The sequence below is a fragment of the Sphingopyxis sp. LC81 genome (assembly GCF_000756375.1).
GTDB lineage: Bacteria > Pseudomonadota > Alphaproteobacteria > Sphingomonadales > Sphingomonadaceae > Sphingopyxis.
In genome coordinates this window covers 1-55,592 of sequence record NZ_JNFD01000009.1, presented here as the reverse complement: position 1 = coordinate 55,592, position 55,592 = coordinate 1, and the positions used below count along the sequence as shown (strand labels likewise).

56 protein-coding genes (1 of these 56 running past the window's edge) are annotated in these 55,592 nt (G+C 65.0%); 26 read left to right on the top strand and 30 right to left on the bottom strand.

What is annotated here, in order from left to right:
• Nucleotides 1–444: the final stretch of an adenylosuccinate synthase gene (locus FG91_RS05505; RefSeq protein WP_037513039.1), read on the top strand. The gene continues 846 nt to the left of window position 1, outside the view; only the last 444 of its 1,290 coding nucleotides appear in the window; the start codon falls outside the window, past its left edge; its stop codon occupies nt 442–444.
• A 26-nt stretch (nt 445–470) separates the two neighbouring features.
• On the opposite strand, the gene FG91_RS05500 is transcribed toward FG91_RS05505, so the two are convergent.
• Nucleotides 471–1,691 (bottom strand): methionine gamma-lyase, encoded by a 1,221-nt coding sequence (locus tag FG91_RS05500; protein ID WP_037513036.1) that lies wholly within the window; start codon nt 1,689–1,691, stop codon nt 471–473.
• Between the two features lie 117 nt (nt 1,692–1,808).
• Here FG91_RS05500 and FG91_RS05495 point away from each other — a divergent pair, with 117 nt between their 5' ends.
• The 3 genes from FG91_RS05495 to FG91_RS05490 are packed head-to-tail and all read left to right on the top strand — an operon-like array spanning nt 1,809 to nt 2,978.
• A complete protein-coding gene (locus FG91_RS05495) occupies nt 1,809–2,267 on the top strand; it encodes an Lrp/AsnC family transcriptional regulator (protein ID WP_037513032.1) in 459 nt (152 codons plus the stop codon).
• A gap of 3 nt (nt 2,268–2,270) precedes the next feature.
• A complete protein-coding gene (locus tag FG91_RS21310) occupies nt 2,271–2,378 on the top strand; it encodes a L,D-transpeptidase family protein (protein WP_443027732.1) in 108 nt (35 codons plus the stop codon).
• 9 nt (nt 2,379–2,387) lie between these two features.
• Nucleotides 2,388–2,978, top strand: coding sequence for an NADPH-dependent FMN reductase (locus tag FG91_RS05490; protein ID WP_037513029.1), 591 nt, complete (start codon nt 2,388–2,390; stop codon nt 2,976–2,978).
• On the opposite strand, the gene FG91_RS05485 is transcribed toward FG91_RS05490, so the two are convergent.
• Complete coding sequence (locus FG91_RS05485) at nt 2,975–4,288, bottom strand: spinster family MFS transporter (RefSeq protein ID WP_052187334.1); 1,314 nt, start codon at nt 4,286–4,288, stop codon at nt 2,975–2,977. The two genes, FG91_RS05490 and FG91_RS05485, sit on opposite strands and share 4 nt — an antisense overlap.
• A 212-nt stretch (nt 4,289–4,500) precedes the next feature.
• On the opposite strand from FG91_RS05485, the gene FG91_RS22320 reads away from it, so the two are divergent.
• Entirely contained in the window at nt 4,501–4,635 is a 135-nt protein-coding gene (locus FG91_RS22320) for an amidase family protein (protein ID WP_235211954.1), read from the top strand.
• A gap of 132 nt (nt 4,636–4,767) precedes the next feature.
• Here FG91_RS22320 and FG91_RS05475 read toward each other — a convergent pair whose 3' ends face one another.
• Both FG91_RS05475 and FG91_RS05470 read right to left on the bottom strand, forming a co-directional pair.
• Nucleotides 4,768–5,253, bottom strand: coding sequence for a DUF2721 domain-containing protein (locus FG91_RS05475; protein ID WP_037513021.1), 486 nt, complete (start codon nt 5,251–5,253; stop codon nt 4,768–4,770).
• Nucleotides 5,250–6,464, bottom strand: a complete 1,215-nt coding sequence (locus FG91_RS05470) for an LL-diaminopimelate aminotransferase (RefSeq protein ID WP_037513018.1) — start codon at nt 6,462–6,464, stop codon at nt 5,250–5,252. Before FG91_RS05470 ends, FG91_RS05475 begins: the two co-directional genes overlap by 4 nt.
• Before the next feature lie 114 nt (nt 6,465–6,578).
• On the opposite strand from FG91_RS05470, the gene FG91_RS05465 reads away from it, so the two are divergent.
• From FG91_RS05465 to clpS, 3 genes are all read left to right on the top strand, one after another.
• Nucleotides 6,579–8,357, top strand: a complete 1,779-nt coding sequence (locus FG91_RS05465) for a PHA/PHB synthase family protein (RefSeq protein WP_037513015.1) — start codon at nt 6,579–6,581, stop codon at nt 8,355–8,357.
• Nucleotides 8,358–8,480: 123 nt separating this feature from the next.
• The gene (locus FG91_RS05460) at nt 8,481–9,218 is read left to right on the top strand and encodes a phasin family protein (protein WP_037513012.1); all 738 of its coding nucleotides are present in this window, start codon (nt 8,481–8,483) and stop codon (nt 9,216–9,218) included.
• Between the two features lie 201 nt (nt 9,219–9,419).
• On the top strand, nt 9,420–9,782 hold the full coding sequence (clpS, locus tag FG91_RS05455) for an ATP-dependent Clp protease adapter ClpS (protein WP_413052757.1): 363 nt from the start codon (nt 9,420–9,422) through the stop codon (nt 9,780–9,782).
• 1 nt (nt 9,783) lies between these two features.
• Here the strand turns inward: clpS and FG91_RS05450 are convergent, their stop codons facing one another.
• Entirely contained in the window at nt 9,784–10,275 is a 492-nt protein-coding gene (locus tag FG91_RS05450) for a winged helix-turn-helix transcriptional regulator (RefSeq protein WP_037513007.1), read from the bottom strand.
• An 80-nt stretch (nt 10,276–10,355) separates the two neighbouring features.
• Here FG91_RS05450 and FG91_RS05445 point away from each other — a divergent pair, with 80 nt between their 5' ends.
• Together FG91_RS05445 and FG91_RS05440 are read left to right on the top strand one after the other, a co-directional pair.
• A complete protein-coding gene (locus FG91_RS05445) occupies nt 10,356–11,087 on the top strand; it encodes an SDR family oxidoreductase (protein WP_037513005.1) in 732 nt (243 codons plus the stop codon).
• Nucleotides 11,081–11,686, top strand: coding sequence for a 2-hydroxychromene-2-carboxylate isomerase (locus tag FG91_RS05440; RefSeq protein ID WP_037513002.1), 606 nt, complete (start codon nt 11,081–11,083; stop codon nt 11,684–11,686). Before FG91_RS05445 ends, FG91_RS05440 begins: the two co-directional genes overlap by 7 nt.
• Here FG91_RS05440 and FG91_RS05435 read toward each other — a convergent pair.
• Both FG91_RS05435 and FG91_RS20870 read right to left on the bottom strand, forming a co-directional pair.
• On the bottom strand, nt 11,683–12,597 hold the full coding sequence (locus tag FG91_RS05435) for a DMT family transporter (protein ID WP_037513000.1): 915 nt from the start codon (nt 12,595–12,597) through the stop codon (nt 11,683–11,685). The genes FG91_RS05440 and FG91_RS05435 overlap by 4 nt on opposite strands.
• A gap of 81 nt (nt 12,598–12,678) precedes the next feature.
• The gene (locus tag FG91_RS20870; protein ID WP_052187333.1) at nt 12,679–13,674 is read right to left on the bottom strand and encodes a DUF3011 domain-containing protein; all 996 of its coding nucleotides are present in this window, start codon (nt 13,672–13,674) and stop codon (nt 12,679–12,681) included.
• A 211-nt stretch (nt 13,675–13,885) separates the two neighbouring features.
• Here FG91_RS20870 and FG91_RS05425 point away from each other — a divergent pair, with 211 nt between their 5' ends.
• Both FG91_RS05425 and murA read left to right on the top strand, forming a co-directional pair.
• On the top strand, nt 13,886–14,347 hold the full coding sequence (locus FG91_RS05425; protein ID WP_037512997.1) for a hypothetical protein: 462 nt from the start codon (nt 13,886–13,888) through the stop codon (nt 14,345–14,347).
• A 43-nt stretch (nt 14,348–14,390) separates the two neighbouring features.
• Nucleotides 14,391–15,677: a UDP-N-acetylglucosamine 1-carboxyvinyltransferase gene (gene murA / locus FG91_RS05420; protein ID WP_037512994.1), complete on the top strand. Its 1,287-nt coding sequence runs from the start codon at nt 14,391–14,393 to the stop codon at nt 15,675–15,677.
• On the opposite strand, the gene FG91_RS05415 is transcribed toward murA, so the two are convergent.
• The 5 genes from FG91_RS05415 to FG91_RS20865 all read right to left on the bottom strand — a co-directional run bounded on the left by FG91_RS05415 (nt 15,664) and on the right by FG91_RS20865 (nt 20,958).
• Nucleotides 15,664–16,929, bottom strand: coding sequence for an alpha/beta hydrolase family protein (locus tag FG91_RS05415; RefSeq protein ID WP_037512990.1), 1,266 nt, complete (start codon nt 16,927–16,929; stop codon nt 15,664–15,666). The two genes, murA and FG91_RS05415, sit on opposite strands and share 14 nt — an antisense overlap.
• Nucleotides 16,930–16,964: 35 nt before the next feature.
• Nucleotides 16,965–17,873: a DMT family transporter gene (locus tag FG91_RS05410; RefSeq protein ID WP_081940439.1), complete on the bottom strand. Its 909-nt coding sequence runs from the start codon at nt 17,871–17,873 to the stop codon at nt 16,965–16,967.
• Between the two features lie 50 nt (nt 17,874–17,923).
• On the bottom strand, nt 17,924–18,931 hold the full coding sequence (locus tag FG91_RS05405; protein WP_037512985.1) for a threonine aldolase family protein: 1,008 nt from the start codon (nt 18,929–18,931) through the stop codon (nt 17,924–17,926).
• A 112-nt stretch (nt 18,932–19,043) separates the two neighbouring features.
• Nucleotides 19,044–20,261 carry an argininosuccinate synthase gene (locus FG91_RS05400; protein ID WP_037512983.1) on the bottom strand — a complete coding sequence of 406 codons (1,218 nt, stop codon included), beginning with the start codon at nt 20,259–20,261 and terminating at the stop codon, nt 19,044–19,046.
• Between the two features lie 196 nt (nt 20,262–20,457).
• A complete protein-coding gene (locus tag FG91_RS20865; protein ID WP_052187332.1) occupies nt 20,458–20,958 on the bottom strand; it encodes a hypothetical protein in 501 nt (166 codons plus the stop codon).
• 133 nt (nt 20,959–21,091) lie between these two features.
• Here FG91_RS20865 and FG91_RS05390 point away from each other — a divergent pair, with 133 nt between their 5' ends.
• Nucleotides 21,092–22,051 carry a helix-turn-helix transcriptional regulator gene (locus FG91_RS05390; RefSeq protein WP_037512982.1) on the top strand — a complete coding sequence of 320 codons (960 nt, stop codon included), beginning with the start codon at nt 21,092–21,094 and terminating at the stop codon, nt 22,049–22,051.
• Between the two features lie 20 nt (nt 22,052–22,071).
• Here the strand turns inward: FG91_RS05390 and FG91_RS05385 are convergent, their stop codons facing one another.
• On the bottom strand, nt 22,072–22,479 hold the full coding sequence (locus FG91_RS05385) for a DoxX family protein (protein ID WP_037512981.1): 408 nt from the start codon (nt 22,477–22,479) through the stop codon (nt 22,072–22,074).
• Between the two features lie 189 nt (nt 22,480–22,668).
• On the opposite strand from FG91_RS05385, the gene FG91_RS05380 reads away from it, so the two are divergent.
• Nucleotides 22,669–23,106 (top strand): DUF1801 domain-containing protein, encoded by a 438-nt coding sequence (locus tag FG91_RS05380; RefSeq protein ID WP_037512980.1) that lies wholly within the window; start codon nt 22,669–22,671, stop codon nt 23,104–23,106.
• Between the two features lie 6 nt (nt 23,107–23,112).
• Here the strand turns inward: FG91_RS05380 and FG91_RS05375 are convergent, their stop codons facing one another.
• From FG91_RS05375 to FG91_RS05355, 5 genes are read right to left on the bottom strand one after another with little or no spacing between them, the layout of a single operon-like run.
• A complete protein-coding gene (locus FG91_RS05375; protein ID WP_152568006.1) occupies nt 23,113–23,739 on the bottom strand; it encodes a hypothetical protein in 627 nt (208 codons plus the stop codon).
• Between the two features lie 59 nt (nt 23,740–23,798).
• Complete coding sequence (locus FG91_RS05370) at nt 23,799–25,046, bottom strand: SAM-dependent methyltransferase (protein WP_037512976.1); 1,248 nt, start codon at nt 25,044–25,046, stop codon at nt 23,799–23,801.
• A gap of 42 nt (nt 25,047–25,088) precedes the next feature.
• A complete protein-coding gene (locus FG91_RS05365; RefSeq protein ID WP_037512960.1) occupies nt 25,089–25,868 on the bottom strand; it encodes a molybdopterin-dependent oxidoreductase in 780 nt (259 codons plus the stop codon).
• Nucleotides 25,865–26,713, bottom strand: coding sequence for a cytochrome b/b6 domain-containing protein (locus tag FG91_RS05360; RefSeq protein ID WP_037512957.1), 849 nt, complete (start codon nt 26,711–26,713; stop codon nt 25,865–25,867). Before FG91_RS05360 ends, FG91_RS05365 begins: the two co-directional genes overlap by 4 nt.
• A 30-nt stretch (nt 26,714–26,743) precedes the next feature.
• Complete coding sequence (locus FG91_RS05355) at nt 26,744–28,450, bottom strand: class I adenylate-forming enzyme family protein (protein ID WP_037512954.1); 1,707 nt, start codon at nt 28,448–28,450, stop codon at nt 26,744–26,746.
• Nucleotides 28,451–28,527: 77 nt separating this feature from the next.
• Between FG91_RS05355 and lgt the strand changes: the two genes are divergently transcribed.
• From lgt to FG91_RS05325, 6 genes are all read left to right on the top strand, one after another.
• On the top strand, nt 28,528–29,403 hold the full coding sequence (gene lgt / locus FG91_RS05350) for a prolipoprotein diacylglyceryl transferase (RefSeq protein WP_037512951.1): 876 nt from the start codon (nt 28,528–28,530) through the stop codon (nt 29,401–29,403).
• Nucleotides 29,404–29,455: 52 nt separating this feature from the next.
• On the top strand, nt 29,456–30,463 hold the full coding sequence (locus tag FG91_RS05345; protein ID WP_081940438.1) for a class I SAM-dependent methyltransferase: 1,008 nt from the start codon (nt 29,456–29,458) through the stop codon (nt 30,461–30,463).
• A complete protein-coding gene (locus FG91_RS05340) occupies nt 30,460–30,978 on the top strand; it encodes a GNAT family N-acetyltransferase (protein WP_037512947.1) in 519 nt (172 codons plus the stop codon). Before FG91_RS05345 ends, FG91_RS05340 begins: the two co-directional genes overlap by 4 nt.
• Complete coding sequence (pgeF, locus tag FG91_RS05335; RefSeq protein WP_052187331.1) at nt 30,975–31,742, top strand: peptidoglycan editing factor PgeF; 768 nt, start codon at nt 30,975–30,977, stop codon at nt 31,740–31,742. Before FG91_RS05340 ends, pgeF begins: the two co-directional genes overlap by 4 nt.
• Before the next feature lie 7 nt (nt 31,743–31,749).
• A complete protein-coding gene (locus FG91_RS05330; RefSeq protein ID WP_037512944.1) occupies nt 31,750–33,156 on the top strand; it encodes an SLC13 family permease in 1,407 nt (468 codons plus the stop codon).
• A gap of 70 nt (nt 33,157–33,226) precedes the next feature.
• Nucleotides 33,227–34,519 carry a cystathionine gamma-synthase family protein gene (locus tag FG91_RS05325; RefSeq protein WP_052187330.1) on the top strand — a complete coding sequence of 431 codons (1,293 nt, stop codon included), beginning with the start codon at nt 33,227–33,229 and terminating at the stop codon, nt 34,517–34,519.
• Between the two features lie 203 nt (nt 34,520–34,722).
• Here the strand turns inward: FG91_RS05325 and FG91_RS05320 are convergent, their stop codons facing one another.
• Complete coding sequence (locus FG91_RS05320; RefSeq protein WP_081940425.1) at nt 34,723–35,442, bottom strand: HAD family hydrolase; 720 nt, start codon at nt 35,440–35,442, stop codon at nt 34,723–34,725.
• A gap of 100 nt (nt 35,443–35,542) precedes the next feature.
• Between FG91_RS05320 and FG91_RS05315 the strand changes: the two genes are divergently transcribed.
• The 5 genes from FG91_RS05315 (at nt 35,543) to FG91_RS05295 (ending at nt 39,514) form a co-directional block, all read left to right on the top strand.
• Complete coding sequence (locus tag FG91_RS05315; RefSeq protein ID WP_037512941.1) at nt 35,543–36,649, top strand: ABC transporter permease; 1,107 nt, start codon at nt 35,543–35,545, stop codon at nt 36,647–36,649.
• Complete coding sequence (locus FG91_RS05310; protein WP_081940424.1) at nt 36,649–37,503, top strand: ABC transporter ATP-binding protein; 855 nt, start codon at nt 36,649–36,651, stop codon at nt 37,501–37,503. Before FG91_RS05315 ends, FG91_RS05310 begins: the two co-directional genes overlap by 1 nt.
• Before the next feature lie 9 nt (nt 37,504–37,512).
• On the top strand, nt 37,513–38,454 hold the full coding sequence (locus tag FG91_RS05305; RefSeq protein ID WP_037512940.1) for an MlaD family protein: 942 nt from the start codon (nt 37,513–37,515) through the stop codon (nt 38,452–38,454).
• 8 nt (nt 38,455–38,462) lie between these two features.
• Nucleotides 38,463–39,062, top strand: coding sequence for an ABC-type transport auxiliary lipoprotein family protein (locus FG91_RS05300; protein ID WP_052187348.1), 600 nt, complete (start codon nt 38,463–38,465; stop codon nt 39,060–39,062).
• 131 nt (nt 39,063–39,193) lie between these two features.
• The gene (locus tag FG91_RS05295; protein WP_037512937.1) at nt 39,194–39,514 is read left to right on the top strand and encodes a DMT family transporter; all 321 of its coding nucleotides are present in this window, start codon (nt 39,194–39,196) and stop codon (nt 39,512–39,514) included.
• A 1-nt stretch (nt 39,515) separates the two neighbouring features.
• Here the strand turns inward: FG91_RS05295 and pepN are convergent, their stop codons facing one another.
• Entirely contained in the window at nt 39,516–42,107 is a 2,592-nt protein-coding gene (gene pepN, locus FG91_RS05290) for an aminopeptidase N (protein WP_037512936.1), read from the bottom strand.
• A gap of 46 nt (nt 42,108–42,153) precedes the next feature.
• Between pepN and FG91_RS05285 the strand changes: the two genes are divergently transcribed.
• The gene (locus FG91_RS05285; protein ID WP_037512932.1) at nt 42,154–42,945 is read left to right on the top strand and encodes an epimerase; all 792 of its coding nucleotides are present in this window, start codon (nt 42,154–42,156) and stop codon (nt 42,943–42,945) included.
• Nucleotides 42,946–42,951: 6 nt separating this feature from the next.
• On the opposite strand, the gene FG91_RS05280 is transcribed toward FG91_RS05285, so the two are convergent.
• The 10 genes from FG91_RS05280 to FG91_RS05235 form a co-directional block, all read right to left on the bottom strand.
• On the bottom strand, nt 42,952–44,217 hold the full coding sequence (locus FG91_RS05280; protein ID WP_052187329.1) for a DUF445 domain-containing protein: 1,266 nt from the start codon (nt 44,215–44,217) through the stop codon (nt 42,952–42,954).
• Between the two features lie 70 nt (nt 44,218–44,287).
• On the bottom strand, nt 44,288–47,704 hold the full coding sequence (locus tag FG91_RS05275; RefSeq protein WP_037513245.1) for an efflux RND transporter permease subunit: 3,417 nt from the start codon (nt 47,702–47,704) through the stop codon (nt 44,288–44,290).
• A gap of 48 nt (nt 47,705–47,752) precedes the next feature.
• Nucleotides 47,753–48,949, bottom strand: a complete 1,197-nt coding sequence (locus FG91_RS05270) for an efflux RND transporter periplasmic adaptor subunit (RefSeq protein WP_037512929.1) — start codon at nt 48,947–48,949, stop codon at nt 47,753–47,755.
• A 291-nt stretch (nt 48,950–49,240) separates the two neighbouring features.
• Nucleotides 49,241–49,510 carry a GlsB/YeaQ/YmgE family stress response membrane protein gene (locus FG91_RS05265; protein WP_037512927.1) on the bottom strand — a complete coding sequence of 90 codons (270 nt, stop codon included), beginning with the start codon at nt 49,508–49,510 and terminating at the stop codon, nt 49,241–49,243.
• Nucleotides 49,511–49,630: 120 nt separating this feature from the next.
• The gene (locus tag FG91_RS05260) at nt 49,631–49,894 is read right to left on the bottom strand and encodes a GlsB/YeaQ/YmgE family stress response membrane protein (protein ID WP_037512925.1); all 264 of its coding nucleotides are present in this window, start codon (nt 49,892–49,894) and stop codon (nt 49,631–49,633) included.
• 1,002 nt (nt 49,895–50,896) lie between these two features.
• Complete coding sequence (locus FG91_RS21305) at nt 50,897–51,970, bottom strand: DUF2853 family protein (RefSeq protein WP_081940422.1); 1,074 nt, start codon at nt 51,968–51,970, stop codon at nt 50,897–50,899.
• 129 nt (nt 51,971–52,099) lie between these two features.
• Nucleotides 52,100–53,089, bottom strand: a complete 990-nt coding sequence (nadA, locus tag FG91_RS05250; RefSeq protein WP_037512923.1) for a quinolinate synthase NadA — start codon at nt 53,087–53,089, stop codon at nt 52,100–52,102.
• A 71-nt stretch (nt 53,090–53,160) separates the two neighbouring features.
• Nucleotides 53,161–53,871 (bottom strand): hypothetical protein, encoded by a 711-nt coding sequence (locus FG91_RS05245; RefSeq protein WP_037512921.1) that lies wholly within the window; start codon nt 53,869–53,871, stop codon nt 53,161–53,163.
• Between the two features lie 66 nt (nt 53,872–53,937).
• Nucleotides 53,938–54,576 carry a DUF4230 domain-containing protein gene (locus FG91_RS05240; protein ID WP_052187328.1) on the bottom strand — a complete coding sequence of 213 codons (639 nt, stop codon included), beginning with the start codon at nt 54,574–54,576 and terminating at the stop codon, nt 53,938–53,940.
• Nucleotides 54,577–55,494: an MBL fold metallo-hydrolase gene (locus FG91_RS05235; RefSeq protein ID WP_052187347.1), complete on the bottom strand. Its 918-nt coding sequence runs from the start codon at nt 55,492–55,494 to the stop codon at nt 54,577–54,579.
• Nucleotides 55,495–55,592 lie beyond the last annotated feature (98 nt).

Below are 55,592 nucleotides of genomic sequence, written 5' to 3'. Positions count from 1 at the left end.
GACGAAATCGGCCAGAAGCTCGGCGAGCGCGGGCATGAATTCGGCACCGTCACCGGGCGCAAGCGCCGCTGCGGCTGGTTCGACGCCGTGCTCGTGCGGCAAAGCTGCGCCGTGTCGGGCGTCACCGGCATCGCGCTCACCAAGCTCGACGTGCTCGATGGTTTCGACACGATCCGCATCTGCACCGGCTATCGCCTCCGCGGCAAGATCCTCGACTATTTCCCCGCGCATTCGGCCGATCAGGCCGAGGTCGAGCCGATTTACGAGGAAATGGACGGCTGGCACGAATCGACCGCGGGCGCGCGCAGCTATGCCGACCTCCCCGCGCAGGCGATCAAATATATCCAGCGCGTGCAGGAATTGATCGAAACCCCGATCGCGCTCGTGTCGACCAGCCCCGAACGCGAAGATACGATCCTGATCCGCGATCCGTTCAGCGACTGAGCCGGAGCCCAAGCGGCCGGCGCGCGTCAGGCGTCGGCCGCTTCCTCCCCAACCAGCACCGCCTGGTCGAGTGCCTGCGCGAGGTCGGCGATGATGTCCTCGACTTCTTCCAGTCCGACCGACAGGCGCACGAGCCCGTCCGAGATGCCGTGCTCGCGGCGTTCCTCGGGCGTATAGGTCGAATGCGTCATGCTCGCGGGATGCTGGATCAGGCTTTCGGCATCGCCCAGCGACACCGCGCGCTGGACCAGCGCCAGGCGGTTCATCATCGCCACACCGGCCGCGTGGCCGCCCCTCAGTTCGAAGGCGATCATGCCGCCGAATCCCGGCATCTGACGCCGGGCCAGATCATGCTGCCCAAAGCCTGACAGCCCCGGATAATGAACCGCCGCCACCGCGGGATGCGCATCGAGCATCGCCGCAACCGACAGCGCGGAACGGCAATGTTCGGCCATGCGCAGCTTGAGCGTCTTCAGCCCGCGCAGTACCAGCATCGCATTGAACGGCGCCATGACCGCGCCCGTCATATCCTTGACGCCGACGAGCCGCACCATCTGCATGTCGGCCTGGGTGCCGAGCGCGATACCCCCGACCAGATCGCCATGCCCGCCAAGATATTTGGTCGCCGAATGAACAACAATGTCGGCGCCCAGCGTGATAGGCTGCGTCAGCACCGGCGTCGCATAGGTGTTGTCGACCACCGTGCGCGCGTCGTGCTCGCGCGCGATCGCCGCGATGGCGGCGATGTCGACCAGACGCATATTGGGATTGGCGGGTGTTTCGAAATAGACGATTTTCGTCGCATCGCCGATCGCAGCGACCAGATTGCCCGGATCGGTCAGGTCGACATGCGTGACGGTGACCCCGAAGCGGGCAAGACCGTGACGCATGAAGGCAAAGGTGCAGCCATAGAGCGTCTTGTCGACGATCACTTCGTCGCCGGGTTTCAGGAAAGACCAGAATACCGCGGCGATGGCGCCCATCCCCGAAGCCGTCGCCACCGCCGCCTCGGCGCCCTCCAGCGTAGCAAGCCGCCTTTCCAGCAGATCGACCGTGGGGTTGGCAATCCGGCTGTAGAAATAGCCCTCGCGCGCCCCGGCAAAGAGCTCCGCGCCCGCTTCAGCGGTCTCGAACACGAAGGTCGACGACAGGTGCAGCGGCGGCACCAGCGCACCGTCATGCTGTGTTGCGTCATAACCCGCATGGATCGCGCGCGTGGAAAATGCGGAATGCGGAAAGGACGACATGGGGCGGGCTCCTGCAGCGATTTGTTCCTGCGTTCCTAGCAAATGGACGCTGGCAGGTGCTGCCTATGTATGCCACCATATCCATCAATATTGGAATTATCTGCCAAGGATTCGCCAATGGACCGCAAAGATCACCAGATTATTCGCGCATTGATGGCCGATGGCCGCTTGAGCAATCAGGATCTCGCCGCCGCGGTCAATCTGTCGCCCTCCCCATGCCTGCGCCGCGTCCGCCTGCTCGAGGCGAAGGGGGTGATCACGGGCTATGCCGCGCTCGTCGATCAACGCGCGATGGGCTATCCGATCACGGTTTTCGTCGGCATAAAGCTCAGCAAGCATGATCAGGCAACGGTCGGCGCTTTCGAAGCGGCCATCGCAACGATCGACGACATTCTCGACTGTTTCCTGATGACTGGCGAGATCGATTATCTGTTGCGCGTCGTCGCCGCCGACCTCGACGGCTATGAGCATTTCGTTCGCCAACGGCTGCACGCCATCGAAGGCATCGCATCGATCGACACCAGCCTCGCCTACGGCGTCGTCAAGCAAAGCCGAATCCTGCCGTTACCTATCTGACCTTTGCCATCGCGCGATTGGACCGACGGCTGTATCGCCTTGTCGAATACCGAGATAAAACAGCTCTGGGACATCGTCCCCGACGGCACCCCGATCACCATCCGACCCTAGGAGCCCGCCATGTCCCGCCATATCCTCGTTTTCTACGGCAGCTATCGCCGCGACCGGCAGGGCATCAAGCTCGCGCGCTGGATCGTCGAGGCGTTGAACGCGCGTGGTGACAGCGCCGAACTGGTCGACGCCAAGGCGGTCGACCTGCCGATGCTCGACCAGCGCTTCAGCGATTATGCCGCGGGCGAGGCACCGGCGGCGATGGCCGACCTCGCCGCGAAGATCGCCGCCGCCGATGGCTATGTCTTCGTCACGGGCGAATATAATGGCGGGCTCCAGCCGGGGCTCAAGAATCTCGTCGACCATTATCTCACCGGCTTCGCGTGGCGTCCCGCCGCGATCGCCTCCTATTCGGCGGGTCCATTTGCCGGGGTCCGGTCGGCGACCGCGTGGCGCACGACGCTTGGCGCGATGGGGATGGTCGTCATCTCGACGCCGCTTGGCCTCGCGCGCATCGGTGGGGCTTTCGATGCCGGCGGCCAGCCTGCGGGCGAAGATGGCGGGCGGCTCGCCAAGGCCTTCCCGCGTTTTGCCGACGACCTGGGCTGGTGGGTCGATGCGGCCAAGGCGCAACGCGCCGAGGCCGGCGCGCCCTTCTAACCCGACTTGAGCTCGGTCTTCAGCCGCAGACTCGCGCGCCAGAAGAAGAAGGCCGGGATCAGCCCGAGCCACGCCGCGCCGTAAAGCACCCAGCGGACGCTTTCCTGCCCCGCCACCGGCTGAAGCGCGTCGGACAACACGCCGAAGAGGAACGGCCCGAGCCCCAGCCCGATCAGATTCTGGCCGAACAGCATGATCGACGCCGCGACGGCGCGCGCGCGCGGCTGGACCAGCCCCTGTACGCAGCCATAGGCGGGGCCGTAATAGGCGGCGTTGAGCATCGTCGGCAGGACGAGCAGCGCGACCGCGATCCGCCAATCCTCCATGAAATAGCCGAGAAACAGCACCGGCGCCGCGACCGCCATGCCATAAGCGGGAAAGGTCAGGATGTGCCGTTTGTCGCGCGCGCCGAACTTGTCGGCGAGCTTGCCGCCGAGCCAGGTCCCGACCGCGCCCGCCAGCCCGAGCACAACCGCCATCGACAGCCCCGCCTCGGTCGTCGACAGGCCGTGGCTGCGGATGAAGAAGCTGATCGTCCACAGCCCCTTGCCATAGCCGAGGAAGGCGGTGACCGACGCCGCGATCAAAATATAGACGAAGGCGCGCGAGGCGAAGATTTCGCGCAACGCTTCACCGGTTGACAGCGGCACCGTTGCGGCGGCCGCCGCCGCGGCTTCGGCAGTCCGGCTGTGCCGCGGTTCGCGCATCACGAACAAGACGACGAGCGCAAGCAGCAAGCCCGGCGCGCCGACGAGCATCAACGCGATGCGCCAGCCATAAAGATCGTTGACGATCCCGCCGATGATCAGCCCAAGCAGCGACCCGATCGGCACGCCGAGGCCATAGAAAGCGATCGCCGACGAGCGTTTTTCGGGCGCCACGCTGTCCGAAATCAGCGAATGCGCCGCAGGGGTGCACCCCGCCTCGCCGACCCCGACGCCGATGCGCGCGAGGAGCAATTGCACGAAATTCTGCGCCAGCCCGCATATCGCGGTCATCGCCGACCAGACTGCGAGCGAGAGCGAGATCAGCCGCACCCGGTTCGTCCCCTGCTTGTCGGCGTAGCGCGCGATCGGGATGCCGAGCAGCGCATAGAAGACCGCGAAGGCGGGGCCGGCGAGCAGACCGAGCTGCGTGTCGGACAAGCCGAGGTCGGCCTTGATCGGTTCGGCGAGGATGTTGACGATCTGCCGGTCGAGGAAATTGAAGATATAGACGATCAGCAGGATCCACAGCATCGTCCGCGTCTCTGCGGAAACGCCGGTGGCCGGTGAGGCGATGCCCTGCGACGAGGCAGCTTTATCGGTCATTTATATCTCCCGCCACCAAGGGAGCAGACCGGGGGGAGTGGTGTCAACGCCGTTGGGGCGAACCGAAATTGCCCGTTTGCAATTGCCGCTACGGCTGCCAGCCTGCAGCTCATGCAAAAATTTTCGCTGTTCGGCGCCGCCGCGCTTCTCGCGATCGCTCCAGCGGCCTCCGCGATGCCGCCGCCGCTCCCAAGGTCGAGGGCAAGGACGCCGTGACGCGCGGCCCGCTCTATGGCATCCCCATCCTGCTCAAGGACAATATCGAGGCGGCGGGGCCGCTTCCCACGGCTGCGGGTGCCGCAGACTATGCCTATGTGAAGGCGAACCGGAAGCGCGTGACGCCCTAGCTCGTAACACCAACTTCGTCATTCCCGCGAAAGCGGGAACCCATCGAACGGACGGAGGAAAATATGCACCGGCTGTGGCGGCCGCACGGGGTGATGGCGAAGCTTCTTCGACGAGCCATCGCCCTCCCTTTGTCAGCGCCGGTCGCGCCGCTTCTTCCAGCCCATTTCCTCAAGCTCGAGCAATTCCATCGGAACATGGATCGCGCGCACCGCAAGCCGCACCTCGACGAGAAAAAGGATCAGCGAGACGAGCAGCAACAGCATCGCAACCGCAAAGGCCCATGACGCCGCGACGCCGAGGTTGATGCCGGTAAAGGCCTGCGTGAACAGCAGCGCGACGAGCAGGCAGACGACGATCCCGCACGCCACCGCGGAGAGGATCGAATTGTTGATGATCCCCATCCTGCGATCGGCGATGCGCAGCTCGGCGACGATGCGCTCATGCTCGACGCCCTCGGTCTCAGGCCAGCGCTCCATCAGATTGCGCGAGCGGTCGACGACACGCGCGAGGCGGCCCGCGATGACGTTGAGCAGGCTGCCGGTCGCCACCAGCAGGAACACCGGCGTGACCGACAGCTGAATCGTCTGCGCAATCGCGCCGGCGTCGAGGCCCGTCATCCCCCGGCGGCGACCGAGGGCGTGTTCACACCGTGCATTGCAAGGAACTTGCGGACGTTGCGCGCCGCCTGGCGGATGCGCTGCTCATTCTCGACCATCGCGATGCGGACATAGCCTTCGCCATCCTCGCCATAACCGACGCCCGGCGCGACCGCGACCTTGGCGTGGGTGAGCAATTGCTTCGAAAATTCGAGGCTCCCCATTTCCTTCAACGCGGGGGGAAGCGGTGCCCAGGCGAACATCGACGCTTTCGGGCTGGGGATGTCCCACCCTGCACGGCCGAAGCTTTCGACCATCACGTCGCGCCGCTTTTGATAGAGCTCACGGTTCTTTGCGACGATGTCCTGCGGACCGTTAAGCGCGGCGCACGCTGCGGCCTGAATCGGCGTGAACGCGCCATAGTCGAGGTAGGATTTGACGCGCGTCATCGCCGCGATCAGCCGCTTGTTGCCGACCGCAAAGCCCATGCGCCAGCCCGCCATCGAATAGGTTTTCGACATCGAGGTGAATTCGATCGCGACGTCCTTCGCGCCCGGCACCTGCAGGATCGAGGGCGTCGGGTTGCCGTCGTAATAGAGTTCCGAATAGGCAAGGTCGCTCAGGACCCAGACCTTGTTCTCCTTCGCCCACGCGACGAGGCGCTCATAGAAAGCGAGGTCGACCGCCTCGGCGGTCGGGTTCGACGGATAGTTGACGACTAGGATCGACGGGCGCGGCACGGTGAACGCCATCGCGCGGTCGAGCGCGCGCCAGTAATTCTCGTCGGGCGTCGTCGGCACGCTGCGGATCGTCGCGCCCGCGATGATGAAACCGAAGGTGTGGATCGGGTAGCTCGGGTTCGGCGCGAGCACGACGTCGCCGGGACCGGTGATCGCGGTCGCAAGGCTCGCGAGCCCTTCCTTCGACCCCATCGTCACGACGACCTCGGTTTCGGGGTCGAGTTCGACGTTGAAGCGGCGCGCGTAATAATTCGCCTGCGCGCGGCGCAGGCCCGGAATGCCCTTCGACTGCGAATAGCCGTGCGCGTCGGGCTTCATCGCGACTTCGCAGAGCTTTTCGATCACATGCGCGGGCGGCGGCAGGTCGGGGTTGCCCATCCCCAGGTCGATGATGTCTTCTCCCGCGGCGCGGGCGGCCGCACGCATCGCATTGACTTCAGCGATGACATAGGGCGGCAGGCGCTTGATGCGATAGAATTCATCTTCGGACATGGGAAACTAGAACAACTCCTTTGCATTAGGTGTGGTTGACGCGCGCGGCAATCTCGCCAGCCGCATCGCGGCTTGTTATAGGCATATTATCCGCACTGACCAGCAGGAACGAGCATGAGCGACACGGGCAAGGACGACACGATCGAAACGCCGAATCCCTTCATGCCATCCCCCGACGACATGCAGCATTGGGCGAGCGTGATCGGCCGCGCGCAGCAGATGATGCTCGAATATGCGCTGGGTCAGGCGAACGACGGCAATGCGAGTGCCGCGGCGCTGTTCGACCCCGCCAAATGGCTCGACAATCCGACGACGAAGCTGTGGACCGAGCAATCGTCGAAGATGTGGGACCAGGGCGTCGCCTTCTGGACCTCGCTTGCGAGCATCGGCCAGCCGATCGCGCCCGACGCGCCGGCCGAGGGCGCGAAGGATCGCCGCTTCACCGATTCCGAATGGACCGCCAATCCGGTGTTCGCGATGATCCGCCAGACCTATGGCCTGCTCGCCGAACAGATGCTCGCGACGACGCGCCAGTTCGAGGGGCTAGACCCCGCGGCGCGTGCAAAGATGGAGTTCGCCGCAAAGGCGATGGCCGATGCGATGGCGCCGACCAATCTGGCGCTCACCAATCCCGAAGTGATCAAGCGCGCGGTCGAAACGCGCGGCGAAAGCCTGCTCAAGGGGCTCCGCCATATGCTGAACGACCTGTCGCGCGGGCAATTGAGCCATGTCGATCCCGACGCGTTCGAGGTCGGGGTCAATATCGCGACGACGCCGGGCAAGGTGATCCACGAGACCGATCTTTACCAGCTGATCCACTACGCCCCGACGACGAAGGAGGTGCTCGCCGTCCCGCTCGTCATCTTCCCGCCGTGGATCAACCGCTTCTACATCCTCGACCTCAATCCCGCGAAAAGCTTTGTCGCCTGGGCGGTCGGACAGGGATTGTCGGTGTTCGTCGTGTCGTGGAAATCGGCCGACGCGTCGATGAGCGAAATCGCGTGGGACGATTATGTCGCGGCGCAGGTCGATGCGATCGACACGGTGCGTGGGCTCCTCGATGTTCCCGCGGTCCATACGATCGGTTATTGCGTTGCGGGCACGACATTGGCCGCGACGCTCGCGATGCTGTCGGCGCGCGGCGAGGCCGACAAGGTCCAGTCGGTGACCTTCTTCACCGCGCAGGTCGATTTCGAGCAGGCCGGCGACCTCAAGATGTTCGTCGACGACAGCTATCTGGCGCTGCTGCAGCAGCTGTCGGCGCCGGGCTATCTCGACGGCCGCTATATGGCCGCGACCTTCAACTCGTTGCGCGGACGCGACCTGATCTGGAATTATGTCGTCAGCAATTACCTGCTCGGCAACGACTATCCGCCCTTCGACCTCCTCTATTGGAACGGCGACACGACGAACCTACCCGCGAAGTGGCACCGGCAATATCTGGTCGACCTGTACCGCGACAATCGCATGGTGATCCCGAACAGCCTGTCGGTGATGGGCACGCCGATCGATCTCAGGAAGATCGAGACCCCCGCCTATATCCAGGCAGGGCGCGAGGATCATATCGCGCCGCTCGCCAGCGTCTGGCGGCTGATGGACCATCTTTCGGGCCCCAAGACCTTCCTGCTCGCCGGATCGGGCCATATCGCGGGGGTGGTCAACCCGCCCGCAGCGGGCAAATATCAATATTGGACGGGCGACAGCAGCGCCGCGACGCTCGACGATTTTGTTGCGAGCGCGAGCGAGACCAAGGGCAGCTGGTGGCCGCACTGGATCGAGTGGATTGCGCAGCGGGATAGCGCAAAAATCCCGGTAAAGGGCGCGCGCATCCCCGGAAAAGGCGCCAAAAAGGCCATCGAGGACGCCCCCGGCCGCTACGTCAAACAGCGGTAATATCCCGCGAATATATTGCCTTCGGGCCGGCGCTCGAACTATTTTTGTGCACTGCACAAAATTTCTCTTGAAATCGCCGATCGCCTCCTATATTGTGCAGTGCAACATAAAGGAGTTGTCCCGATGGCTACCAAGATGGATAGTGCCGAAAAGGCTTTCGAAGCCGCGACGCTGGAAACCCCCGCCAAGCCGGTGGCGACTCCGGCGGCCCCGGTTGTTGCTGCTCCGGCAGCCGAAAAGACCGCGACGCCCGTAAAGACCAAGATCGTCAAGGCGAAGGCCAAGCCGGTCCAAAAGAAAGCCGCAAAGCCGGCAGCAAAGAAGGCCGCTCCCAAGACGGCTGCGAAGACCATTGCACCCCAGACCAAGGTCGCGCCGAAGCCGGTCGCTGCCGCCACCAAAGGATTCAAGACCATGAACGACACCGTCAAGAAGTTCGCCGACGAAGCGAAGACCCGCGCCGAAGCCCTGACCGCCGACTTCAACGAGAAGGCCAAGGAAGCGATGAGCAAGACCAGCAAGCTTGCTGAAGACGCCGTCGAATTCAACAAGGCGAACGTCGAAGCGCTCGTCGAAGCCGGCAAGATCGCTGCCAAGGGCATCGAAACGCTCGGCCAGGAAGGCGTGACCTATGCTCGCAAGAGCTTTGAAGACACGACCGCCGCGCTGAAGGGCTACACCGCCGTCAAGACCCCGGCCGACTTCTTCAAGCTCTATGCCGAAAACAGCAAGAAGGCGTTCGACGCCGCCGTTGCGCAGACCTCGAAGACCAGCGAACTCGTCGTCAAGCTGACGAACGACAGCTTCGCGCCGATCTCGAACCGCGTTTCGGTCATCACTTCGAAGATGAAGGCCGCCTAAGGGCTTTCACCTTCCTATCGTTGGCGCGGGCACCCTCCCCCTCCCCTCCCCGCCTGCGCCGACACCCCAAGGCCGCTCGCTTCCCCAGGGAAGCGGGCGGTTCTTGTTTGCGGCCACCCGATCCGGCTGGCGAACAAGAGGTTAAAATCCGCGACCGCGCCTCTTGCGCTTCGCCCGCGGCTTGCGATATTCCTGCCCATGATGTTTCCCGTTTCGACCACCCAGCCTGTCCGCGCCATGGCGGACAAGGACGATGGCTCGCCCGGCACCCCGGGCGTCGGCATCGCGACGCGCACGCGTGCGAAGGCCAAAAAGCCCTCGATGTACAAGGTGCTGCTGCTCAACGACGACTACACGCCGATGGAATTCGTCGTGATGGTGCTGCAGCGCTTTTTCAACATGGACATCGAACAGGCGACGCAGGTGATGCTGCACGTCCACCAGCAGGGCGTCGGCGTCTGCGGCGTGTTCAGCTATGAGGTCGCCGAGACCAAGGTCAATCAGGTGATGGACGCCGCGCGGCAGAACCAGCACCCGCTGCAATGCACACTGGAAAAAGCCTGATCTAACCCGTTCGCGAGACCTGCTCGGCCTTGAGCGCAGGCGACGGCTCGCCTTTCAAATCGCCATAACCCAGTTCCGCGCCACACCTCGGACAGATTTTCGCCGTCCCGACATCGGCGCCGCACGTCCGGTGGACATAGCGGATCGCTGGCCCGTCACCCGTTTCACCAGGTTCGTAAGCCCAGCGTTCGGACCAGTTACGCATCGCGTAGAGCACATCGAACAGCGCCTTGCCCTTGTCGGTCAGCCAATAGTCGTGCCGTAGCGGCCGCTCGCTATAGGCGCGGCGTTCGGCAACGCCCTCGGCAACCAGCATCTTGAGCCGCGCGGAGACGAGCTGCGGTCCCAGCCCGGTGTTCGCCGCGATCAATTCGAAGCGCCGCCGCCCGAAGAGAAGCTCCCGCAGGATCAGCAGCACCGCGCGGTCGCCGAGCAACTCGGCCGACCGGCCGACGGGGCATAATGTGTCCGACAGATCCGCGCGTTTGGGCATGCGTTTCCACTTCTCCCAGAAAATATCGCTTGTCACTATGATTATCATAGTTACTATCGCACGCAAGAGGAGAGTCGCTCATGCCCAAACCCGCAGCCGTCATCATCGGAGCCGGCGATGCCACCGGCGGCGCCATCGCCCGCGCCTTTGCCGCCGAGGGCCTCACCGCCTGCGTCAACCGCCGGACACGCAACGCCGACCAGCTCGAAGCGCTCGCGCAGTCGATCCGCGATGAGGGCCATCAGGCGCGCGCCTTTCCCGGCGACGCGCGCGAAGAAGACGCGATGGTCGCGCTGTTCGACCGGGTCGAGGCCGAGGTCGGCCCGGTCGAGGTCGCGGTGTTCAACATCGGCGCCAATGTGAACTTTCCGATCACCGAAACGACGGTGCGCGTTTACACCAAGGTCTGGGAAATGGCGTGCCTCGGCGGTTTCCTGATGGGACGCGAGGCGGCGAAGCACATGCAGCCCCGCGGCCGCGGCACGATCATCTTCACCGGCGCGACCGCGAGCCTGCGCGGCGGATCGGGCTTTTCGGCCTTCTCGGGCGCCAAAGCCGCTCTCCGGATGCTCGCCCAGTCGATGGCGCGCGAGCTGGGGCCGCAAGGCATCCACGTCGCGCACACAATCATCGACGGCGCGATCGACACCGATTTCATCAAGGGGCGCCATCCCGATTTCGACAACGCCAAGGCGCAAGATCTGATCCTCAATCCGGCCGCGATCGCCGCCAATTATGTGATGCTCCACAAACAGCCGAAAAGCGCGTGGACCCACGAACTCGACCTCCGTCCCTGGGGAGAAAAATGGTGACCAAATCGCTCGAACTCATCTTCGATTTCGGCAGCCCCAACGCCTATCTGTGCATGAAAGCGCTGCCCGAACTGCTCGACCGCACCGGCGCCGACCTGATCATCACGCCGTGCCTGCTCGGCGGGATATTCAAGGCGACGGGCAACAAGGCGCCGATGATCCAATATGCCGACGCCCCCGCGAAGCTCGCTTATGAAAATCTCGAAATGCGGCGCTTCATCGAAAGGCACGGCCTCACGAAATTCCGCATCAACCCGCACTTCCCCGTCAACACGCTGACGATCATGCGTGGCGCGATCGTCGCCGAGGATGAGGGCACGCTCGACGATTATGTCGACGCGGTGAACCGGGCGATGTGGGAGGAAGGGCTGAAGATGGACGATCCCGAGGTGATCGCGGCGTTCCTGTCGGCGAACGGCTTCGACGGCCCCGCGCTGCTCGCGCGCACGCAGGAGCCCGAGATCAAGGCAAAGCTGGCCCAGAACACCGAAGTAGCGGTCGCACGCGGCGTGTTCGGCATTCCGACCTTTTTCGTCGGCGGCGAAATCTTCTTCGGCAAGGACCGGCTCGCGCAGGTCGAGGAAGCGCTTCGCCGCTAAGCCGCGGGCGGCGCAGGGCGCCCCGCGACCCATATGCCCGCGACGATCAGCGCCAGCCCGATGATGTGGAACAGGTGCAGCATTTCGCCAAGGAACAGCATCGCCAACCCCGCACCCATCAGCGGCATCACATTCATATACTGTCCCGTCGCCGCCGAGCCGATCAACTCAACCCCGCGATTGAAGAAGAGATAGGCGAGGAAGGATGGAAAAACCGAGACATAGGCGATCGCCAGCGCGCTCCCAGCCACCGGGACGATCAGTCGGCCCGACGCAAGTTCGAGCGCATAGACCGGCGCGATGACGACGATGCCGACCATGATCGAGGCCGCCAGAAAGCTGAGCGGATGGACCGGCGGCCGGCGGCGGAGCAGCACCGAATAGAGCGCCCACAAGATCACCGCGACGCCGATGATCGCATCGCCGATATTGAACCGCATGGCCCACACTATCCCGGGATCGCCGCGGCCGATGATGATGAGCACTCCCGCGAGCGAGATCGGCACGCCCGCGACCTGGCGCAAGCTCGTACCGTCGCCCATCACCAGCGCCCCGATGATCAGGATCAGCGCCGGCTGCGCCGACTGAATCAGCATCGAATTGAGCGCGGTGGTGCTTTGCAGGCCGGTGTAGAGCAGGATGTTGAACGCGCCGATCGCCAGCGCGCCCAAGATCATGACGATCGGCCAGCTTGTCCGCAGTACCGGCCAGTCGCGCCGGAGGTGCGGCCAGGCCAGCGGGAGCAGCAGTGCGAGCGCGATGGTCCAGCGCCAGAAAGACAGTGCCGCCGGCGGCACGAGGTCGCGCGCGGCGCGCCCGACGATCGAATTGCCCGCCCAGAAAAGCGCGGTGAACGTCAGCAGCAGATAGGCCCGCGACCAGAGCGCCGCAGCCGGGCCGGCGTTTCGCATGATGATTCCGGCTCCCGCTACGTCCCAGACCGTCCGTCATCCCGGCGCAGGCGGGGATGACGGACCGGGATTAGCCCGACCTCAGGTAAAGTCGAGCTGGATGATCTCGCTGGGCGTCGCGCGGCAATACATCTCGACCTGCTTTGCGCCGTCGGGATAGGTCGCGGTCATCGTCGCACGAATGCGCCAGCCGCCATTGCCCTGTTCGAGCGACACCAGCTTGTCATACGACAGCCGGGTGCCGCCGGTGATGCCGATCTGCCGCGCCGCATCGGTCATGCAATTCTGCACCGACGGCCGCGCCGCGCTCGGCAGGCCGCTGAGGTTCGCGCTCAGCGTCGCGGGCCCCTGCGGCGGATGCGTCGTCGCGCTTTCTTCGGTCGTGCCGTCGGGTTTCTTCTTTTTCTTGCTCGCGAGCAGGGCGAGCAGCCCGCCCGCAACCACGATGCCGCCGATGATCAGCCCGGTGCTCGGCCCCTTGTCCTTGTCTTTTTCGGGCGGCCGCACATTCCGGTAGCCATAGCCGAATTCGGCGCGGCACCCCTTGTCGACCCAGATATAATCGCTGGTGTAACCCCATTGCCGCCCTGCGTTGCACTTGCCGCCGAGCCTGCGCGTGAGTTCGACGCGGTCATTCGTCCGGACATTGCACTGCTGATAATTGCGATTCCACGATTCGCAGTTAATTATACCCGCATAATCGTCGACCGGTTGCGGCAGCGGGGTCGGGTAGCCACCATCATTCGCATAGCCATAGCCGAATTCGGCGCGGCAGCCGCCGGTCACCCAGATATGGTCGCTGCCATAACCCCAGCCGCGCCCGCGGGCGCAATCGCCGCCGAGGATCCGCTGGATCTCCACACGATTGTCGGTCCGCACATAGCAGCGCTGTTCGCGATTGCCGCGCGATTCGCAGCGGATCGTTCCGGCATAACCATAACCGGGGTCGGGTCGGGGCGGCTGGATCTGCGGCCCGCCGGTGGGCGGCCAGGGCCGGGTCTGCGCGGCGACGGGAAGCGCCAGCTGCGTTCCGACCAGTGAAAGCGAGGTGATGATCGCGACGACAGGATTCCGCATGTCTTTCCCCTTTTTGACAATTGCTTTTCCGTAAAACGCAGCCCTTACGCATTCCGCCTAAGCCGCCATGGTTTCACATTTCTGGCACCAACGCCATGAAGAAAGCGCGCGGCGAACAGGATGACTTAACCAATCATCGGGCTTTCCTTGCCGCCTTTGTTCGATTAGCTTTCGCCCCGGGTCGCGCCACCGCAACAGGGAGAGCCGACACATGACGACATCGATCATCGACGGACGCGTCGAATCCGCCGAGCTGCGGCGTGCACGCGGCGGCCTGTCCGTCTTTCGCGCCATCACCTTTCAGCCCGACAGCGGACCGACGCGCACCCTCCGCAATGCCGTCGTCAAACAGAATGTCGCCGACGAACTGACCCCCGGCACGCGCGGCCGCTTCTATCTCTACAATGCATTCGACCAGAAGGGCGTGCACGGCGTCCGGACGCCCGACGGCCGCGCTACTTATGGTTTCGCGACGAACAACCAGAAGCTTTTCCTGCTGACCGGCGTCATTTCCGTCGTGTGGATGACCTTGCGGATCGCGGTCGACGGCTACGTCCCGGTGCTCGGCATATTGCTGCTCATTCTCGGCGTTGTCGGCTATATCTTCATGGGCAAGGGCGAACGTGAGGCAAAGGCGCAGTTCGATGGCGACGGGAACCATCATCCCACATAGCTAGTCGGCTTGCGCGGTATCGCGCATGCGCTAAAGACAGCCGATGGATCAAATCGTCATTCGCGGCGGCCAGCGACTCAAGGGCCGTATTCCCATCTCCGGCGCCAAGAATGCGGCGCTTACCCTGCTGCCCTGCGCGCTGCTCACCGACGAGCCGCTGACGCTGCGCAACCTGCCGCGGCTCGCCGACGTCGACGGGTTCGGGCATTTGCTCAACCAGCTCGGCTGCTCGACGACGATCGAGGGATCGCGGCCCGAGGATTTCGGCCGCGTGATGACCGCGCGCACGACGACGCTGACCTCGACCGTCGCGCCCTATGACATCGTGCGCAAGATGCGCGCGTCGATCCTCGTGCTCGGCCCGCTGCTCGCGCGCGCGGGCGAGGCGACGGTGTCGCTGCCCGGCGGCTGTGCGATCGGCAATCGCCCGATCGACCTGCACCTCAAAGCGCTCGAAGCCTTCGGCGCCGAGATCGAGCTCGCCTCGGGCTATGTGAAGGCGAGCGCCCCCGGCGGCGGTCGCCTGCCGGGCGGCAAGTTCACCTTCCCCGTCGTGTCGGTCGGCGCGACCGAAAATGCGCTGATGGCCGCGGTGCTCGCCAAGGGCACCTGCGTCCTCGAAAATGCGGCGCGCGAGCCCGAGATCGTCGATCTCTGCAACTGCCTCGTCGCGATGGGCGCGCATATCGACGGCATCGGCACCGAAACGCTGACGATCGAAGGCGTCGACCGGCTGCACGGCGCGACCTATCGCGTGATGGCCGACCGGATCGAGGCGGGCAGCTATGCCTGCGCCGCGGTAATTACCGAGGGCGACGTTGAGCTGGTCGGCGCGAAGGCCGACGAGATGGACGCGACGCTCGCGGCGCTGCGCCAGGCGGGCGCGACGGTCGAGGAAACCAAGGGCGGCATCCGCGTCGCGATGTCGGGCCGCGCCGAACCCGTCACGCTGTCGACCGCGCCCTATCCGGGCTTCGCGACCGACATGCAGGCGCAGTTCATGGCGATGGCGACGCTGGGCAAGGGTGCTTCGCTGTTCACCGAAACGATCTTCGAAAACCGCTATATGCATGTGCCCGAACTGGCGCGTATGGGCTGCGACATCGACGTGCGCGGCCGCAGCGCGGTGGTGCGCGGGGTCGATCAGCTGGTCGGCGCGCCGGTGATGGCGACCGACCTGCGCGCCTCGATGAGCCTAATCATCGCCGGCCTCGCTGCGCAGGGCACGACCGAGGTCAACCGCGTCTACCACCTCGACCGCGGTTATGAGCGGCTCGAGGAGAAATTGCAGGCGGTCGGCGCCGATATCGAGCGGATCAGCGCGGGGTAAGCCGCTCCGCGCGGCCATAGGCGCCGCGCGCGTCGCGCTTGATCCAGTCGGCGAGCAATTTCAGATAACCGTCGGTGATCCGCGTGACCTGACGTTCGCCGCTGGCGTCGGTGGTAAACTCCCACATGCCATGATCGGTCTGGGGAAAGAGATAGACGTCGACCGGCTTGCCGGCCTTTGCGAGCCCGAGCAGCGCGCCGCGCGTCGTTTCGATCGGCGCCTCGCGATCTTCGCCCGCGAGCACCCAAAGCAACGGTGCGTCGAGTTTCTTCAGCGCCGCAAATGCGTCATAATTCCAGATGAGTTCGAGATTGTCGAAACGGGCGCGCCCGACCCGGCGCAGCTCGTCGTTGGACATCCGCGCGATCGCGCCGCTATGTTCGCCCGCGATCTTCGCCGCCCACGGCTGGCCCGCCATCTCGGCGCGCGCCGCGTCGAGCTCGGTGTAGCCGTCGGCGAAACCGGACAGCAGCAGCTTGCCGGTCGCGTCCGACAGCCGCCCGACGAGCGCCTCGGCGTCCCGGCCCAGCCCCGCCGCACGCACCTCGGACACCATCTGCTCGCGGTCTTCCTCGATCGGCGAGGCGACGAGGCCGAAACCGATCGCAACGAAATCGGCCTTGGTCCGCGTCGCGGCGAGCGGGGCGACCCAGCCGCCCTGGCTGCCGCCGAAGAAGCCCGCGCGGCCATAACGCCCCGCGGCCATGCCGCGCGCCTGCCCCAGCGCGCTCGCCGCATCCTCGGCGAGCAGTTCGAAATTCTGCGTATATTCGCCTTCGGACCCGCCGGTGCCGCGCTTGTCGTAGACGAAGACCGAAATCCCCTGCGCCGCCATCGCATAGCCATAGATGCCGCCGATCGGCGAAGTGCGTTCGGACCCATGCACCATGACGACGAGCGGCCGCTTGGCGTCGTTGCCCGGTGGTTCGATCAGCACACCGGTCATCTTCGTGCCGACGCTGTCGAAGGTCGCGGGGGTTTCGCGAAAGGCGATGGGTGCCCAGCGCTTGCCGCCGATGGCGACGTCGCCCGTTCCGCACGTCAGCGGCACGCCGGCATCGGTGGTCGCGCCGCGGCGGCCGTCGCGAAACATATAGCGCAGCCCCGGTGCCGCGACCGCGGGCGATTTCACCAGCACGACGAAATCGCCGTCGGGGGCGGCATAGGTGCCGGGCGCGCAGGCGGTCTGCGCAAAGGCGGGTGCCGCCGGAAGGGTCGCGAGAAGGAAAAGGGTGCCGATGAGATGTTTCATAGGAGCGTCCTACTGAAACAACACAGCAATGACAACTAGCTCTCGCGCTCGACCGGGACGGACACCATATTACCGCTGACCGATGGCCGTTCGGGCCGCTTCGCGACGGCGATCACCAGTCCGATCAGCGCGACGACACCGCCCGCGATCGACAGGGTTGCCCAGCGATAATCCTCGAACGCGGTCGAAAAGCCCATCGCGATGATCGGAATCAGCACGCTCGACCACGCCGCCTGCCCCGGCCCGACCGCGCGGATGATGTTGAAATAGAGCGGAAAGGTCACCGCGCTGGCGATCACGCCGAGATAGAGCACGCCGCCGATGTAGGTCGCGGTCGGCTCGATCACCGGCGGGCCGGTGGTGATCCACGCATAGCTGCCGTCGGCGAGTGCGCCGAAAAGCATCGCCCACGCGATCATCACCACCATCGACTGCGCGCGCGCAATGCGCGTGCCCTGCATGACGTTGGCGGTCGACGCGCTCATCACCCCGGCGAGGGTCAGCATGGTGCCGAGCAGCACCTCGCCCGCGCCGACCGCGGCGGCGCGATATTCGTGAAGGATCATCAGCCCGACGCCGACGATCGCGATCCCCGCTCCCGCAAGAAAGCGCCCTTCGAGCGGCGTTTTGAGGAACGCGCGGCCGAGCAACGTGTTCGGCACGATCAGCAGCGCGAACAGCACCGCGACGAGGCCCGAGGTGATGTGCTGCTCGGCGCGGTAGACGAAGTTGAAGTTGAAGGCGAACTGCGCGATGCCGAGCACCACCGCAAAGAGCATCGCGCGCGGCGCGAGCAGAAGCGGCTCGCGGCGGATCGCGGCAAAGGCGAACATCGCAATCGCCGCGACCGCGAAGCGATAGGTCACCGACCAGCTGGGCGGGACCACACCGAGTTGCCCGGTGATGACAATCCAGGTCGATCCCCAGATCAAAGTCACCAGCATGAAGGGCAAGAGGACGCGGGGGCTGAGCAGCGTGAGTGGCTGCTCGCTACTCACAATGCGCCGATCGCAGCCGCGAGCGGTGCGACCGCCTCGGCATCCTGATCCCAGCTGACGACGAGGCGCGCCGCGCCCTCGCCCCAGTCGTAGAAATCGAACCCGGCGCCGCGCAGCTTCGCGGCTTCGTCGGCGGTCAGGCGCACGAACAGCTCGTTCGCCTCGACCGGGTGCATCAAGCGGCCGCCGCACGCCGCCGCGAGCTTCGCCGCGCCGGCATTGGCAGCACGCGCGTTGGCGAGCCACAGGTCGTTCGCGAGCATCGCGCGGATCTGCGCCGCGACGAACCGCCCCTTGCTGAGCAAATGGCCACCGCGCTTCTTGAGCTCGCGCACCCCGGCCCCGCCGCTGCCGCCGAAAAAAACGATCGCCTCGGCCATCATCGCGCCGTTCTTGGTGAAGCCGAACGACAGCGCATCCACCCCCGCCCGCCACGTCACATCGGCGGGCGCACAGCCGAGGAATGCAACGGCATTGGCAAAGCGCGCGCCATCCATGTGGAGCTTCATGCCCGCGCCCTTGGCGATCTCGCTGATCTCACCGATTTCCTCTGGACGCCAGGCGAGGCCATATTCGGTGGCATTGGTTATGCTGACCGCGGCCGGCTGGACCTGATGCACGTCGCGGCGGATTCCGGCGATGCGCGTCCTCAGCGCTTCGGTCTCGATCTTCGCGCCGCGCCCGGGCAGCGGCATCAGCTTGGCGCCGCCCGAATAAAAGGTCGGCGCCCCGCATTCGTCGACCTCGATATGCGCTTCCTCGTAACAGAGGATTCCCTGCCATGGCCGCACGAAATGGCCAAGGATGATGCTGTTCGCCGCCGTGCCCGTCGCGATCCAGACAACCTCGCAATCCGTTTCGAAAAGTTCCGAAAACGCCGCATCGAGCGATTGGCTGAGCGCGTCGCCGTCATAGGCCGTATCGACCTGGTTGGCCGCCACCAGCGCGTCCATTACCGCGGGATGGACCGTCGCGGCATTGTCGGAGAAAAATCGGGTCGCCATTACGAATTCAACCCGGACGCTGGTCGCTGCACCATGCTACTCCCCCAATAAAATTGGCTTTCCCTGTGGACAGATCGGGACGAAAATTGCTTGCTCTCCGAGGCTGGCCGTCTCAGCGGTCGCGCTTGGCGAGGAGCCTGAGGCGCAGCGCATTCAATTTGATGAAGCCCGCCGCATCCTTCTGGTCATAGGCGCCGGCGTCGTCCTCGAAGGTCACATGGCGTTCGCTGTAGAGGCTGAGCGGCGACTTGCGGCCGACGACGCTGGCGTTGCCCTTGTAGAGCTTGAGGCGGACGGTGCCCGTGACGTTCGCCTGGCTATGGTCGATCGCTGCCTGCAGCATCTCGCGCTCGGGCGCGAACCAGAAGCCGTTGTAGATGAGCTCGGCATATTTCGGCATCAACTCGTCCTTGAGGTGCGCCGCACCGCGGTCGAGCGTGATGCTTTCGATGCCGCGGTGGGCACGCGCATAGATTTCGCCGCCCGGCGTTTCGTACATGCCGCGCGACTTCATGCCGACGAAGCGGTTCTCGACGAGGTCGAGGCGGCCGATGCCATGCTTGCGACCGAGGTCGTTCAATGCCGCGAGCAAGGTCGCGGGCGACATCGCCTGCCCGTTCAGCGCAACGCCGTCGCCGCGCTCGAAATCGATCGTGATATATTCGGGAGTGTCGGGCGCATCCTCGGGGTTCACCGTGCGCGAATAGACATAGTCGGGGGTCTCTTCCCACGGATCCTCGAGCACCTTGCCTTCGGACGAGGTGTGGAGGAGGTTGGCGTCGGTCGAGAACGGGCTTTCGCCGCGCTTGTCCTTCGGCACCGGAATCTGGTTCTTCTCGGCGAAGTCGATCAGTGCGGTGCGGCTGGTCAGGTCCCATTCGCGCCACGGCGCGATCACCTTGATGTCGGGGTTGAGCGCATAGGCCGACAGTTCGAAGCGGACCTGATCATTGCCCTTGCCCGTCGCGCCGTGCGCGACCGCGTCGGCGCCGGTTTCCTTGGCGATCTCGATAAGCCGCTTCGAAATGAGCGGGCGGGCGATCGACGTGCCGAGCAGATAGTCGCCCTCGTAACGCGCATTGGCGCGCATCATCGGGAAGACGAAATCACGGACGAATTCTTCGCGCACATCGTCGATATAGATATGCTCGGGCTTTACACCCATCAGCTCGGCCTTGGCGCGCGCGGGCTCGATCTCTTCGCCCTGCCCCAGGTCGGCGGTGAAGGTCACGACCTCGCAGCCATAGGTGACCTGCAGCCACTTCAGGATGACGCTGGTATCGAGGCCGCCCGAATAGGCGAGGACGACGCGCTTGAAGGACTCGGACATGATGGCACCTTTGGCGAGGGAAAGACGCGGGCGCGGCTAGCAGTCCTGCCATGATCACGCAATGTATGTTGTCCAACACGCATCGTGCCCCTGCGCAGGCAGGGGCCCATCACCGAAGCTATCGGCCCGACATCACCGCCGATCCGAGGCCCCACCGATAGGAGATGGGCCCCTGCCTACGCAGGGGCACGGAGACCTAGGAAATCCGCGTCCAGTCCATGAACCAGTTGTCGTCCCACGTCTTGCCGCCGTCGCGCGAGGTGCCCTGGAACCAGCGACAGCTTTTCGGCGTGATCCGATCCCACACGCCGCGATAGAGTTCGGGGCCTTGCGCGCCCTCGCTTTCGGACAGGAAGGTTCCGACGCCCTCCTCGAATACGCCGAGCTCGCCCGGCACCGCGACGACGCCCGACTTGGCGTTGACGAAATGATCGGACCAGATTTTCTTTTCGACGTCGAGCAGTCGGAGCCCCATGCCCGAAAAGCCCCGCGCCGGAATGCGCAGTTCCTCGATGCTCGCGATGCCGCCGAGAATGCCGACGACGGTCGCTTCGGCGGGAAATTCGATCCACTTTTCGCCCTCACGAAACTTGTTGTGGATGCGCCATTCGCCGGTGAGGAAATCGAAGTCGCCGGGCTTGCCCACGGGGGCGGGGTTGATCGCGGCGGAAACGACGGCGGGGACGATAGTGGACATAAGGGCTCCTGCGGAAAGGGCGATGATGGTGCGTCGTTCGATGTGGGTCATAATTTGCTCCCTTCGTGACCCGCCTGCCCTACGCGCCCCATCCTGACATTTTCTGTCAGCTATTTTCTGCTACAGCGAAAAAATGCGCGCGAGCCGCCTCCTCTCGATCCTGATGCTGCTGCAATTGCGCGGGCGGCTGACCGCGGCCGATCTCGCGGCCGAGTTCGAAGTGTCCGAACGCACGATCTACCGCGATATCGACGCGCTCTCCGCGGCGGGGGTGCCCGTCTATGGCGATCGCGGACCCGGCGGCGGGTTCGAGCTGCTGGGCGGCTATCGCACGCGCCTCACCGGGCTGTCGGCCGGCGAGGCCGAGGCGATGGCGATGATCGGCCTGCCCGGCCCGGCGGCCGAACTGGGGATCGGCGCCGCAGCCAGCGCCGCGCGCAACAAATTGCTCATCGCGCTTCCCGGCGGCGGCGGCGCACTCGCCGACCGGATGGCGGCGCGGTTCCATCTCGACGCGGTCGACTGGTATCGCGGCGGCGAAGCCTTGCCGCACCTTCCCGCGATCGCGCGCGCGGTACTCGACGAGCGGCGTTTGTCGATGCACTACGAAAGCTGGCAGGGGGTGCGCGACTGGAGCGTCGATCCGCTCGGCCTCGTGCTGAAAGCCGGCATCTGGTATCTCGCGGCGCGCGGCGGCGGGAAGATCCGCATCTTCCGAATCGCGAATATCGAGGATCCGGTGGCCGGCGACACGCCCTTCGAGCGCCCCGCCGATTTTCATCTCGCGACATGGTGGCAGGTGGAGCAAGCGCGGTTCGAGGCAGAGCTGTTCGCCACGACCGCGACCATCCGCGCCTCGCCCGAAGGCTGCAAGCGGCTTGCCGCGCAGTCGCCGCGCGGCGCCGAAGCGGTCGCGGGGGCAGGCGTACCCGCCGCCGACGGCTGGCGCGAAATGACGATGCGGGTCGAGGACAGCGACCATGGCGCACGCGACATGCTCGCGCTCGGCGCCGAGGTCGAGGTGGCCGCGCCGGAGAGCTTCCGCCGCCGCATTGCGGTATTAGCCGAACAGATCGCTGCGCGGCACCGCTGATCGGCGTTTCTGTTAGTGGCCTAGCTGCGCTGCAACGCCAGCGAGCCCGCGCCGCGCGCCGCAATGTAAAGCCCGAATGCGATCAGCATCGCGCTCGGGAAGCTCGCCCGGATTCCTCCCGCAGCATCCACCATGACAATCGCGACCAGGAAGTTGAATGCACAGACAAGGCCCGCCCACCGCACCAGGACGCCCGCGCAAAATGCCACGCCGCAAAGAAATTGAGCCCAGACCGACAGGGGGGCCATGATTTTCGGGAACATGAACCCGTGCGATTTCAGAAACGCTGCGAACTCCGCCATCCGCGCGGCGCTGGAGATATTATCCCACGTTCCGTAGATCAAAAAAATTCCGACAAGCAGCCGAAAGCCGAGCAAGAATATATTCTCGAACTTGTCCAGTTTCTTCAGATTCGGGAAGCGAGCCATCCACCTTCTCCTGACGAACTTGTGCGATACGGGGTGAAATCAGATGGCGAGCAGCCACGCGCGAACGTGATAACGGTTTTTTGAATCAAGTAAATTGCCGCCACAATCCGTATCGCGACACAGCCCGCACGGTGCCGCTGATTGGAATTCCCTGTCCAAACCGCTATTCTCGTGCCGGGGAGAGAGATCATGGGCAAAGCCGAGATCAAGACCAAAGCCACCGAAATTGCCGTCGCCGATTTCATCGCGACCGTCCCCGATGCACGACGCCGCGAGGAGGCCGAGGTGATCGATGCGATGCACCGGCGTGTCACGGGGCTCGATCCGAAAATGTGGGGGCCGTCGATTATCGGCTATGGCAGCTATGACTATCTATACGACAGCGGCCGTTCGGGAACGATGTGCCGCGCCGGGTTCAGCCCGCGCAAGGCGGCGATGACGCTCTATCTGATGGGCCATTACTGCGACCGTCAACCCGAGGCCGACGCGCTGCTCGCCAAGCTCGGCAAATATAAGAACGGCAAATCGTGCCTTTACATCAACAAGCTCGCCGACGTCGACCTGGCGGTTCTCGAAAAGCTCGTCGTGCTGAGCTGGGACGTGATGAACGAAAGATATCCGAATTGACGGCGATCAGGGCAGCACCCCCCGCAAATCCTTGAAGCTGCGAACTGGGCGAGGCCGCTTCTTGTCTCCCCATATCGCGACGCTGCCGACAAGCAGCAAAAGGCTGAAGCCCCCGGTGATGCAGGCAAAGACGATATCGCTCGTCCTCGTCGAGCCGTAAATCTTCAGCGAGTCGTAAGCGGCGTAGCCGATCAGCAGAGCCATCGCGACCATGAACACCGAATATAAGGCGGCTTCCCAAACTTGCTGCCCGCGCTCGACCCGGTCGAACCGCCCGACGCGCTTCATCCCTCGCGCGATTTCGAGGATGAGATCGCGATAGCCGACGTTCCCGAGGGATTTCGGGACCAGCACGAACTTTCGCCCGTCGTCGCACCAGATCAGGCAGCGAAAGGAATCGAGCCAGCGGAATTTGCCTTCGTCGAGACTCGCACGGAGTCGACGAATATCGGTGAGCGGAATTTCGGCGCGCCCGCGGCGCGAACCGGTCAGGACCAGCGCCGGCGAGGCGCCCGCTGCGACTTCCGCGTCGACCCACAAGCCTTTCAGACCTTCGCGGCGCAGCGCCCAGCAATTCCTGATCCGGTGAACTCCAGTCCGGTCACGCCCGGCGCCCATGTCTTCGTCAGCCATTCCGCCCTCCTTCGGGCCGGTCCCATGGGGGATTATGACGGCGGCGACTGTGTTTGATGTCACACCCGGCGTGCGCCAAAATCCTCCTCGGCCGCCGCGATATAATCGCGCGTCAGCGGCAGCGCGTGGCGGCTGCGCGCGAACTGGATCTGGTAATTGCCCATCCCGCCGCTTTCGAACGCCGACGTCGCGCCCGCGAGGTAGAAGGTCCACATGCGAAAGAAACGTGTCCCCATCATGGCGGTGATTTCGGCCTCGTGCGCAAGCGTGCGCGCATACCATTGGCGCAGCGTCAGCGCGTAATGCAGCCGCAGCGTCTCGATATCGGTGGCGATCAGCCGGCTCTTCTCGCTCGCCGCCAGCGTCTCGCTGAGCGCGGGGATATAGCCGCCGGGAAAGATATATTTGCGCGTGAAGGCGTCGGTCGATCCCGGCCTGCCGAAGCGCCCGATCGTGTGGAGCAACATCACCCCGTCGGCGGTCATCAGGTTGGCGGCGGCGCGAAAGAAGGTTTCGAAATTGGGCGCGCCGACATGTTCGAACATCCCGACCGAGACGATGCGGTCGAACCGCCCCGCCTCGCGCGCGGCAAGGTCGCGATAATCGATCAGTTCGAATGTGACGCGGTCGGCGACCCCCGCCGCCTCGGCGCGCTGGCGCGCGAGCGCGAACTGCTCCTCCGACAGCGTGATCCCGAGCACCTCGACCTGCTCGAGCTTCGCGAGCGTGATCGCCATCCCGCCCCAGCCGCAACCGATATCGAGCACGCGCAGCCCCGGTTTGAGCGCGAGCTTCGCCGCGATATGTACCTTTTTCACGACCTGCGCTTCCTCCAGCGTCATGTCCGGCCGCGGCCAGTAGGCGCAGCTATATTGCATGTCGTCGTCGAGGAAGAGCCGATAGAGGTCGTTGCCAATGTCATAGTGATGCTTGACGTTGGCGCGCGACCGGCGCTGGCGGTTGATCGAACCGATCCGTGTCTTCACCCAGTCGGCGCGCCGGCCGAGCCACGTCTTGTCCTTGAGCGCCGCGCCGCGATCCCATGGCGTGTTCATGCGGATCAGGCCGATGAGGTCCATGATGTCGCCGCCCTCGATCCGCATGTCGCCGTCCATGAAGGCTTCGGCGGCGCCAAGCCGCGGGTCGAGGATGATGCGGCGCATCCCGGCGCGGCTCGCGAAGCGAAGGGTAAGCTCGGGAAATCCCGTTGTCGGCGTGCCGAAATGCTCCTCAGCGCCATCGGGTGCAATGACGGTCAGCCGTCCTTGACGCACCACGCGGGAAAGAAATGGAGCTAGGATCGACATGTCTGCAACGACAGAAGCCTCAATCGTCCCAAATGGTTGCCGTCAGATTCCGGCATACCATTCATAATCGATTCGGTCTTCCCAATAGCCGCCCTTGCCCGCGCCGATTTGATCGAGGCTGGCGACCGCCTCGATCGCGTTCACATATTTGGCGTGCTTGTAGCCGAGCTGGCGCTCGATCCGCAGACGCAGCGGCGCGCCGTTCGCGATCGGCAATATCTTGCCGTTGAGCGCCCACGCCATGATCGTCTGCGGGTGCAGCGCATCGACCATGTCGCAGCTTTCATAATAGAGCGTATCGCCGAGCCGGTCGGCGCAGCGAAAGACGATATAGCGCGCGCTGTCGCGTACACCCGCCCCGGCGAGGATATCGCGCAGTTGCGGGCCGGTCCATTGCCCGATCGCGCTCCACCCCTCGACGCAGTCGTGGCGCGTGATCTGGATGCGCTGCGGCATCGCGCGGATATCGGCCATCGACAGCGAGAGCGGCCGCGCGACGAGCCCGGTGACCTTGACGCGCCAGTCGGCAAAGCCGCTCGCCGCATGCGCGGCATAGGCGGCGCCGGCCGGCAGGCGCGTGCCGTTGGGCCGGAAATAGGGCGACAGGTCGGCGCGGCTGAACTCGCGCGCGAGCGCATTGCGGTCGATCAGCGCGCGCTGACTCGCGCGGTTCATCTCCTCGCCCATCGACAAGATCTTGCGCACCGCGGGCGCGTCGTTGATCGCATCGCAGCCCGAAAGCAGCGGCAGCGCGCCCGCCGCGGCGACGAGCCCGCCCGCGCGCGCGATAAGCTGGCGGCGGGGAAGGACGATCGAGTTCATGCGCGTTCCTCCCGCTCGGGCGGCAGGCGGAACCAGCCGGTGATCATCGAACGTATCTCGTTCACCGGCCCCGCGAGCAGCACCATCGCGATATGGACGAGGAAGAAGAGGATGAGCGCCCAGGCGGCGATGAAATGGATCGAGCGCGCCGACTGCCGCCCGCCGAAGACATCGAGCAACCACGGCCATGCCGCGTTCATCCCGGGCGACATGGTGAGGCCGGTCGCGATCATCAGCGGCAGCAGGACGAATATCACCCCGATATAGCTGAGTTTCTGCAGGATGCCGTAGCGCGCCGCCGCCTCGCCCCGCGGAAAGCGCAGCCGCGCATGCTCCTTCGCATCGTGCCAGATATGGCGCGGCGACCATTCGGCGCGGCGGATGTGCAGATCCTTGCGCAAATGTCCGCCAACCAGCGTCCAGACCATGTAGAGCGTGAGCCCGATCGACAGCACCCACGCGAATAGCAAGTGCCAGCGCCGCCCGTCGGCCAGGCTGTAGCTGGTCGGGATCGTCGCCCAGCCGGGAAAGGCCCATGTCTTTTCGGCACCCTGTGCATCGGTCCAGCGACCGAGCACCCCCGTCGTGTCGACGCGATAATCGCCTATGCGCAAATAGCCGCTGTCGGGTGTCGAACCGATCACCAGCCACGCGCGGTCGAAATTCGCGCCATATTCGCCCCAATAGAGCCGCGGATGCGCGTTGAAGATCATCAGCCCGCTCATCAACAGGATGAGCAGAGTGACGGCATTCACCCAGTGCCAGATGCGCGCCGGCAGCCGGTGGCGATAGACGCGCACCGGCTCCGGTTTGACGGGAGCGACGGGAGTTTCAGCCTCGGCCATGATCCCGGTTCGCTCCTTTGCTGTTTCCGGTTACGCGACCACCTTCGCGGCATATTCCTCGCGATACTGGCTCCGCAAGCTGACCTTGTCGATCTTTTCGCTGCCGAGCTTGGGCAGCGCGTCGTTCGACATCCAGATCTGGCACGGCACCTTATAGGGCGCGAGCCGCGCACTGAGGAAGGCGACCAGCTCTTCCGCCGTCACGCTGCTGCCAGGCTTCATCCACACGACCGCGCCGACGCACTCGCCGAGCCGCTCGTCGGGAAGCCCGAACACCGCGCATTCATTGACCTCGGCATGTTCGTAGATCGCGGCCTCGACTTCCTGGCAGCTGATATTTTCGCCGCCGCGGATGATGATATCCTTCTTGCGGTCGACGATGAACAGATAGCCGTCCTCGTCGAGATAGCCGAGGTCGCCCGAGCGGAAATAGCCATTGTCGAAGAAGGCCGCCTTCGTCGCCGCCTCATTGTTCCAATAGCCCTCGAAATTGCACACCGAACGGATGCAGACCTCGCCGACAGCGCCCTGCGCCAGTTCGTTGCCATTGTCGTCGAGGATCGCGAGGTCGACGAGCGGCTTCGACGCCGGACCGGTCGACATTGGTTTCGCGACATAATTTTCGTTGATGATGCCGCAGCCGACCGCGTTGGTTTCGGTGAGGCCATAACCGAGCAAAGGCTTCGCCTCGCCCATCTCGGCCGCAAGGCGCCGCACATGTTCGGGCGGGCGCGGTGCGCCGCCGCCGGCGTAGCTCTTGCAGGTCGACAGGTCGTAGTTCTTGCGGTTCGGACTGACGAGGATTTCATAGCTCATCAGCGGCACACCGACGAAATAATTGCATTTCTCGTCCTGGATCAGCCGCATCGCCTCATCGGCGTTCCATTTGGGCATCAGCACCAGTTTGCGCCCCAATGCGAAGCTTTGCAGGAAGACCGGAACTTCAGCGGTGACATGGAACAGCGGCGTACAGATCAAGGTCGCGGGCTGGATATCCGACATCTGTCCATCTTCGGTCAGCAGATGGACGATGCTCGCGGTCTGCGTGACATAGTTGAAGATCGCCTGGCATATGGCTTCGTGGCGCGAATAGGCGCCCTTCGACTGGCCCGTCGAGCCCGAGGTGAAGAGGATTGTCGCCAGATCCTGCCCGGTCAGCACGGGGAGCACCGTCGCGGCGCTGCCGCCGGCGCCGGTGATCGGCGCGATCGCCTGATCGATCGGCTGGGTGATGTCGAGCGTGATGATTTTCGCGCCATGCTCGATACCCTCGAGCCGCGCCGCGCGCTGGGCGTCGGCGATCACGAGCTTCGCTTCGCTGTCGAGAATGCCCGCCGCGAGTTCGCCGCCCTGCCACCAGCCGTTGAGCAAGGTCGCGCAGCCGCCCGCCATCAAAATGCCGATATAGGAAACGCACCACGCATTGGCATTACGCATCGCGAGCCCGACGCGGTCGCCGCGCTGGACGCCATGACCCTCGACCAGCCCCGCCGCGACCTGCCGCGCCGCCATATAGACCTGTTTGAACGACAGCCGCTCGTCGCCTTCGACGAGGAAGGTCGCATCGCCATGCTGCGCGGCAAAAAACGCAACATAGTCGGCAAGGTTGGTCGGCGCGTTGGAGATGAAGGGAAGCTGGTGGCCGAAGCGTTCGACGGTCCCGAGCTGGATCGGTCCGCCCGGACCGGTGATCAGATTATAAGCGGCTTCCAGGCGCAAATCGAGCGCAGATGGCATCTTCTATCTCTCCTCTTGGTCTCGCTCGCCTAACCCCTTATGGGGAGGCCTCTCCTGGGGAAGGACAGCGCGACGATATGTTTCTTTTTGCAACCTTAGCCGAAGCAACGCAATATGTGAACTTCCACGATCTGATGGGTGAAAACTCCGAGATCGCGTTCAGCGTCTTCGGCCTGCCGATCCGCTGGTATGCGCTCGCCTATCTCGCCGGCATTTTCGTCGGTTACTGGTATCTCTTGAAGCTGATCGCGCAGCCCGGCGCCCCAATGGCGCGTCGCCACGCCGACGACATGATCTTCTATGCGATGCTCGGGATCATCCTCGGCGGCCGGCTCGGCTATGTGCTCTTCTACAACCTCGGCAATTATCTCGAAAAGCCGCTCGAAATCTTCAAATTATGGGACGGCGGCATGTCGCTGCACGGCGGAGTGATCGGCGTGCTGATCGCGATCTGGTATGTGACGCGCAAGGAAAAGCTCAGTTTCCTGCGCTTCTGCGACTATGTCGCGTGCGTCGTCCCGTTCGGGCTTTTCTTCGGCCGCCTCGCCAATTTCGTGAACGGCGAGCTGTGGGGCCGCGCGACGACGGTGCCGTGGGCGATCATCTTTCCGGGCAGCGGCACGATGGACCCGCGCCACCCGAGCCAGCTTTACGAAGCGGGCCTCGAAGGCCTGCTGATGATGGCGGTCCTCGCCTTCTTCTTCTGGCGCACCGATGCGCGCTACAAGCCCGGCTTCCTGTTCGGCATGGCGGCGATCATCTATGGCCTCAGCCGCTTCGTGGTCGAGTTCGTGCGCGAACCCGATGTCCAGCTCGGCACGCTGTCGTGGGGCCTTACGATGGGGCAGACGCTGACCGTGCCGATGCTGCTGATCGGTTTCTGGCTCGTCGCCACCGCGAAGGGTCGCCGCCAGCGGGTCGAACCGGTCGCCGGACTCGACAGCGTTGCGTGACAGCCCGCCGAGTCCCGAAGCGCTGATAAGCCAGATCGCGGCGGCGCGGCCGATGACCGTCGCCGATTTCATCGCCGCGGCGAACGGCCATTATTATGCGACGCGCGACCCGCTCGGCGCCGCGGGCGATTTCACCACCGCGCCCGAAATCAGCCAGATGTTCGGCGAAATGATCGGCATCTGGATCGCCGATCTGTGGTCGCGCGCGGGCAGCCCGGCGTTTCGCTATATCGAACTCGGCCCCGGCCGCGGCACGCTCGCCGCCGACGCGCTGCGCGCGATGGCGCGCTTCGGTTGCACGCCGCAGGGCGTCCATCTGGTCGAGACGAGCCCGACGCTCCGCGCGGCGCAATCGGCACGCCTGCCCGCCGCGATCCATCACGACGATATCGACGACCTGCCCGACGACGGCGCCGCGATCATCGTCGCCAATGAATTTTTCGACGCCCTGCCCGTCCACCAATATGTCCGCACCGACGACGGATGGCGCGAACGCATGGTTGAGCGCGTCGGCGGGCAACTGGCAGCGGTGCCCGGCGATGTGCCCGCCGACGACAGCGTCCCGGAGATGCTGCGGGCCAGCGCCCCGGGAAGCATCGTCGAAACCTCCCCCGTATCGGCGGCGATCATGCAGCGCTGTGCTTTCCGCCTCGCGCGGCAGGGCGGTGCGATGCTGGTGATCGACTATGGCTATCAGGGGCCCGCGGCGGGCGACACGCTGCAGGCGGTGAAGGCGCATCAATTCACCGATCCCTTCGTCGATCCGGGCGAGGCCGACCTCACGACGCATGTCGACTTCACCGCGCTTTCCGATGCAGCCAGGCGCGCCGGCGTCGGTATCGCCGGCCCGGTCGGCCAGGGCGCATGGCTTCAGGCGCTCGGCATCGACGCGCGGCTGAAGGCGCTGACGAACGCGGCGCCCGACCGCGCCGGCGAACTCGCGGGCCAGCGCGACCGGCTTGTCGCGCCGCAAGCGATGGGCGAATTGTTCAAGGTCATGGCTGCCTGTGCCCCCGGCTGGCCGCGACCCGAAGGTTTCGGGGCAAAGGCAGCAGCATGACCACCATCACTCTCGCGCGCGACGAAGATGTCGGCGAACTGACCCTGTTCGCGAGCAATTCCTTCACCCACACGTTCGGGCATATTTACGACCCGGCCGACCTCGCGGCCTTCCTCGCCGGCTGGAATCCGCCCGAGCGCCTCCGCGCACAAATCGCCGACCCCGCCTGGGCGATCGCCCTCGCCCACGACGACGATGGCGCGATCACCGGCTTCATCAAAATGGGGCCGATCGATTTCGACCTGCCCGAAGGCCAGCCGCTCGACGACGCGACCGAGCTGCACCAGCTTTATGTCGGGGAGGCCGCGAAGGGCAAAGGCATCGCGGTGGCGCTGACCGACTGGGGCATCGCATGGGCGCGCGAACGCGCGTCGATCCTCTATCTTTCGGTCTTTACCGAAAACCCCCGCGCACAGGCCTTTTACCGCCGCTATGGTTTTGTCGATGTCGGCCGCAACGCCTTCCGCGTCGGCAACCACATCGACGAGGATCGCATCTTCCGGCTCGACCTGTGAGCGCGCCCTTTGCAAGCGCGGCGACGCTGGCGGGCGTCGCGCACGGCTTTTTCGGCCGCCGTGGCGGTGTCTCGACGGGCGAACTTGCCTCGCTGAACTGCGGCCTCGGCTCAGGCGACGATCCTGCGCTGATCACCGAGAACCGGCGGCGCGTGGCCGACGCCGTGCTTCCGGGCGCAACGCTGACCGGACTGTATCAGGTTCACGGCAATCGCTGCGTGATCGTCGATGCCGACACCGACCTTGCCGCGCGGCCCGAGGCCGATGCGCTCGCGACGCGGACGCCCGGTATCTTGCTCGGCATATTGACCGCCGACTGCGTCCCGGTGCTGTTCGCCGACCGTGAGGCCGGGGTCGTCGGCGCCGCGCATGCGGGCTGGAAGGGCGCAATTGCGGGCGTGACCGATGCGACGCTGGCCGCGATGGAAAGCCTTGGCGCCAGCCGCGCCAATATCGCCGTCGCGATCGGGCCGTGCATCGCGCGCGCCTCCTATGAGGTCGACGAGAATTTCGTGCAGCGCTTCGTCGCCGACGATCCGGCGAACGAGCGCTTTTTCGCAGCGGGCAAGCCCGGCCATGCGATGTTCGACATCGCCGCCTATGTCGCGGCGCGGCTCGCCGCGGCGGGCGTGACGCGAATTGCCATCGGCGGACAGGACACCTATGCCGAGGGGCAAGATTATTTCAGCTATCGCCGCGCGTGCCATAAAGGGGAAAATTCCTATGGCCGCCAATTGTCGGTGATCGGACTGGCGGGAGGATGAGGGGCCGATGACGCGCACGCGCTGGTTGGGGTTGATCGGCGGGCTCGTCGTCTTTTGCTTGATGCTTTTGGCTCCGGCGCCCGCCGGGATGGAGACCACCGCCTGGCGCGTCGCCGCACTGACCGTGCTGATGGCGATCTGGTGGATGACCGAGGCGCTGCCGCTGACCGTCACCGCACTCATGCCCTTCCTCACCGTGCCCGCCTTCGGCGTGATGGATGCGAATGCGATCGCGAAGGAATATTATTCGCCGATCCTGTTCCTGATCCTCGGCGGCGCCTTTCTGGCGCTCGCGATCGAGCGCGTCGGGCTGCACCGACGGCTCGCACTCGCGCTTCTGAAACGTGCCTCGCCCACCGCCTCGGGCCTGCTCTTTGCCTTCATGACGGCGACCGCGCTGCTCAGCATGTTCATTTCGAACACCTCGACCGCGCTGATCATGATCCCGATCGCACTCGCAGTCGTGCGCGCGGGCGGCGTGCAAGAGGGCGAGACCGGGGGTTTCGCAGGCGCGGTGATGATGGGCATCGCCTTTGCCGCCTCGATCGGCGGGCTCGGCACACTCGTCGGCAGCCCGACCAACGCCATCGCAGCGGGACTCATCGAAAAAGCGCTGGGACTTCGCATCTCGTTTCTCGACTGGGCGATCTACGGTGTCCCCATCGTCTTGCTGTCGACCCCGATCGCGATGGGAATTCTCGCGCGCGTTCAGCGGCTTGCCGATCATCCCTTCGACGGCACGGCCGCCGCCGCCGCGCTCGGCCATCAGGCGATCTGGTCGACCGCCGAGCGCCGCGTCGTCCCGATCTTCCTAGTCGTGCTCGTCGCGTGGATCGCGCAGCCCTGGCTCGAACCGATGTTGCCCAAGGGCGCGCTGACCGACGGCACGATCGCCGTTGCGGGCAGCCTGTTGCTCTTCATCCTGCCCGACGGCACCGGCCGGCCCTTGCTGCTCTGGAAGGAAGCCGACCGCGCGCCATGGGGCGTCATCATGATGTTCGGCGGCGGCCTTGCGCTCGCCGCCGCGATCACCGCAAGCGGGCTCGCCGCCTGGCTCGGCGCGGTGCTCGCACCGCTCGGCAGCGTGCCAACGATCCTGCTCGCCGCGACCATCGTCGCGCTCACCATCCTGATCACCGAGTTCGCGAGCAACGTCGCGACCGCAAGCGGGATTATGCCCGTGCTCGCGGCGCTGATCGCGGCGACCGGCGTCGATCCGATCCTGCTTGCGCTTCCCGTTGCGATGGCGGCGAGCTGGGGCTTCATGCTGCCGTCGGGAACCGGTCCGAATGCGCTTGCGTGGGCGACGGGTCATATCGCACTGCCGCGCATATTGAAGGCGGGGCTCACGCTCGACATTATCGGCGTTCCGCTGCTGATCGGGGTGATCTGGTCCATCGCGATGATCGGGTGATCCCGCGCAATATAGTTTCGAACGAAACCGGCGTGCTATACAGGGTCCCAACATCTCAAGGAGCATCCCCATGGCCATGCGCGGCAAACCCAAGAACAACACCAAGAAAATCGGCGATCGCGACCTCAGCCCCGCCACGCTGATGATGGGACTCGGCTATGACCCCGTGCTCTCCGAAGGCTCGTTGAAGCCGCCGATCTTCCTGACCTCGACCTTCGCGTTCGAAAGCGCGGCCGCGGGCAAGCGCTTCTTCGAACATATCACCGGCAAGCGCGAAGGCCCCGCCGATGGCCTCGTCTATTCGCGCTTCAACGGCCCGAACCAGGAAATCCTCGAGGACCGCCTCGCGGTCTGGGACGGCGCCGACGACAGCCTCGTCTTTTCGAGCGGCATGTCGGCGATCGCGACCCTGCTCCTCGCACTCGTCGGCCAGAATGACGTGATCGTCCATTCGGGCCCGCTCTATGCCGCGACCGAAACGCTGATCGCGCGCATCCTGTCGCGCTTCGGCGTCAGCTTCGTCGATTTCCCCGCCGGCGCGACGCGCGAGGAAATCGACGCCATTCTGGCCCGCGCGCAGGCGCTCGCCGATGAAAAGGGCGGCAAGGTCGCGCTCGTCTATCTGGAAAGCCCCGCGAACCCGACCAACGCGCTCGTCGATGTTGAGGCGGTGCGCGCCGCGCGCGACGCCGCTTTCCCGGGCGAGCAGCAGCCGCCGATCGCGATCGACAACACCTTCCTCGGCCCGCTGTGGCAAAAGCCGCTGAAGCAGGGCGCCGAACTCGTCGTCTACAGCCTGACCAAATATGCCGGCGGCCATTCGGACCTCGTCGCGGGCGGCGTGTCGGGCGACCAGCGCCTGCTCAACATCATCCGCCCGATGCGCAACACGATCGGCACGATCTGCGACCCCAACACCGCGTGGATGCTGCTGCGCAGCCTCGAAACGCTCGAACTGCGCATGAGCCGCGCGGGCGAAAATGCGTTGAAGGTCTGCACTTTCTTGCGCGATCATCCGAAGGTCGACGGGCTCGGCTATCTCGGCTTCATTCAGGACGCGCGCCAGAAGGATATTTTCGACCGCCATTGCACCGGCGCCGGGTCGACCTTCTCGCTGTTCATCAAGGGCGGCGAGGCCGAGAGCTTCCGTTTTCTCGACGCGCTGAAGATCGCCAAGCTCGCGGTCAGCCTGGGCGGCACCGAGACGCTCGCCAGCCATCCCGCCGCGATGACGCATCTGTCGGTTCCCGACGAGCGCAAGAAGGCGCTCGGCATCACCGACAATCTGGTGCGCGTCTCGATCGGTATCGAGGATCCCGACGATCTGATCGCCGACTTCGCGCAGGCATTGGACGCGGTTTGACCGAAGCCCTCCCCCTTGATGGGGGAGGCAGCGAGACTTGGCGATGCAATCGCCTAGTCGCAGCGGTGGGGGTGAGGTCGCTGGCGTAGGCCGATGCCTGCAACCTCACCCCCACCCAACCAGCATTCGGGTGAACAGCGCCCCGCGCTGTTCAGGCCATGCCGGGGGCATGGCCGACCCGATGCTCCCATCAAGGGGGAGGGCTATCTCTTCGTCCGCCAGTCGACGACCTGCCAGCCCATTTGCGGGGCGAGCAATTTCAGCTTGCGCGACGGCGTCGTCGCCACCGCCTCGTCGGCAAAATGCAGCATCGGATGATCGGAGACATGATCCGAATAAGCGCGGATATGCGCCCGGTCGCGGGTGATGTCGTTGGCCGCCATCCAGCCGTCGATCCGCGCGAACTTCGCCTCGCCATAGCAATTGTCACCCGCTAGCCGCGCGTGGATATGGTCGGCGCCATCGGGCTCGTCGAGCTGCGTCGCGAGCACATCGTCGATCCCCAGCCGCCGCGCGATCGCATCGACATAAAGATGGAACGACGCCGTCGCGAGCAGCAGCCGGTATCCCGCTTCGCGGTCGGCGGCGATCTGTTCGAGCGCGGCGGGATGCAGCCCACGCGACACCACCTTGTCGGCATAGCTTTCGGCGAGCGGCGCGATCTCAGTGCGACGAAAGCGCTTGCCGACAAGCAGCCTGAGGTTGATCGCCTTCAGCCGCGATCGGTCGATCAGGCGCAGCGAATAGGCCGCCCCTGCAAGCCCGACCAGCGGCAGCAGCAAGAGCCGCCATTGCTGGCGCCGCTGCGCAACATGCATAAGGAAGCCGCTGTAAGTCCCTGAACGCGTTATCGTCCGGTCCATGTCGTACATCGCGACGCGGTGCGCATAATCGGGGATCGGCGTGGCGAGCGGGTCTTCCATCGCTCACCCATAGTGTGACCCGGCATGGCGGCCAAGGCCCGGCAAGCTAAACCATGGATTCACTTGCCGTCGTGGGGCAAATAAGACAATGTCCCGCACGATGGTTGCCAGGGCGGATTTCGAACATAGCGACGGTGCCGAGGGTGCCGAAGTTCGCTTCACCGGCCGTCTGACGCTCGCGCGTCTGGGTGACGTTCCCGCGCGTCTCGATGCGCTGGGTCCGATCGCGACGCTCGACCTGTCGGCGCTCGAACGCATCGACACCGTCGGCGCCTGGATCGTGACGCGCACCGCCAAGGAACATGGTTCGAAGGTCGTCGGCGCGAGCGAAGAAGCGCAGCGCCTGCTCGAGGCACTCGCCAGCGACAAGAGCGAATATCGCGTCCACCGCGATCGCCGTCCGGGCTGGGCGCGGATGCTCGAACAGGTCGGCCATGCCAGCGTCGCGATCTGGCACGAACTGCTGGGCATCGTTGGCTTTTTCGGCGCAATGATCGTCGCGCTGGGCATCCAGATTCGCGCGCGCCGCCGCCTCCGCTGGAATGCGGTCGTGATGCGTTTTCAGGCGGTCGGTGTCGACGCCCTCCCCATCATCGGCCTGATGAGTTTCCTGATTGGCATCGTCATCGCGCAGCAAGGCGCGGTGCAGCTCGAACAATTCGGGCTCGAGGTGTTCACGATCAACCTCGTCGGCCGCGCCTCGATCCGCGAACTCGGCTTGCTGATGACCGCGATCATGGTCGCGGGCCGATCGGGATCGGCGTTCGCGGCGCAGATCGGCACGATGAAGCTGACCGAAGAGGTCGACGCGATGCGCACCATTGGCGTATCGCCGATGGAAGCCATCGTCCTGCCGCGCGTCGCCGCCTCGACGATCACCATGCCGCTGCTCGGCTTCTATGCGAGCATTTGTGCGATCATCGGCGGCGGCGTCTTCTGCTGGATCGGGCTCGAAATCCCGCCGCTCACCTATATTCAGCGCTTGCGGGAAATCATCCCGATGACCGATTTTTACATCATGCTGATCAAGGCCCCGGTGTTCGGCATCTTGATCGGCGTCACCGGCTGTTACGAAGGCATGCAGGTCCGCCAGGACGCCGAGGAAGTCGGCAAGCGCACGACGTCGGCCGTGGTCGCCGCGATCTTCCTCGTCATCGTCCTCGACGCGATGTTCGCCGTCTTCTTCTCTTCGCTGGGATGGAATTGATGAGCGAAGAGATCGAACAGGAGATCGAGGAAGAACTCGCCGCCGCCGACGCGGTGCGGCCCGAAAAGTTCGACGAGGCCATCTGCATTCGCGGCCTGAGGAACCAATTCGGCGACGCGGTGATCCATGAGGATCTCGACCTTACCGTCCGTTCGGGCGAAATCCTCGGCGTCGTCGGCGGATCGGGCACCGGCAAATCGGTGCTGATGCGTTCGATCATCGGCCTCCAGACGCCGGCCGCGGGCGAGATCGAAGTCTATGGCAAGACGCTCGACACGATCGCCAATGAAGAGGAATCGCGCGACTTGCGCCGGCGCTGGGGTGTGATGTTCCAGGGCGGCGCACTCTTTTCGACGCTGAGCGTCGCGGAGAATATCCAGGTTCCGCTGCGCGAATATTATCCGCGGCTCGACCAAAGGCTGCTCGACGAGATCGCCGCGTACAAGGTCGCGATGGTGGGCCTGCCCCCCGATGCCGGCCCCAAATTTCCGGCCGAACTGTCGGGCGGGATGGTCAAGCGAGCCGGGCTTGCCCGCGCGCTCGCGCTCGACCCGGCGCTGCTCTTTCTCGACGAACCGACCGCAGGCCTCGACCCGATCGGCGCCGCGAAGTTCGACGAGCTGCTTCGCGGGCTCGCCGACACGATGGGCCTGACCGTCTTCCTGATCACCCACGACCTCGACACGCTTTATGCAACCTGCGACCGCGTCGCGGTCTTGGCGGAGAAGAAGGTGATCGCGGTCGGCACCATCCCGGAACTGCTTGCCACCGAGCATCCGTGGATACAGGATTATTTCAACGGGCCACGCGGCCGTGCAGCGGCAAGCGGGAACCAAACCGCGAAGCGCCGATAGGAACAGCTGATGGAAACACGCTCAAACAACGTCCTCGTCGGCGCTTTTGTCCTCTTCTTTACTGCGGCGCTCGCCTTTTTCGTGGTCTGGCTGGCGAACGACAGCGGCGGCGACAAGCGCGAATATGATATATTCTTCAAACAGTCGGTCGACGGCTTGAACAAAGGCGCCGCGGTGCAATTCTCCGGCGTTCCCGCAGGCCAGGTCCGCGAAATCGCGCTGTGGCCGGAGGACCCGCAATTCGTCCGCGTCCGGATCGAGGTGAATGAGGGCGTCCCCGTGCTGCAAGGCACGACCGCCGCGCTCGAGGGCGTCGGCTTTACCGGCGTGTCGCAAATCTCGCTCGATGGCGCGGTCAAGGGCGCGCCGCCGATCACCGACAAGGGCCCCGCGGGCAAGCCCGTGATCCCGACGCGCGTCGGCGGCCTCGGCGAACTGCTCAATACCGCACCGCAATTGCTCCAGCGGCTGTCGACGCTGACCGAGCGGCTGGCCGAACTCGCCGACGACGAGAATCAGGCGAGTCTTCGCGGCATCCTCAACAATGTCGAGGCGTCGACCGCGATCCTCGCCCGCAACGGCCCGGCAATCGAACGTGCGCTCGCCGACACGCGGATCGCGATCCAGCAGACGGGCGTGGCCGCCGAACAGATCGGCAACCTCGCCGCATCGGCGCAAGGAACGATCGACCGCAACGTCGATCCGGCGATGGCGAACCTGCGCGACACGCTGAAATCGGCCAACGCATCGATGGCGACGCTGGAAGGGGCGATCGCCGATGCGCGGCCCGGGCTCAAGACCTTCAGCGAAACAACGATTCCCGAAGCCAATGCGCTGATCCGCGATCTGCGCCGCACCTCCGCCTCGCTGTCCAGCCTGACCGACAAGCTCGACCAGCAGGGCGCGGGCGCGGTTCTCGGCGGCAGCCAGCTGCCCGACTACAAGAAATGAGGATGCCCATGATGCGAACATTCCGCGCCCCGCTGGTTGCCGTCATCGCGGCTGTGACGCTCTCGGGCTGCATCGGGCTCGGCGGCAAGACCCCGCCCTTCCTGCTGACGCTCGACGCCGACGCCGCGCCCGCCGCCGGGGGTGCACGCACCGCGGCCGAAGCCGCGACGCTGACGATCCTGATCCCGACCGCCCCGCAAAAGCTGCGCACGACGCGCATCCCGGTGCAGCAGGACGGATCGAGTGTCGCCTATGTCAAGGACGCGCAATGGGTCGAGGCACCGTCGCGCCTGTTCCAGCGGCTCGTCTCCGAAACCGTGTCGGCGCGCACGACGCGCGTCGTGCTCGACGAGGGGCAATATCTGACCGCCCCGGGCGAGCAGCTGGCGGGGCAGCTGATGGAATTCGGCGTCGATGCCGCGACCAACGAGGCGGTCGTCGTCTATCAGGCAATGCTGGTGTCGGCGGGCGGAAAGACGGTGACGCAGCGCCGCTTCGAAGCGCGCGAGGCGATCGGCGGCAAGGTCGAAGCCAAACCGGTCGGCGAGGCGCTGACCCGCGCCGCGAACAAGGTCGCGGGCGAGGTCACGGGCTGGCTGGGCGGCTAGTCCCCCTGCCCATTGCCATTTCGTGCCGCTGCGCCTAGAGGGCGCCGCATCAACCTGTTCCTGCGCAGCCTCTTCCGGGTTTCCGGCTGCGTCCTTTCCTTTCGAGCCCGCTGACTTGAAAGGACTATGCCATGGCGTGGGTCATCCTCGCGATCGCCGTTGTTACCGAAATCATCTGGGCGCTCAGCCTGAAATGGGCCGCGACGCTCGGGACCTGGCAGGCATCGGTCGTTCCCGTCTCGCTCAGCTTTTTGAACATGGCGCTGCTGGCGTTCGCGATGCGCGGGATCTCGGCCGGGACCGCCTATGCGATCTGGACCGGTCTCGGCGCGGTCGGCGTCATCATCGGCGGCATTTTTTGGTTCGGCGAGAAGGTGAACGCGGTCCAGATCGGCTTCATGGCGCTGATCGTCATCGGCGTCGCCGGGACCAAGCTGTTTTCGACGACCTGATCTAGCCGAGCAGGCTTTTCGACGCCTGCTCGGTCACGTCGCGCGACAGGCCGGGCTGCGCGAGAATGCGCTCGAGCTCGGCCTTCATCAGCGCCTGCCGTCCCTCGTCGAACCGTTTCCAGCGACCGAGCGGCGGGATCATTTTCGCCGCGGTCTGCGGGTTCTTGGGGTCGAGCGCGATGACGAGGTCGGCGATCAACTTGTAGCCCGCGCCGTCGGCTTGGTGAAACGCCGCCTGATTGCCCGTCAGCGCGCCGTAGAGCGAGCGCACGCGGTTGGGGTTGGCGAGCGTGAAGTCAGGGTGCTGCGCCAGCGCCTTCACCGCATCGACGGTGTCCGCGCGCATCGACCACGCCTGCACCTGAAACCATTTGTCGAGCACGAGCGGATTGTCGCGATAGCGCTGATAAAAGATGTCGAGCGCCGCCACCCGCTCGTCGCTGTCGCCATGCGCGAGCGTCGCGAGCGCCGCCTGCCGCTCGGTCATGCCGTCGGCGTCGGAGAAGATGCCGAACGCGAGCGTCGGGGCATCGTCAGCCCCCGTTGCGGCCAGATAGGCGAGCGCGACACCGCGCAGGCGGCGGCCGCCCTTGGCCGTGCTCGACAGGTCGGTCGCGGGCGGCGCGCTGCCCGCAAGGATCGCGCGCCATTTCGTCTCGAGCACGGCGCCGATCGCCGCCTGCAAGGCGAGCCGCTCGCGGCGGATCGCATCGGGATCGACCGTGACCATCTGGTCGCCGATAAAGGCTTCGCTCGGCAGCAGCACCGCCTCGGCGACGAAGGCGGGGTCGCTTGCCGCGCCGGCGAGCGTCTGGTCGACCGCGTCGATCACCGCCTGATTGTCGCCCGTCTTGCCCGATACCGCGGCAACGAGCGTGTCGAGCATCAGCTGCTGCAACGCCTCATAGCGCGCGAACGGGTCGTCGTCGTGCGCAGCGAGCCAGGCGAGTTCGCCGGGGCCGCGCTCGAAATCGACGATGATCGGCGCCGAAAAGCCGCGGTTGACCGACAGCGCCGGGCGCGCCGCAAATGTGCCGAGCGCGATGCGCTGCGTCGCGCCGGTCACGGTGACCAGCGTGTCGGCGAGCGCATCGCCGCTGCCGTCCATCGCAAAGGCCGCGAGGCGGAGCGGCATCATCATCGGCTGCTTCTCGGGCTGGCCGGGCGTCGGCGGCACCGTCTGCACGATATCGAGCGACCAGTGACCCCCCTCTTCGGCCAGCGACAGCTTGAGCCGCGGCGTCCCCGCCTGCTCGTACCAGCGGCGGAATTGCGCAAGGTCGATGCCCGCGCCTTCCTCGATCGCGCGCACGAAATCCTCGCACGTCGCGGCCTCGCCGTCGTGGCGGTCGAAATAGAGGTCGGTGCCTTTGCGGAAGCGGTCGGGGCCGACCATCGTCGCCATCATGCGGATGATCTCGGCACCCTTGTTATAGATGGTCGCGGTATAGAAGTTCGAGATTTCCTGGAAACTGTCAGGGCGGATCGGGTGTGCGAGCGGCCCCGCATCCTCGGGAAATTGTGCCGCGCGAAGCAGGCGGACATCCTCGATCCGCTTGACCGGGGGCGATCCCATGTCGGCCGAGAAATTCTGGTCACGAAAGACGGTGAAGCCTTCCTTCAACGAAAGCTGGAACCAGTCGCGGCAGGTGACGCGGTTGCCCGACCAATTATGGAAATATTCGTGCGCGACCACGCCCTCGACCCCGTCATAATCGACGTCGGTCGCGGTGTCGGGGTCGGCGAGGATATAGCGGGTGTTGAAGATGTTGAGCCCCTTATTCTCCATCGCCCCCATGTTGAAATCGCTGACCGCGACGATGTTGAACAGGTCGAGGTCATATTCGCGGCCATAGACGCGTTCGTCCCACGCCATGCTGTCCTTCAGCGCCTGCATCGCATGGCCGGTGCGATCCTGATCGCCGCCCCGCACCCAGATGCCGAGTTCGACCTCGCGCCCTGACATCGTCGTGAAGCTATCCTTGTTGACGACAAGGTCGCCGGCGACGAGCGCGAAGAGATAGGAGGGTTTCGGCCACGGATCTTCCCACAGCGCCCAATGATCGCTCCCCGCTTCGCCCTGATCGACGCAATTGCCGTTCGACAGCAGGATCGGGAACGCGGCCTTGTCGCCTTGCATCCGCACCTTGTAGCGGCTGAGCACGTCGGGGCGGTCGGGGTGGAAGGTGATGCGGCGAAAGCCCTCGGCCTCGCACTGGGTGCAGAGCAGCCCGCCCGACGCATAAAGCCCCGACAGCTGGGTGTTCGACGCGGGGTCGATCACCGTATCGACCTCGACCGTCGCCGCGGTGCGCTCGCCGAGATCGACGATCAGGTCGCTGCCATCCATCCGCCAGTCGTTCCACACCTCGCCATCGACGCGCACCGCCGCCGGGGTCAGCCCGTCGCCGCGCAGCAGCAGGGGCACCGGCGCATCGGCCTGGCGCACGACCGACAGCGCCGCGCCGACCTTTGTCGCGTCGATCCCGAGCGCGAAATCGAGCGCGATGTCGGGGATCGACCAATCGGGCGCAAGATAATCGCTGCGATGGATGGTGACGGGAATGGCGGGGGTTGAGGAGGCATCGGTCATGCCATCGGTCTAGGCATAGCGCGGCGGACGCGCAATAAGGCGCGCGATGGGACAGATGCTGATTTTCGGAATGGGCTATGCCGCGAGCCACCTCGCAGGCCGTCTACGCGCACGCGGCTGGGAGGTGGCGGGGACGACGCGGGACGGGCGCGAGGGCAGCATCGCCTTTGCCGACGAGGCCGCGGTGCTTAGCGCGCTGCGCAGCGCCACGCACATATTGTCGTCGGTGCCCCCGGTCGACGGCGCCGACCCCGTGCTCGCGCGCTATGGCGACGCCATTGCCCTCGCCGCAGCGAACTGGGTCGGCTATCTGTCCTCGACCGGGGTCTATGGCGATGCGGGCGGCGCGTGGGTCGACGAAAGCGCGCCCATCAGAGGCCGCCGTCCCGACCGCAACACCGCCGACGCGGCTTGGGGAACGCTGCGCAGCGACGTCCGCATCTTTCGCCTGCCCGGCATCTACGGCCCCGGCCGCTCGATCCTGGATCGCATCGCCGAAGGCCGCGCGCATCGCATCGACTTGCCCCGGCAGGTCTTCAGCCGGATTCATGTCGATGACATCGCGAGCGGCGTGATGGCGTCGTTCAGGGGACCGGAGGGTGTCTATAATCTGGCCGATGACGAGCCGTGCCATCAGAATGCGTTGGTCGAATGGGGGTGCGCTATGCTCGGCGCGCCGCTGCCGCCGTTGCTATCGCTGGAGGATGCCGGCCTGTCGCCCGCTGCCCGCGCCTTCTATGCCGAGAACCGCCGCGTTGCGAATGGCAAGGCGAAACGTTTGCTTGGCTGGACTCCACGCTATCCAAGTTTCCGCGAGGGGCTAGCGAGCCTTATCTAAAGGAACTCAGATCAGCACATCCACCGTATGGATCAGCACGCCCACCAGCCCGCCGACCAGCGTGCCGTTGATCCGGATATATTGCAGGTCGTCGCCAACGGCATTTTCCAGCCGGTCCGTGATCGTCTTGGCATCCCAGCCGCGGATCGTGTCCGACACCAGCCTGAGCGCCGTCTCACCATAGCTGTCGACGACGCCGACTACGGCGCGGCGCGCATAGCGGTTGAGCGTACGCTTGATCCCCGCATCCTCGCCGAGCATCGCGCCGAACTGCGTGACGAGTTCGCCGATCCGTCCCGCGAGCATCGTGTCGGGGTTGCGCGCGGCCTTGAGCAGCGCGGTGCGGCCCTGTTCCCAGAGGCCGTCGAGCCAGCGCTTGACCGCCTTATTCTCGAGCAGCTCGTCGCGGACTTTGGCGACCTTCGCCTTCACTTCGGGGTCGTGCTGCAGGTCGAGCGCCATTTTGGCGAGCCCTTCCTCGACGCGGATGCGCAGCGGGTGCGTCTCGTCGACCGCCATTTCGCTGAGCAGCTTCGACAGCCCCGCGACGATGCGGTTCGAGATGCTTTCATCGAGCCCGGTGAAGCGCACGATCGCGTTACTATTGTCGTGCACCATCTGGTGGATCAGATGCTCGTTGAGTTCGAGCGTCTTCGACCCCCATTTGACCATCGCATCGAGCAAGGGCTGGTGCCGTCCCTCGGCGAGTGCGGCCTGCAGCGCCTGGCCGAGCAAAGGTGCGACGTCGAGTTCGCGCAGCCGGTCGGCGATCGCCGATTTGACGATGCCGCCGAGGCGCTGCTGGTCGAGCGCGCCCAAACCGTCGGCGATGATCCGCGACGCGCCGAGCCGCAGCCGCCCGCCGCCCTCGCCCGGTTCGGACAGGAATTTGCCGACCGCGCCCGCAACATCGACCGTCTGCATCTTGCGCGCGACCAGCCGCGGCAGCAGGAAATTGGTGAGCAGGAAGCGCGCCAGCGTGTCGCCGATACGGTTCTTGTTACGCGGGATGATCGCGGTGTGCGGGATCGGCAGCCCCATCGGGTGGCGGAACAGCGCGGTGACCGCAAACCAGTCGGCAAGCCCGCCAACCATCGCCGCCTCGGCAAAGGCGCGGACGAAGCCGACCGCGGGATGGACGTCCTGATAATATTTCGCGCCGAGAAAGACGAACGCCATGACGATGAGCAGGCCCGTCGCGACGACGCGGATATTCGATCCCCTCGCCGGGATGGCGACGCCAATCGGCCGGGAAAGCGTGCGGTCGGTCATACGAACCAAATGGCGAAATGCCGCAAAGGTTGCAACCGGCGCAGTCGCTTACCGCGCCGGCTCGCCCCCATTATTCTGCCGGTTCGGGCGCGGGCGCCCCGTGCGGTTTGGTATCGTCGCCCTTGCGATAGGTCAGCAGGTTGCTCGAGAAGAAGCGGCCGAGGCGCTTTTCGATGCTGTCGGCAAGGCTGAAGCCCGCGGGAACGATCAGCAGCGTCAGCAGCGTCGACAGGATCAGGCCGCCGATCACGACGACGCCCATCGGCGCGCGCCAGGCGCCGTCGCCCGACAACGAAATCGCGGTCGGCACCATGCCCGCGACCATCGCGACGGTGGTCATCACGATCGGCTGCGCGCGCTTGCGCCCCGCGTCGAGCAGCGCCGCGTTCTTCTCGACACCATGGTCCATTTCCTCGATCGCGAAATCGACGAGCAGGATCGAGTTTTTCGCGACGATGCCGAGCAGCATCAGCAAGCCGATATAGACGGGCATCGAGATTTCCATGCCGGTGATCAAGAGGCCGAGCAGGCCGCCCAACGGCGCGAGCAGCAACGACGACATATTGACCAGCGGCGACAGGAAGCGGCGATAGAGCAGCACCAGCGTCGAGAAGACCAGCAAGAGCCCCGACACGACCGCGATCATGAAGTTGGTGATCAGTTCGGCCTGCCACTTCTGATCGCCCTGCACGACCTTGCGAATGCCCTGCGGCATCGCCTTGATCGCCGGCAGCGCATCGATCTTTTTCTGCGCATCACCGGTCACGAGGCCCGGCGCGAGGTCGGCACCGATCACGATGCGCCGTGTCTGGTTATAGCGGCGCAGTTCGGTCGGCCCGGCGCCAAAACCGATCGAGGCGACCGATTTCAGCGGCACCGTCGTCCCGCGCGCTGTGGGGACGGGCAGATTCTCGATCGTCGCCAGCGCGCGACGCGAATCTTCGGACAGGAGCACGCGGATCGGAATCTGGCGGTCGGACAGCGAGAATTTCGCTGCATTCTGGTCGATGTCGCCGATCGTCGCGATGCGGATCGTCTGGCTGAGCGCCGAGGTGGTCACACCCAGTTCGGCGGCGAGGTCCATCCGCGGGCTGACAATGATTTCAGGGCGCGGAATGTCGCCCTCGATCCGCGGCGAGCGCACTTCCTTGAGCTTTTCCATCTGCGACACGATCAGGCGCGCATGCTTCTCTAGCGCGACCGGATCGTCGCCGCCGATGACCATCGTGATGTCGCGGCCAGAGAAACCGCCCGACTGGCTCTGGAAGGTCACGCGCGCGTCGGGGATCGCCGCCATTTGCGGCTGCAGGCTGCGCTCCCATTCGACGCTGGTAACTTCGCGCTTCTTTTTCAGCGTGATGTAGACACCGCCGTCGTTGACGTTGACCTCGTAAAAGGCGTTTTCGACATTCTTGTCCTTCGACAGGATCGCGTTGATCTGGTTCGAGATATGCTCGCTCTGCGCGAGCGTCGAGCCCGGCGGCAGTTCGTAGCGGATCTGGCTGTAGTCGCTGTTGATCGTCGGCTGGAACTGCTGCGGCAGGACCCACAGCAGAAAGACGCTCATCGCGAGCGACGCGGCGCCGATCCCAACGATCCAGACGCGATGGTCGAAAAGACGGGCATAGGCACGCTGGACCATGAACTTCGCCCAGTTGGTGAAGCCCCATTCGCGCATTCCGATGAGCCATGCGAGGGCGCCGAGCAGGATGACGATCAGGCTGATGCCGAGATAGGCCAGGATCGCATCGACGGGCGTCTTCAGCAGGAAATACATCGCGGTGTTCGGCGCGTCCTGCCCGACCGGCACCGGCTGAAAATAGGCGTAAATCGCATAAAGGACCGACAGACCGGCGAGCACCAGCGGAACCGCCAGATAGGCGAGCTTCGTCCGATGCGCCTCGTACCGCGCGCGCACCGCGTGATGCTTGCTGTTGTCGAGCGTCCATTTGAGAAGGCGCTCATAGCGGTCGACCCACGGGCCCGAGGCATGATCCTGCTCGCCCTGCGCCGACAGGAAATAGGCGGCGATCATCGGCGTGATCATGCGCGCGACCGCCAGGCTGACGAGCACCGCGAACACGACGGTCATGCCGAACTGGATGAAGAACTGACCCGAAATGCCCGGCATCAGCGCGACGGGCAGGAAGACCGCGACAATCGACATCGTCGTCGCGACAACAGCGAGGCCGATTTCGTCGGCGGCATCGATCGACGCCTGATAGGCGGTTTTGCCCATTCGCATATGCCGGACGATATTCTCGATCTCGACGATCGCATCGTCGACGAGCACGCCGGCCACAAGGCTGAGCGCAAGCAGCGACAGGCCGTTCAGCGAAAAGCCCATCATGTCCATGAACCAGAAGGTGGGGATCGCCGACAGCGGGATCGCGAGCGCGCTGATCAGCGTCGCGCGCCAGTCGCGCAAAAAGAGGAACACGACGACGACCGCGAGGATCGCGCCCTCAATCATCGCGAGCATCGAGCTGCGATATTGCTCCTTGGTATATTCGGTACGCGTGAAGAGGATCTTGAATTCAACCTGCGGATTCGTCTTCTTGATCTCGGCGAGCTTCTTCATCGTCTCGTCGTGGATCGTGACGTCCGAAGCGCCCTTCGCCTTTTCGATCGAGAAGCTCAGCACCTGCCGGCCGCCGATTTTCGCAAGGTTGCGCTGTTCGGCGTAGCCGTCGGTCACGGTCGCGACGTCGGCGAGGCGGATGGTGCGGCCGCTGCCGATCGATATGCGCGTTTCGCCGAGCTGGAAGGCGTTTTCGGCGTTACCCAGCACGCGCACCGCCTGTTCCGATCCGGCGATTTCGGTGCGCCCGCCCGCGGCGTTGACGTTCACCTGGCGCAATTCCTGGTTCACCTGGCTCGCGGTGAGGCCATAGCTTTGCATGCGCGCGGGATCGAGGATGACGCGGATTTCGCGATTGACGCCGCCCGAACGGCTGACCTTCGCCATGCCGGGGATCGAGAGCAGTTCCTTGGCGATGGTATTGTCGACGAACCAGCTCAATTGCTCGAGCGTCATATCCGACGTTTCGACGGCGAAATAGGTGATCGGGCCGCCGGCGGCGTCGACGCGCACGACTTGCGGTTCAAGAATGCCTTCGGGCAGGTCGCTGCGGATCTGCTGCACCGCCTGGTTGACGTCGTTATAGGCGCGGTCGATCGGGGTGCCGATCGCGAACTGCACCATCGTGCGGCTGTTGCCCTCGGCGACATAGGACGACAGTTCGTCGACCCCGCTGACCGCGCGCACCGCGGCCTCGACACGCTGGGTGACCTGCGTCTCCAGTTCGGACGGCGCCGCGCCGGGCTGTACCACGACGACCTGGACCATCGGGAATTCGACGTCGGGATTGTCGTTGACGTCCATCCGGTTGAAGCTGACGACACCTGCCAGAAGAAGCAGGATGAACATCACGATCGGCGGCACCGGATTGCGAATGCACCAGGCGGAAATGTTGCGAAAGCTCATGATCAAACGCCCTTGTGCACTGAATCTCTACGCGCGCCGCTCAGCCGGTTATTGCGACGATTTCTGTACCACCGGCTTCACCTTGTCGCCGGGGTTGAGGAAAGCGCCCGCAAGCGCGACGACCTTTTCGGTGCCGGTCAGGCCCGACGCGATCGACACGCCACCGTCGGTGACGGTCCCGACCTTCACCGGGCGGCGCTGGATCGTGTTATTGGCATCGACGACCAGCACGAAATTGCCTTCGACACCGCTTTGCACCGCGCTTTCGGGCAGCAGCGGCGCTTCCGCCGTGCCGGCGATCAGGCGCGCGTCGGCAAAGCCGCCCGGACGCAGCGCCTCGCTGTACGGAACCGCGATGCGGACCGTGCCCTGACGCGTATCCATGTTGATGACCGGCGACTTCTGCCAGACCTGCCCTGCGATGCTGACATTGCTGCCCACCGGGGTGATCGTCGCACGCGTGCCGACATTGACGCGGGCCAGATCGGCCTCGGCCATCTGGGCCAGCATTTCCATCTCGCCGCCGCGAGCCATGCGGAACAGAATCCCGCTGCCGGCGCCGACGATCTGGCCCGGTTCGACCTGACGCGTCAGCACGAGGCCCGCGGCGGGCGCGACGATATTGAGGCGATCGTTGCGCGCGGTCGCCTCCGCATATTGCGCCTGCGCGACGCGAACGCGCGCGTTGGCGGCGTCGCGCGTCGCGCGCTTGCGATCCATGTCGGCCTTGGAGATGAACCCGCGCCCGACGAGCGCCTGCGCGCGTTCGAGTTCGGCCTGCGCCAGATCGGCATCGGCCCGCGCGACGCGGATCGACGCGGCGAGGCTCGCGGCCTGCTGCGCCTGGACCGAGCGGTCTATGACCGCGAGCGTCTGGCCCGCGCCGACCCACTGGCCGGGTTCGACAAGGACGCGAAGGACCTGTCCGCCTTCTCCCGCGACACCGACGGGCATTTCGCGGCGCGCCGCGATCGTGCCGTTGGCGGAAATCGCCGCCTCGACCGAAACGCGGCCAGGGATGACCACGGTGACGTTCGGGGCAGCCGCGCCGCCCTGTCCTTCGCCCTCGGCGGCCGCGCCCTTGCTCTGCGTGAAGGCGTAATAGGTGGCCGCCAGCGCGAGCGCGATCAGCACCAGTGCGGCGATCAGGAACGTCCGCTTGCGCCGGCTGTCGCTCGCGTCTTCATAAAAGCTTTGTGTGCCCGCCAGGCTGTCCATCACATCCACTTTCCGCTCGTAGTTCACGCCGAAAACCCTCCCTGCCTTGCGCGGCATCATGCTGCGGCAGGCGCAAGCGCGCCTGTCCCCTCGACCCCGCACGACAGGATCAATCCACTGCGAGGTGTATTACCTAATTAAATCACCACTGGCAAGAGGCGAAACTTCGCCATCCCCCCTGCGCCCCGGATCGCGGCTCATAGACTTGTCTTCGTGCAATTTCCAGTGGTTACCGCCATGAAAAAGGGCGGCGCGCCCTGCGGCGGCCACCCTTTTCTTCCGGACCGGTCCGAACGGCCGGCCGTTATCGGCAGGCGGTCAGCGGACCCGGCCGCGCCGCACGAGGTTGACGATCCCGAGCAGGATCACCGCGCCGATGAAGGCGGTGAGCAAGGTCATCGGATCAAAGGCGTCGCCGCGCAGATGTCCGCCGCCCAGGAAGCTGCCGAACAGCAAGCGGCCGAGGATCGACCCGACACAACCGACGATGATGTTGAGGAAGATGCCTTGCTGAGCGTCGGTGCGCATCACGATACTGGCGAGCCAGCCGATGATGCCGCCCATGATGATAGCGATAATCCAAGTCATAAGATGACCCCCTACGATCGATGTTGGCGCCTGACCCTGCAGGCCTCGCATTGGTAACCCAAATATTTGATATCGCCTAGCAGAATGGCGGCGGCGCGATCCCCCCCCCCCCCACGCCGTTCAGCGGACGCTGCCGCGCCGTACCAGGTTGACGATGCCAAGCAGCACCACCGCGCCGATAAACGCCCACAGCAGCCCGATCGGGCTGAAGGTGTCGAGGCTCGCCCCCATGCCGAAAAAGCTGCCGAGGAAGTTGCCGAGAAACGCGCCGACGATGCCAACAACGACATTCAGGATGATGCCCTGCTGCGCATCGGTGCGCATGACGATACTCGCCAGCCAGCCGATAATGCCGCCGACGATCAACGTGATGATCAGACCCATGATTTTCCCTTCCCTGAACCGGCCGGGCGAGCGCCGATGCCCGGCGACCATGCGAACGTCCGGTCGCGCCCGGACATCGTTTCAACGATGATCAAAGAATGCGGGTCGGGAGCGAAAGGTTCCCGGCCGGCCCGCGGGGGCTCGGCCGGGAAAGTGGGATCAGTTCCTGATCGGGAACGTCTCCGGGTCGCAAGACGCCACTAAGCAGCCGCGTTTGACGCTGATGTGACGAAAATCACAGGGGTGAAAATAAATGGGATGGGGATGCGGCCTGCGGCAAAGGCGCGGCCATGATGCGGGGCATTCCGGCGGCCGCGCATACGAAATGGGGGCCGACATCGCTGCCAACCCCCACTATCCGGCTTTGCCCCACGCACTCCGCCTCACTTCATCCCGGTCCGCTTCTCTTGCGATCAGCAGCCCGCAAAACGATGCGTTGCGGCGCACGCCGGAACAATCCGGCGACGGTTTGGTCGGCCCCCTTTCGGGGGCCGGCCGCACCTGGAAAGCCCTTCATCATCTCTTCTTGCATCCGCCGAAGCGGTCGCTGTCCAAGCGATGGACTGCATTTCCTGTACCCGATCGGGTCCGTATCAACTCGTGGGAATCGCTACGTTCCGTGATCAGGCTACCGGTCGATTTCCTCGTCAATCCGTCCGTTCTCTTCTGGCTAGTCTTGCAACTACCCTTGATGTCCCGGTGGTCTGCGTCTCTGTCGTCCGATGATTTGAAGCTGACATGAAGCTTCGGGCCCGCCAACCAAAAATGCGCGAAAAGCCCCCAGGACCCGCCTGCGCTTGTGGATAAGTCCGGCATTAGCAACAAGCGGATTCGCTGCAGCATTTTTGTAACAGCGATGCAGCATTTTCGGATTCAGAATCCGAACCGACTCGCGGGCACCACCATCCGGTCGACGTCGATTTTCTTGCCCGCGAGTCGCGACTCGACATAAAAAAAGCGGGACCCGGAGGCCCCGCTCTCTTTTTCCTGCCGGGCCGAAGATCAGCCTTTGACGGTGATCTCGACGCGGCGCGCCGCCGAATTGTCGGTGCCCGTCGTCGTCGTCTCGGCTGGCTTTTCAAGCACGACCTTGTCGGCCGGGAAGCCGAGCTTCTCGAGCGCCGCCTTGACGCTCTGCGCGCGGTTCTTCGACAATTCGGCGTTGGCGGCCGCATTGCCCGTCGGGTCGTTATAGCCCGATACCGCGAGCGTCGCGGCCGGGTTGCTGTCGAGATAGGCTTTCACCGCCGACGCCGCTGTCGTGAGATCGTTCGACACCTCCGATTTGCCGGTGTCGAAATAAACCGTCAGCATCGGCTTGCCCTCGCGGTCCGCCGCGACGACGCCGGCGCCCTCGGGGACGGCGGCGACGGGCGCGGTTGCCGTATCGGCGGGTGCGACCGTCTCGCTGATCGCGGTCTCGTCGGTGGCCGGGGCAACCGCGGCGTCCTGTTTCGAACAATAGCGGAGGCCGAAGAACAGCAGCGCCGCGAGAGCGAGCAAAAGCAGAAGCCAGGGCAGCCAGCCCATGCCGCCGCTCTTTTCGCCGTCATCGCTCGAATAGGCGGTCTGCGGGCTTGCCGCGGTCGGCGCCGGATCCGCCGGCGGCGGGGCCGCAGCGGCGGGAATGGCCGATGCGCCAGCCGGGCCCGCCGCTGCCAGCGGAACGGCCGAGCTATCGTCGTCCTTGCCGGAATCGCCGTCCAGCCCACCGGCGGCGGCGAGCCCTGCGGCAGCGCCCGCGGCACCAGCCGCGCCGCCAAAGAGCGTGAGCAGGCCGAAATGCTGCGCGAGGAGATAATAGACGGTGACGCGGTTCTTGGTCCGGTCCTCCTTCATCCGTTCGCCAACGCCGGCGATCGCTGCATCGAGCGTCGCGTCATCGTCGGTCAGCCCCAGTTTTTTCTTGAGGAAATTTTCGCGGACGCGGTCGGTTTCTTTTGTGTCGGAAAAGGAAACAAGCGAGGAATCGCGGTTTCTGAGGGCGATGCCGAGATATTTGACGATCGCCGACACCACATTTTCGTCGGCGTCCGCGACATATTTCCTGACATCCGCCAGCCAATCTTCTGCCATGCGATTTTCCTCCTGCTTAGACGCAAGGGTTCGTCGTCGGACGCTCGCACGGGGGGCGAGACTCGCGTCTTAGGAGGCGGAACTTATATCATTTTCCGCGAAAGCAAACCTCGCGGCAGGAAATCGGGGCTAGCGCTTGCCGAGATCGCCCTGGCCGACCGTGCCCGACGCCATTTCGAGCATCCGGTCGAGGCTCTTGCGCGCGGCGAGGCGGAGGCCCTCCTCCATCTCGATCTGCGGCTTCAAATCGCGCAGCGCGATGTAGAGCTTCTCCATCGTGTTGAGCGCCATATACGGGCAGATGTTGCAGTTGCAGTTGCCGTCGGCACCCGGCGCGCCGATGAAATTCTTCTCGGGCAGCGCGAGTTCCATCTGGTGGATGATGTGCGGCTCGGTCGCAACGATCAGCGTGTCGCCGGGGAAGCTCTTGGCGAACTGCAGGATGCCGCTCGTCGAGCCGACATAGTCGGCATGGTCGACGATGTGCGGTGGGCATTCGGGGTGTGCCGCGACGGGCGCGCCCGGGTGCTGCGCCTTCAATTTGATCAGCTCGGTTTCGCTGAACGCTTCGTGGACGATGCACACGCCCGGCCACAGCAGCATCTCGCGCCCGAACTTGCGGTTGAGATAGCCGCCGAGATGGCGGTCGGGACCAAAGATGATCGGCTGGCTTTCGGGGATCTGGCTGATGATCGTCTCGGCGCTCGACGAGGTGACGATGATGTCGCTGAGTGCCTTCACCGCCGCCGAGCAGTTGATGTAGGTCAGCGCGATATGGTCGGGATGCTTTTCGCGAAAGCGCTTGAACTGTTCGGGCGGGCAGCTGTCCTCGAGGCTGCATCCCGCGTCCATGTCGGGCAGGATGACGATCTTTTCGGGGCTGAGAATCTTCGCGGTCTCGGCCATGAACTTTACGCCGCAGAAAGCGATGACATCGGCGTCGGTGTCGGCGGCCTTGCGCGACAGCTCGAGCGAATCGCCGACGAAATCGGCGAGGTCCTGAATCTCGGGCTTCTGGTAATAATGCGCGAGGATGACGGCGTTGCGTTCCTTGCGCAGGCGCTCGATTTCGGCGCGCAGGTCGAGGCCCGAGAGATTCTCGCGAATGGGAGCAGTCATCGCTTTTCCTTATATGGCTTTTGCCTTGGCGCACCCCCTACACCGCGGACCGCGGCAGGGCAATTCGGCGATCAACCGGCAAGCCGCTCCGCGAGCGCGATGACAGGGGGCGTCATCGCCAGGAGATAGATGGTGACGCGCACCGCGATGACAATCGCCGCGATCGCTTTTGTCGCGGGATGGACGCGGCCGAGCGTTCGCCGGTCGTACAGCGCGACGATGCCGACCACGCCAAGCTGGATCAGCCCGATCGGAATGTCCGACCAGCCGATCATCAGCGGCATCGGCAGGATGCGGCCGAGCGCGGGTTCGAGGATGACGATCGTCGCGCCGATCATCAGCCGCCGGTGCCACGCGGTTGTATGGCGCCGCCGGACCGCCGCCCACACCATCAGACCGAAGACCAGTGATTCGACAGTCGTGAGCGCGAGGAAATAAGGCGGCGTGAAGAAGGGCGGAAAGCGGTTCAGCACCAGCGATGCGACGCCGGTAAAAATTCCGAGAGCGGTGATGAACAGCGCGAGCCCTGCGCCGATCCATCCGAGCCGCCGGTGGAGCGCGAGATTATCGCGCGAGACGAGTGTCGGCTGGACGATCAGCAGCGCAAGCCATGCCAGCATCGCCACTCCGTGCAGATGCACCCAGAAAGGCGCCGCGATCGGATCGACGAAGCCCCTCAGCGCGAATTGCAGAAAACCAAAGACGATGAAGATCGCAAGGCCGATCGCCATGCGATGCCAGAAAAGTTCGGCGCGCGCGGCGCCCTCCGCGGTGCTAGCCATGCCTGTTCCCCCCTGCCCGACCGGGAGCGAGGATAGCGCAGCCTCGAAACTACGGAAAGCGGGGATTTACCCAGCCGGCGCGTCGGCGAAGCGCGCGGTCACCTTGGCGTCGATGCCCGCGGCCTTTAGCGGCATCGCGAAGCTCTGCTCGACCGCGGTCCGCGCCGCGCCCTGCGCAAGGCGCATCGGCGTCGCGCCCTTCGCCTGCGCGATCAGCTCTTCCTGCGCGCGCTTGCGGTTCGCGGCGTCGAGCGTGCGTTCGGCGTCGGTCAGCGTCAGCAAGATCTCGCCGTCACGATATTCGCTGATCGCGTCGATATCGATCTCCGGTCCCGCGAGCCGCAGCGGCGGCAGCGTGACGGTGAGCGCGTTGGTAGTCGCATCCCAGTCGAGGTCGGACTGCTTCAATTTGCCGAGGTCGAGTTCGTAGCGGACCGTGCCCGGCATGATCAGCGTCTTCTTGGCGCTGAACCCCATCCGGCTCTGCGTCGAGGTCACCACCGCGACATAGCGCGCGGTGAAGGGCACCAGCACATTCTGTTCCTGCAGGCCCTGCAGGCTCGCGGCGACGACGGTTTCGGGATCATAGCCCTTTTGCCAGTCCTGCCAGGCGGCGACCGCCCACCAGACGGCGACGAGCAGCAGCGCCGCGGCGGCGAGCAGGATCAGGCGGGGCGCAAGGCGCGCAGCGGAAGCGGAAGTCATTCAGGCAAGTTCCCATTCTTCGTCATGCGCACGCACGATCCCGCGCGTCTGAAGGTCGATCAGATGCGCGAGCACCGAGCGGCCGGCGGCGCCATTGAGCCGCGGGTCGAGCCCCTTGTACATATGCTTGACCATGTCGGGGATGACGTTCGTCCCCTTTTCGAGTTCGCGCAAGATCTGCCGCTCGCGCTGCTTGCGGTGACCGAGCATGCCGCGCACCAACTGCCGCGGCTTGGTCACCGCGGGGCCGTGCGCCGGATAATAGACACGGTCCTCGCGGTCATAGAGTTTCGACAGGCTCGCCATATAGGCCGCCATATCGCCGTCGGGCGGGCTGACGACGCTGGTCGACCAGGCCATGACATGATCGCCGGTGAACAGCGCGCCGCTTTCGACAAGTCCGAAGCAGAGATGGTTCGAGGTATGGCCCGGGGTCGCCACGGCTTCGAGGGTCCAGCCGTCGCCCGAAATGCGCTCGCCATCGATCAGCACGCGGTCGGGGGCATAATCGGGGTCGAACGCCGAATCGGCGCGCGGCCCGTCGTCACGCAAGGCAAGCGGCGCGCAGCCGACGATCGGCGCGCCCGTCGCTTCCTTCAGGGGCGCCGCGGCGGGGCTATGGTCGCGGTGCGTGTGGGTACAGAGGATCGCGGCAACGCGCTGGCCCTCGGTCGCGCGCAGGATCGCGTCGACATGGCCGGTGCCGTTGATGTCCGCCGGGTCGCCGATGCTGAGCCCCGAACCCGTCGGCCCCGGATCGATCACCGCGACGTCGCTCCCCGCGCCTACGATCCACGTCTGGGTTCCGGTGAAGGTATAGGGCGACGGGTTCGGCGCAAGCACGCGCCGCACCAGCGGCTCATGCTGCTCGCACTCGCCGGCACGGATGCTGTCGGGCCAGGGCTTTTCTTCGCTCATGCCGCCCATGTGGCATCGCACGTGCCTGAGGAAAAGGGACAGGCGCGAAAAAGCGCACGCGAAAAAAGGGAGCGGCATGCGCCGCCCCCTTCCCCGCC

What these genes read in the sequence shown, in the direction of transcription:
- FG91_RS05500 (WP_037513036.1), bottom strand. Translation starts at nt 1,691, where the DNA reads ATGTCGTCCTTTCCGCATTCCGCATTTTCCACGCGCGCGATCCATGCG.
- FG91_RS05495 (WP_037513032.1), top strand. Translation starts at nt 1,809, where the DNA reads ATGGACCGCAAAGATCACCAGATTATTCGCGCATTGATGGCCGATGGC.
- FG91_RS05490 (WP_037513029.1), top strand. Translation starts at nt 2,388, where the DNA reads ATGTCCCGCCATATCCTCGTTTTCTACGGCAGCTATCGCCGCGACCGG.
- FG91_RS05485 (WP_052187334.1), bottom strand. Translation starts at nt 4,288, where the DNA reads ATGACCGATAAAGCTGCCTCGTCGCAGGGCATCGCCTCACCGGCCACC.
- FG91_RS05475 (WP_037513021.1), bottom strand. Translation starts at nt 5,253, where the DNA reads ATGACGGGCCTCGACGCCGGCGCGATTGCGCAGACGATTCAGCTGTCG.
- FG91_RS05470 (WP_037513018.1), bottom strand. Translation starts at nt 6,464, where the DNA reads ATGTCCGAAGATGAATTCTATCGCATCAAGCGCCTGCCGCCCTATGTC.
- FG91_RS05465 (WP_037513015.1), top strand. Translation starts at nt 6,579, where the DNA reads ATGAGCGACACGGGCAAGGACGACACGATCGAAACGCCGAATCCCTTC.
- FG91_RS05460 (WP_037513012.1), top strand. Translation starts at nt 8,481, where the DNA reads ATGGCTACCAAGATGGATAGTGCCGAAAAGGCTTTCGAAGCCGCGACG.
- clpS (WP_413052757.1), top strand. Translation starts at nt 9,420, where the DNA reads ATGTTTCCCGTTTCGACCACCCAGCCTGTCCGCGCCATGGCGGACAAG.
- FG91_RS05450 (WP_037513007.1), bottom strand. Translation starts at nt 10,275, where the DNA reads ATGCCCAAACGCGCGGATCTGTCGGACACATTATGCCCCGTCGGCCGG.
- FG91_RS05445 (WP_037513005.1), top strand. Translation starts at nt 10,356, where the DNA reads ATGCCCAAACCCGCAGCCGTCATCATCGGAGCCGGCGATGCCACCGGC.
- FG91_RS05440 (WP_037513002.1), top strand. Translation starts at nt 11,081, where the DNA reads ATGGTGACCAAATCGCTCGAACTCATCTTCGATTTCGGCAGCCCCAAC.
- FG91_RS05435 (WP_037513000.1), bottom strand. Translation starts at nt 12,597, where the DNA reads ATGCGAAACGCCGGCCCGGCTGCGGCGCTCTGGTCGCGGGCCTATCTG.
- FG91_RS20870 (WP_052187333.1), bottom strand. Translation starts at nt 13,674, where the DNA reads ATGCGGAATCCTGTCGTCGCGATCATCACCTCGCTTTCACTGGTCGGA.
- FG91_RS05425 (WP_037512997.1), top strand. Translation starts at nt 13,886, where the DNA reads ATGACGACATCGATCATCGACGGACGCGTCGAATCCGCCGAGCTGCGG.
- murA (WP_037512994.1), top strand. Translation starts at nt 14,391, where the DNA reads ATGGATCAAATCGTCATTCGCGGCGGCCAGCGACTCAAGGGCCGTATT.
- FG91_RS05415 (WP_037512990.1), bottom strand. Translation starts at nt 16,929, where the DNA reads ATGAAACATCTCATCGGCACCCTTTTCCTTCTCGCGACCCTTCCGGCG.
- FG91_RS05410 (WP_081940439.1), bottom strand. Translation starts at nt 17,873, where the DNA reads ATGCTGGTGACTTTGATCTGGGGATCGACCTGGATTGTCATCACCGGG.
- FG91_RS05405 (WP_037512985.1), bottom strand. Translation starts at nt 18,931, where the DNA reads ATGGCGACCCGATTTTTCTCCGACAATGCCGCGACGGTCCATCCCGCG.
- FG91_RS05400 (WP_037512983.1), bottom strand. Translation starts at nt 20,261, where the DNA reads ATGTCCGAGTCCTTCAAGCGCGTCGTCCTCGCCTATTCGGGCGGCCTC.
- FG91_RS20865 (WP_052187332.1), bottom strand. Translation starts at nt 20,958, where the DNA reads ATGTCCACTATCGTCCCCGCCGTCGTTTCCGCCGCGATCAACCCCGCC.
- FG91_RS05390 (WP_037512982.1), top strand. Translation starts at nt 21,092, where the DNA reads ATGCGCGCGAGCCGCCTCCTCTCGATCCTGATGCTGCTGCAATTGCGC.
- FG91_RS05385 (WP_037512981.1), bottom strand. Translation starts at nt 22,479, where the DNA reads ATGGCTCGCTTCCCGAATCTGAAGAAACTGGACAAGTTCGAGAATATA.
- FG91_RS05380 (WP_037512980.1), top strand. Translation starts at nt 22,669, where the DNA reads ATGGGCAAAGCCGAGATCAAGACCAAAGCCACCGAAATTGCCGTCGCC.
- FG91_RS05375 (WP_152568006.1), bottom strand. Translation starts at nt 23,739, where the DNA reads ATGGCTGACGAAGACATGGGCGCCGGGCGTGACCGGACTGGAGTTCAC.
- FG91_RS05370 (WP_037512976.1), bottom strand. Translation starts at nt 25,046, where the DNA reads ATGTCGATCCTAGCTCCATTTCTTTCCCGCGTGGTGCGTCAAGGACGG.
- FG91_RS05365 (WP_037512960.1), bottom strand. Translation starts at nt 25,868, where the DNA reads ATGAACTCGATCGTCCTTCCCCGCCGCCAGCTTATCGCGCGCGCGGGC.
- FG91_RS05360 (WP_037512957.1), bottom strand. Translation starts at nt 26,713, where the DNA reads ATGGCCGAGGCTGAAACTCCCGTCGCTCCCGTCAAACCGGAGCCGGTG.
- FG91_RS05355 (WP_037512954.1), bottom strand. Translation starts at nt 28,450, where the DNA reads ATGCCATCTGCGCTCGATTTGCGCCTGGAAGCCGCTTATAATCTGATC.
- lgt (WP_037512951.1), top strand. Translation starts at nt 28,528, where the DNA reads ATGTTTCTTTTTGCAACCTTAGCCGAAGCAACGCAATATGTGAACTTC.
- FG91_RS05345 (WP_081940438.1), top strand. Translation starts at nt 29,456, where the DNA reads ATGACCGTCGCCGATTTCATCGCCGCGGCGAACGGCCATTATTATGCG.
- FG91_RS05340 (WP_037512947.1), top strand. Translation starts at nt 30,460, where the DNA reads ATGACCACCATCACTCTCGCGCGCGACGAAGATGTCGGCGAACTGACC.
- FG91_RS05330 (WP_037512944.1), top strand. Translation starts at nt 31,750, where the DNA reads ATGACGCGCACGCGCTGGTTGGGGTTGATCGGCGGGCTCGTCGTCTTT.
- FG91_RS05325 (WP_052187330.1), top strand. Translation starts at nt 33,227, where the DNA reads ATGGCCATGCGCGGCAAACCCAAGAACAACACCAAGAAAATCGGCGAT.
- FG91_RS05320 (WP_081940425.1), bottom strand. Translation starts at nt 35,442, where the DNA reads ATGGAAGACCCGCTCGCCACGCCGATCCCCGATTATGCGCACCGCGTC.
- FG91_RS05315 (WP_037512941.1), top strand. Translation starts at nt 35,543, where the DNA reads ATGGTTGCCAGGGCGGATTTCGAACATAGCGACGGTGCCGAGGGTGCC.
- FG91_RS05310 (WP_081940424.1), top strand. Translation starts at nt 36,649, where the DNA reads ATGAGCGAAGAGATCGAACAGGAGATCGAGGAAGAACTCGCCGCCGCC.
- FG91_RS05305 (WP_037512940.1), top strand. Translation starts at nt 37,513, where the DNA reads ATGGAAACACGCTCAAACAACGTCCTCGTCGGCGCTTTTGTCCTCTTC.
- FG91_RS05300 (WP_052187348.1), top strand. Translation starts at nt 38,463, where the DNA reads ATGATGCGAACATTCCGCGCCCCGCTGGTTGCCGTCATCGCGGCTGTG.
- FG91_RS05295 (WP_037512937.1), top strand. Translation starts at nt 39,194, where the DNA reads ATGGCGTGGGTCATCCTCGCGATCGCCGTTGTTACCGAAATCATCTGG.
- pepN (WP_037512936.1), bottom strand. Translation starts at nt 42,107, where the DNA reads ATGACCGATGCCTCCTCAACCCCCGCCATTCCCGTCACCATCCATCGC.
- FG91_RS05285 (WP_037512932.1), top strand. Translation starts at nt 42,154, where the DNA reads ATGGGACAGATGCTGATTTTCGGAATGGGCTATGCCGCGAGCCACCTC.
- FG91_RS05280 (WP_052187329.1), bottom strand. Translation starts at nt 44,217, where the DNA reads ATGACCGACCGCACGCTTTCCCGGCCGATTGGCGTCGCCATCCCGGCG.
- FG91_RS05275 (WP_037513245.1), bottom strand. Translation starts at nt 47,704, where the DNA reads ATGAGCTTTCGCAACATTTCCGCCTGGTGCATTCGCAATCCGGTGCCG.
- FG91_RS05265 (WP_037512927.1), bottom strand. Translation starts at nt 49,510, where the DNA reads ATGACTTGGATTATCGCTATCATCATGGGCGGCATCATCGGCTGGCTC.
- FG91_RS05260 (WP_037512925.1), bottom strand. Translation starts at nt 49,894, where the DNA reads ATGGGTCTGATCATCACGTTGATCGTCGGCGGCATTATCGGCTGGCTG.
- FG91_RS21305 (WP_081940422.1), bottom strand. Translation starts at nt 51,970, where the DNA reads ATGGCAGAAGATTGGCTGGCGGATGTCAGGAAATATGTCGCGGACGCC.
- nadA (WP_037512923.1), bottom strand. Translation starts at nt 53,089, where the DNA reads ATGACTGCTCCCATTCGCGAGAATCTCTCGGGCCTCGACCTGCGCGCC.
- FG91_RS05245 (WP_037512921.1), bottom strand. Translation starts at nt 53,871, where the DNA reads ATGGCTAGCACCGCGGAGGGCGCCGCGCGCGCCGAACTTTTCTGGCAT.
- FG91_RS05240 (WP_052187328.1), bottom strand. Translation starts at nt 54,576, where the DNA reads ATGACTTCCGCTTCCGCTGCGCGCCTTGCGCCCCGCCTGATCCTGCTC.
- FG91_RS05235 (WP_052187347.1), bottom strand. Translation starts at nt 55,494, where the DNA reads ATGAGCGAAGAAAAGCCCTGGCCCGACAGCATCCGTGCCGGCGAGTGC.